Below are 57671 nucleotides of genomic sequence, written 5' to 3'. Positions count from 1 at the left end.
ATCGGCTTGATCTCCAGCTTCAAATACAGCGACACCTCGGTGACCGCATCGAATATTTCCAGCGGATTCCCCGCCCCGGTCGCCTCGATGACGACCAGATCCGGCTTTTCCGCCGAGATCAGCTCGGCCATCTGCACGCTTAAATCTCCGCGGATCGTGCAGCAAATGCAGCCCCCCAGCATTTCCGCCATCGGCACTTCACCCGGGACGAGCAGGCCGTCCAGGTTGACGTCCCCGATTTCGTTCATGATGACGGCCGGCCGTAAGCCCTTATCCTGCCAAAACTTAAGCAATCGCTGCAGCAGCGTCGTTTTCCCGCTCCCCAAAAATCCGGACAATATATAAACTGGCGTAATTTTTTCCATGAATTTCCCTCTTCTCCTCCTGGGCTAACCGGCATGCTGAGGCTGGTCGGTCCCGATCCATCTGTACGAATGCGAGTTTACACCAAGCGGCCGGGACATGCAACCCTATTTCACGCCAAGATGTTTTGCCCGAGAAGTGGTAAAATGATAGTAATTCTATCTTACACTGAAAGGAAACGATATAAAAATGAGATCTGTAGATGAACACCGCAGTGAAGCGCCGGATCAGGTATCTTGCCTGGTGGTCACGGTATCGGATACGCGGACGGAAGAAACGGACAGCAGCGGCCGGCTGATCAAAGAGCTGCTTCAGCAGAACGGTTACCGGGTTGCCAGGTACGTCATCGTCAAAGACGATTATGACGGGATTCGCCAGCTGCTGCGCGAAGCGGCCTCCGACCGCAGCGTCGAAGCGGTGCTGCTCACTGGCGGAACCGGCATCGCGCCCCGGGACACAACGTATGAAGCGGTCCGCAGCTTGCTGAATAAGGAAATGCCCGGATTCGGCGAAATTTTCCGCTATCTCAGCTATACCGAGGATATCGGAGCCGCCGCGATACTTAGCCGGGCGATTGCCGGCACGATCAGCAACAAAGCCGTGTTTTCCATCCCCGGGTCGCAAGGGGCCGTCAAACTCGCCATGGAGCGGATCATCATCCCCGAACTGCGCCACGTGATGCGGGAAATTTACAAAAAGTAAACTCCAAAAAAACAACCAACCTCTAACCGGGTGCGGCCCTGAAAAAGAGGTTGGTTATCGCTTCATGTTATTGGGCGGCACGGTCCTGCATCCGCATCAAAAGACGGTCAAATATCGTTTTCATTTGCTCGCGATATTGACTGTTTTTTTGCGCCGTGGAGGCGTAAACCAACGCGGCGTTGTCCCGCGTTCGTATGAGGGAAGCCTGGCTGGCAGCAGCAGCCGCGTGAAGCCCTTTCTGTCCATCGCCGGAGCCGTAAATTTCCGTCATTTCGCGAATCCGGTCCTGTTCGCTGGGGAATACATGGACGATGATGAAATGCCGCGCGTCTCCGTTAATGAAATAACTGTAGCTGATATTCCCGTCAAGCCCTTCGGCATACGTTTCATGCGTCAGGCGAATCCCCCGCTCGGCGCATTCCGCTTTTAACGAACGCAGCAAGGAGGTGTTGAGCGTCGTTCCGCTCGTCAGCTGCCTTTGGTTGCCCTTCCGATAGCTGTTCATGTTGTATTTTTCCATTTCCTGCTTCGCCACTTTTTGCATCCCATTGCCGCAGCCCGTGCAGAGCGATACCGCCAATACCAAGCCAAGACCGAGTTTACACCAATTCATGTCAATACCCCACCTTTGCACATAGCTTTCGCTTGCCGCTCCGATGGGGTTAGGGTGTCTCATATCCGCCCAGTTTATACCATCCTCTGGGTCTAATCTTTAAAAACGATCACCTGCCGGCCAACGGCCCGGCCGGCAAGGATCGTCTCCAACGTTTGCGGAAGCTGCTCGGGGGAATATACGTTAATCCCTTCGTTCAGCGCGCGCTCCGGCTTCCATTCCCCGGCCAGCCGCTGCCATAACTGAAGGCGCAGCGGCGTCGGGCAAGAGACGGAATCGATGCCAAGCAGATTCACGCCCCGTAAAATAAACGGATAAACGGTGGTTTCCACGTTTCCGCCCGCAGTCAGTCCGGACAAGGCGACGGAGCCGCCGTATTTGACCGCTTTAAGCAAATCGGCCGTCATCGGCCCGCCCACCGGGTCGACGATAGCTGCCCAGCGTTCCTTGCCGAGCGCTCCTTTGGCCCCGGACGACGCCTCTTCCCGCGAGATCACATCGGACGCGCCAAACGAAAGGAGTTTTTCCCGCACACCGGTTTTGCCGGTGACGGCCACGACTTCAAACCCCAGCTTGCCGAGAATGGCCACGGCCATGCTGCCGACGCCGCCGGTCGCCCCCGCGACAAGCACGGGGCCGTCCTCCCGCGTCAGCCCGTTATCGAGCAGGCGTTGTACGGACAATGCCGCCGTAAAGCCGGCGGTGCCAATCGCCATCGCCTCCTGGGCCGTCAGCCCCTGCGGCAGCGGCACAAGCCAGTCCCCGGGTACCCGGGCGACTTCGGCAAAGCCGCCTTCGTGCGTTACACCCAGCCCGTAGCCGGTGCACAGCACCATATCCCCCGGCTGAAACCGCACATCGCGCGATTCGGCGACTTCCCCGGCCAAATCGATTCCGGGGATAAATGGATACTTCCTCACGATTTTGCCGTCCGGAATGCTCGCCAGACCGTCTTTATAATTGACGCCCGAATAATGGACGCGAATCGTGACCTCGGCATCGGGCAGATCCGACAGACTGACCTTTTCGAGGGCGGCGCGAAATCCTTGCTCATCCTGATGCACGCGGAAGGCGCGAAACTGTTGTTCCATTCTCTTCCCTCCTTTCGTCAAAATCAAAGATAAGGATGCTCATGCTTGGCCAGCAGCATCTGCCAGCGGCGTTCAACTTCACGTTCAAATTCGGCCAGCGCTTCGGCATTTTCCGGCTTCGTTAAATGGCGGGTTTTGCCCATCGTTTTCAGCCAGTCCGTCAACGGCACGCGTTTTTCCTTCTCCTCCGGGTTGTACGTAATCGTCGTTTGTCCATGCTCGACTTCGTACAACGGGAAAAAGCAGGAATTCACCGCCGCATCGACGATATTCGTGCCCTGGTCGTCGGGGCTGATCCAGTTGAGCGGGCAGGCTATCAATATTTTACCATAAACGAGCCCTTCGTTCTGCGCATACCACTGCGCTTTGGCCGCCTTTTTCACCAAATCCTGCGGATAAGCCTCGCTGCCCGTAAAGACGTATGGGATATTGGTCGCCGCCATAATTTGCGCCGTGTCTTTATGCTGGAACGCCTTCCCTTTTTGCACCTTGCCGATGTTGGATGTGGAAGTCCGGTGGCCCAGCGGTGTCGAATAGGACAATTGCGCCCCGGTGTTCATGTATCCTTCGTTATCGTACTCGATGATAATCATTTTATGATTGCGCAGCGCGGCCCCGATCGCCGGTCCCATGCCGATGTCCATCCCGCCGTCGCCAGTGACCATTACGAACGTAAAGTCGTCCTTCAGACCAAGATCGTCCAGCTCGCCCCGGCGTTTTCTTTCCCAAAACATCTCAACGACCCCGGACAAGGTGGCCGCCCCGTTCTGGAACAGGTTGTGAATAAAAGTAGCCTTATGGGAGGAATAAGGATACCCGGTCGTTACGACCATCGCGCAGCCCGTATGGAACAACGCCACGATGTCGCCTTCGATCCCTTTAAAAAACAGCTCCAGTCCGGAGAAAATGCCGCAGCCCGGACAAGCGCCGTGGCCCGGAGCGATCCGCTTCGGCTTCTTCGTAAGCGAGCGCAGCGGCGGAATCCGCACGCCCAGTTTGCCGGTTTCTTCGTTCCGGGTAACGGTGATCAGCCCGGTCTTCAAATCTTCGAATTTGAGCGGATTCAGCACCCGCTTCGGCGTTTTGTCCGGATCGCCCGGCGTATGGCCGTAATAATCAAACGGAACCTCGACGCGGTTCTTCTCCACGGCATCGATCGCAAGCTGGAACAAGTGGTGGCCATCTTCGGCGTAAAATTCTTTGCCCCCGAGGCCATAGATCCGGCTGATCACCTGTGTCGTATGATTGCCGTGCGTAAACAGCGCGGCTTTGATTTCATTCACCATGTTTCCGCCGTGCGCCCCATAAGAATCACCGCGGTCGCCGACAGTGATCGCCTTGACATTTTTCAGCGCTTCGGCGATTTGCTTCTGCGGGAACGGCCGGATCATGTTTGGCGCGATCGAACCCGCTTTGATGCCTTGGCGGCGCAGGTCGTCAACCACGTCCTTGATGATTTCGGACGCCGAGTTCATCAAGAAGACAGCGACTTCCGCATCCTCCATGCGGTACAGATCAAGCACCTTGTATTCCCGGCCGGTCAACGCCTCGTATTCGCCGGCAATGCGCTCGAAGACGCGTTCCGCATTGTACATCGCCACGGACTGCTGATAGCAGTTGTTGATATAATCAGGCTCGTTCATATACGGGCCGACCGTGATCGGATTGTTGCGGTCAAGCGTGTGCGCAAATCCGGCCGGCGGACGTTCCCCGATGAATTTCAGCACATCTTCCTGTTTCGCAAAGGTATGCACCCGGCGTTTTTGATGCGATGTAAAATAGCCGTCCGAAGCGATGAGCACCGGCAATCTTACCTCCGGATCCTCGGCCAGCTTGATCGCCATGATGTTCATGTCATAAACGGCCTGCGGATCGCGGCACATCAGAATCGGCCAGCCGGTGTTCAGCGCAAAGTACAGGTCCGAATGGTCGCCGTGGATGTCCAGCGGCCCGGAGATCGCCCGGCAGACCAGGTTCATGACCATCGGGAAGCGGGTTCCCGACTGCACCGGCATTTGCTCCAGCATATACAAATAGCCTTGCGCGCTGGTCGCGTTAAACACCCGCCCGCCGGCAGTGGAAGCGCCGTAGCAAATCCCGGCGGAGCTGTGCTCGCCGTCCGAAGGAATAAGTTTGATGTCATGTTGGCCGTTCGCTTTCATCAAATCGAGAAACTGCGCGACCTCCGTGGACGGAGAAATCGGAAAATACCCCATGATATGATAATTGATCTGGCTCGCGGCATAAGCGGCCATTTCGTTGCCCGACTCATACACGACGCGCTGTTCGACCGTCCCGGCGCGGCGTTCTGTTTCAATATCGATCGCCATATTGTTTGTACCACCTTTCCCCTTAATTAATGAACCGCCAAATCGAACAGATGCGGAACCCGATGCTCCTCCGCGTAACCGTCTTCTTCCCGCTCCCCGGACAAAGCGTCTGTCGGGCAGGCGTGAATGCATTTCAGGCAGCCTTTACAGTACTGGTAATCGATGCCTTTCAGGAACATCTGCGGCCGCCCTTTCTTATCCGGCTGTTCTTCCCATACAAAGCAATTATCCGGACAAACGTTGTCGCAAGCCGCGCAATTGATGCAAGTTTCCGCTTTAAAATGCGGCATCATCCCGGAACGGGAGATGCTGAGATCTTTCAAAAAGCTGTTGCCCGGATTGACGATAATACCGCCGATCGGCTGGGTTTCATACCCGAGCATCGGCGTATCGGCGCGTACAAAAGCGGGCATGCTGACGCCTTCCGGCAGCGCAAACGTTTCAAAAACGACCTCGTTATATCCGCGGTCAAACGTGGCCAAAGCGGGCGCCACCGTCTGCGGATATTTTTTCTCCAGCGATTTGCGGATAACATCTTTCATCGTTTCCGCATCAAGGAACGGGCATAACCGGAACAAAGCCCCGAGCATCGCCATATTGACCCGGTTCTTCTCCTCGAGCGCGATGCCGGTCGCATCGATGACGGCGATCGTCCCTCCGACAAGCTTCATCTTTTCCTTGAGCTCTCGCGGAGTTTTGCGCGAATTGACAAGCACGGTGCTGTCCTCGTAAATTCCGCTGATGACGTTCACCGTTTTGGAGAGCGCCTCCTGAAAAATGCCGACGATATGCGGCCGTTCCACCGGCGACGTATCGCGGATCGGCGTATTCAAGTCGCAAAACCGGATGTGCGCCTTTACCGGAGAGCCTTTTTTCTCCGAGCCGTAAGACGAAAAGCTGACTCCATTGAAGCCAGCTCCTTCCACCCCGGCTTCCGCCAGCATTTTGCCGGCCAGATTGGCTCCCAAACCTCCGATGGACTCCAAACGAATTTCAAAAAAACCAAGTTCATTTACTTTCGGTAACTGTACCACGCGTTTGGCCCCCTCCTTCTCGCTTATGCGAGTTTATTAACGGCGTAAAACAAACTATTGATGAGTGACAAAACAGCATAACTTTGTTAATTTTTAAAATATCACAGAAGACGTGTGACTTATGTAACAAATGTCATAAATACATTCTTGATTCACGCCGCCAAATAAAGAAAAAGCGAGAGCGCCCCAATCCGCCCGGAGCGCTCTCGCTTCATTCTAAATTCATTTTTTTGTATCCTTATTAGTGACCGGCCATGACCCCGGGGTCCGCTTGCGCCCCTTCGCCGGGTTGCCCTTCGGCAGGTTCGGCCTGCTTTTTCGGTTTGGACAGCATCAGGGTAAGCACAAAACCGGCAGCGGCCAGACATGAAGCCACAAAATAAGTGTCGCCGAACCCGGCCGCTGCGGCCTGCAGCGAATGGCTTCCTTCCTTCACCGCCGCCTCCGCCAGATGGCTGTTGATCCGCGAGGTTAAGTACCCGGTTAACCCGGCGACCGCAAAGGAGACGATCACCTGCTGCGCGGCGGTCATCAGCGGCGTGACCCGGGCGACCAGATGGCGCGGCGCGGAGTTCAGGATATGGGTGTTCAGCGGCATCATCGTGAGCCCCATGCCGCTGCCGAGCAGCCCCAGCGGGAGCAAAACCATGGCAAGGCTGGTGTCCGCCGTGATCCGCGACAGCAGGAATAAGGCGGTAGATACGATGCCAAGGCCGATAAAAGCGAGCGGGCGGGCGCCCACCCGGTCAAACAGCCGTCCGCTGATCGGCATGAAGAAGGCCGAGGCCAGCGCTTGAGGAAGCAGGTAAATCCCGGTTTCGAACGCGCTGTAGCCTCTGACCTGCTGCAGGTATAGCGGCGTTAGAATCATCGAGCCGAACAACGCCGCCTGGGCAATCCAGACCAGAACGATCCCTCTTGTAAAATGGGAGGAGCGGAATACGCGCAGCTCCAGCAATGGCTGTTTATGTCTGATTTCAACGATGATGAAGAGAAGCAAAGCCGCAATACCAACGCTAAGCCCCGTAATCGTAGCCGCGGAAGTCCAACCTGTGCCTCCTTCACCGACCCCGAAGGTCAGCATCGCAAAGGCGATAGGGGCCAAAATCATCCCTAACATATCCAACCGCGGCGCTTCCCGCCGTTCGGATTTCGGCAAAAAACGTAGGCCTACCAACAAGGCGATGATGCCGATCGGCAAATTGATCAGAAAAATCCAGTGCCAGCTTAAATTTTCGACCATCCAGCCGGACAAAACCGGACCCAGGGCCGGCGCCAGCAGCATCGGCACGCCGAGCGCGCCCATGACCGCGCCCCGCTTCTCCGGAGGGGCAAGCTTGAACACCATCGCAAAGCCGATCGGCGAGACCATCCCGCCTCCCAAGCCTTGAATGACGCGGAACACGATTAACTGGTTCGGCGTCTCCGCCAAAGCGCATAAGACCGAACCAAAGGTAAACAAGGCGATCGTAATCAGGAAGATCCGCTTCTCGCCAAATTTATCGGTCATCCAGCCGGCCAGCGGGATCACGGCGGATAACGCCAATGTATAACCGGTGATCGTCCACTGCACCGTCTTCAAATCCGTGGCAAAATAATCCACCAGCCTGGGAACGGCAACATTGACCACCGTACTATCCAAAATAACCATAATCATGCCGACAATAACGGCTAACAGCGGCGCAATGATGGATCGGATGGAAAACGCTTGGACGTTTGCCGGGTTTTCCGCAGTATTCGGCATACTTTCACTCAACTTTCTCTCTATGATTTAAACAACGTTTTAAACATTGTTTAATTAAAAATTTAATATCCCTCCCCCGGTTTTGTCAAGCGAACATCTTTTAATCTAAACTTGGATTCGCGGATTTAATCCCGCGTTGACATTTGGTATACTTAGGCTGTGATGATTTATCCCATAAAGGAGCGGAAATATGGGCTACTGTGCCGATCATGGGCTGACCACCAAAAAGAATATTTTGAACGCAACGCTGGAGCTCATTAAAACGGAAGGTGCCGATCAAGTTACGCTGCGCAAAATTACCGCGGCCGCCAACGTCAACCTGGCGCTGGTCAACTATTATTTTGGTTCAAAGGACAAGTTGATTAACGAGGCGCTGAAAATGCTGCTCACCTCGTTTCAAGACAACTTTACCGTGCTTGACGATACCAGCCTGGATCCCAAGGACCGATTGAAAGCGTTTATGCTTCAATATGTCGACTACATTTCCCAGTATCCCGGGCTGCTTCAGGAGGTCCTCGGCAAAGGAAACATTACGTTTGAAACCAGCCAGGAGTTCCGCAGTTTCTTAAAGACGACCGGATTCAGCAAAATCAGATATACGATGGAGGAAATTACCGGGGAGACGAATCCGGAAATTCTTGATATCATGATGCTGCAAATCAACGCCGCCGTGTTGTTTCCGATCATCATGATGCGGCATATCAAACATATCGCCGGCGATCCCGACCGCAATGCGGTCGAGCGGCAGGTTGATATACTTTTCAAGCATTATTTTGCCAGATATTGCGCAGAGGGCGTGTCGAATCAAGACCGGGAGAACGCCGATTTATAGCGGTTTTTGCGCTTTCCCGAGAAATAATTTCCCGCATGGTTCAAGCAAAAAAGATTGCTTTGCCGGCAACTGCCGCAAAGCAATCTTTTTCTCTTATCCCTACTCTTCCTGATGCCCTAAATAATCCTCGATCATTTTCTGCTTCAATTCCCAGGCTTCCTGGCTTAAGCTGATGCGGTAGATTTCCGGGTTCAGCTTGCGCAAATATTCCGGCCAAAACAGGCTTAGCTGCGCTTTATGATATTCCCGGATCTCGTCCAGCGCCGGCAACTCGTAAACCTGATCGCCTTCTTCGAAAATCGGCTGCAGCATCGAAACGGCCTCGAAGTTTTTCACCGTTTTCTTGATATACGGATGCACGGGGTCGAACAACCTCAGGTTGCCGCCGCTTCGAGCCTGCTGCTCATGCGGAAAACAAACGTAATCGGCAATCGCCTTGCCGCTTTCTTTGCTGATGATGCGCAGCACATCTTTTTTGCCGGGGGTGGTCACTTTTTCCGGATTGCCGGAAATTTTGATCGTCGGCTCCATCCGGACTCCGGTTTCCCGCTCCACCAGCTTGTACACACCGCCGAGCGCCGGTTGATCAGCCGCGGTAATCAGCTGCGTGCCAACGCCCCAAATATCGATTTTCGCCCCTTGGGCTTTCAGGTTGAAGATCGTATTTTCGTCCAGATCGTTGGAAGCGACGATTTTCACGTAAGGCAAGCCGGCTTCGTCAAGCATTTTGCGCGCCTGGATCGATAAATACGCCAAATCGCCGCTGTCCAGCCGGATGCTGCTCAGCCGTTTCCCCTGCGCTTCGAGCATTTTGGCGGTTTCGATGGCATGCGGAACCCCGCTTTTTAACGTATCGAACGTATCAACCAGCAGTGACACCTGATCGGGCAGCGCTTTGGCGTACCGTTCAAACGCCTCTTGCTCGGAATCGAAAATTTGCACCCATGAATGCGCATGCGTTCCTTTGGTCGGAATGCCGAAAATTTCCCCGGCCAGCAAATTCGAGGTGGCGTCGAAACCGGAAATGTAAGCGGCCCGCGCGCCCCAAATAGCGGCATCCGCTTCCTGCGCCCGGCGGGTCCCGAACTCCAGCAGCACGTCATTTTCCGCCACCCGCTTCACCCGCGAAGCTTTCGTGGCGATCAGCGTCTGAAAGTTCATGAAGTTAAGCATCGCCGTTTCCACGAGCTGCGTCTCCATAATCGTCCCTTCCACGCGGATCAAAGGTTCGTTCGGAAAGCAAAGCGCGCCCTCCTTCATCGACAGCAGCGTGCCGCGAAATTGGAAATTACGCAAAAGCTCCAGAAATTCAGGCTTATAGTTTTCCTCCTGCTTCGCCAAATAGTTCAGGTCCTGCTCGGTAAAACGCAAATTGCGGATATACTCCACGATCCGTTCGAGGCCCGCAAACACCGCGTACCCGTTGCCGAAAGGCAGCTTGCGGAAATAGGCTTCGAACACCGTTTTTCTCTGATGCGTTCCGTTCATCCAATGGGCGTAAATCATGTTGATCTGGTATTTATCGGTATGCAGCGCTAACCCTGCGGTTGGCATATCTCTCATCCTCTCTAGCTGTGAATTACGTTCGCTCCCAAACTGCTGCGGAAGTGGCCGAGTGCCCAGGTGTGGCCCTCCGGATTAAAGCTGGCTACCGCATCTTCATATACGGTAATGTTAAATCCTTTATTATAAGCGTCCACCGCTGTGTGAAGCACGCAGATATCGGTGCAGACCCCGATCAAGTGAACTTCCCGAATGCCGCGCTCCCGCAGCTTCAGCTCCAGATCGGTCCCGCAAAAAGCGCTGTATCTCGTTTTGTCCATCCAATAAATCCGCTCCGCATTCCGCTGATGCACTTCCGCCAATCGGCCGTACAGCTTGCGTCCTTCCGTATCCCGGAGATTATGGGGCGGGAACAGCTTCGTTTCCGGATGCCACGGGTCTCCTTGTTCATGCAGGTCAACGGCCATCACGACAAAATCCCCCCTGCCCGCAAACTCCTCCGTGAGCCGGCAAACCGCCGGCTCGATCGCCACCGCCGGATCTCCGACCGGCAGACTTCCATCCACAAAATCGTTGGTATAATCGATCACGATCAAAGCTTTCATCGTCGCTTCCCCTCTCCTATTTGATTTCACACCGGGTGAAGGATTTATGTAAAATTAAAGCTTAAGTTACGTGTAAATCGACAGCTGCGGCGTATAATCGGTAAACCGGTACAATTGCGCGGGCCGCTGCGAGTACTGGTTGGACAACATCGGCTTACCGCTTTCATCGCGCACTTCCTCCAGAATCCCCTGCCGGCTGCGCGTCGAAGTGATTTTACGGATGAAATTCAGCTCCGCAAAATCCGGAACGACCGTTTGAATGACTTGATACAATTCGCCCAGCGTAAAATGGGGAGGGAGAAACTGTTTGGCGATCGTCGTCTGCAGCATTTGCTGCTGGATTCTTTTGTAGGCGTCCTGCAAAATTTCACGGTGGTCAAACGCCAGCTGCAGCTCCTCCAGCGCTTCGCGTACGGTGAACAGGCCCACCTCCTGGGCATCGTCGGCGGATTGGCGTTTTTCCAAAACCCATTCCTCCACCAGCGCAAAAAAAGCATGGGAGATGATCCAGCCCCGCGGATCCCGCCCCGGCGTGCTGTATACGCCCAAATACTCCAAATGCGACCCGTCGACCCCTGTCTCTTCCTTCAGCTCTCTTCGCGCCGTTTCATACAAGGATTCGTCCTCCTGCGAAAAGCCCCCGGGCAGCGCCCAGGCTCCGGCAAAAGGCCAACTGCGGCGCTTGATCAGCATCACCTTGAGATCGAAACGGGGCAGCGATTTCGTCGATGCTTTCCGCTCCTGTCTCGTCAGCGTAAACATCACGATATCGGCGGGAATACCGTCCGGAGTGCGATATTTCTTAACCTCATTAATTGGTCTTTCCTGCCCTTCTTTTTCATTCATCCCGTATCACCATCCCCTTATTTGGGCAGCCGGAACGTCGCTGTCGAAATGCAGCCAAGCGTTCCTTCTCCATCCCGAACCTCGGAACGGAGCGTCATCGTCCGATAGGTCTCATGCAGCGGAAACGCCGAAACGACAAGCTCGCCGATCCGCATCGGGCTCAGGAAGTTGACGTTCAGATGGGTCGTGACTCCCAAACGTCCTTTGACGGTGGCCGCCAACATGCCCATCGCCTGGTCCATCATCGAAGATAACACGCCCCCGTGCACAATCCCCATCGCATTCAAATGCGAGGTTCCCGCCGTTAAGCCCAGCTCCACGCGGCTTGTGTCCGCCGAAATAAGCCGCAGCCCCAAAAGCCCCCAGAACGACTGCTCATCCAGATGCATAATTTCCTCACTCCAGCTCATGGATTTCCTATCACTCTCTCTATATATAATATTCCGAAGATACTTCCGTTCAATCAGGCCAAACGCGCTTTCTATTCAAAAAAGTGCGGAGGAACATGCCTCCGCACCGCCATTACTCAGCCTATTCCCCGTATCCCGAAGCCGCGGCAGGTTCGCTGCCCGACTCTACGTTTACCTTGCCCGCCACCGTATCGCGGATCACCGAAACGACCAGCTGGAGCAGGTAGTTTATATCGCTTTGGCTTTGCTGAAACTCCGTCACCAGCGGAATTTCGTCGAGTTCGTCCTGAAGCGCCGCGATCTCTTGTTCGATCTTCTCGACCATCACCTTGTTTTGGAACGTCTCGAAAGCGACGATTTCTTTTTGCTTCTTCTTGATCGCGCTGATCAGCGTCTGCACCCGCTCGTGCGCCTGAATGAGCTTTTCGGCCTTTTTGAACTGCTCTACCTCCTCGCTTGTTCCGATCAACTCGGCCAGTTCTTTCGCTTTGGCCATAATGTCTCCGCGGATCACCAGATCCCGGGAGTCATATTTCGGAATTCCGCAATCGGTATGCTCGGTATGCTGCTCCACCTTTGATTACCTCCTAACCGTTCTCGGGGACTTATGCCATCTTGGCGGTTTGCGATACGAGGACCCCTTTGGTAAACCATGTCATCGGGTCCGTAATTTCCACATCGACGAAATTGCCGATCAGTTCCGGGCCGCCTTCGAAATGGACGAGCTTGTTGCCGCGGGTGCGGCCGGACAGCATGTTCGGGTTGTTTTTGCTTTCGCCTTCCACAAGCACTTCCACGATTTGGCCGCGCAGTCCGTCGTTGCTGCGCCGGCTGTATTCGTTTACGGTGTCGTTCAGCCGCGCCAGCCGCTGTTTCTTCACTTCGAGCGGCACGTTGTCTTCCATGACGGCCGCCGGCGTTCCTTCCCGCGGCGAATATACAAACGTATACGCGGAGTCGTAGCCGACCTCGCGCACAAGCGACAACGTCTCCTGGAATTGCTCCTCCGTTTCGCCCGGGAAGCCGACGATAATATCCGTCGTCAGCACGGCGTTCGGAATCTTCGCCTTAATTTTGCGAACGAGCTCAAGATAATGCTCCCGCGAATATTTCCGGCTCATTTTCTTCAGGACTTCGCTGCTCCCCGATTGAACCGGCAAATGAATATGCTCGGCCAGGTTGCCGCCTTTGGCCAGCACATCGATCAGCGCGTCATCGAAATCGCGCGGATGCGACGTCGTGAAGCGAACGCGCGGAATATCGATTTTGCGGATATCGTCCATTAAATCGGCAAACGTATACTTGATGTCGGTAAAGTCCTTGCCGTAAGCGTTGACGTTCTGACCGAGCAAGGTCACCTCACTATATCCTTGCCGCGCCAGCTCGCGCACCTCGGCGATCACATCCTCCGGACGGCGGCTGCGCTCCTTGCCGCGCGTAAACGGCACGATGCAATAGGTGCAGAACTTGTCGCAGCCGTACATGATGTTGACCCATGCGCGCATGCCCTCGCGTTTTTTCGGCAGATTTTCGATGATGTCGCCTTCTTTGGACCAAACCTCGACGACCATTTCCTTGCTGAACAACGCTTCCTGAATGAGATGCGGCAAACGGTGTATATTATGGGTACCGAAAATCATATCGACGAAACCGTGCTTATGCAGGATGCGGTTGACGACGCCTTCCTCCTGCGACATGCAGCCGCAGACGCCCAGCAGCAGATCGGGCTTCTCCGTCTTTAATCCCTTAAGATGGCCCAGCTCGCCGAACACTTTATCCTCGGCGTTCTCGCGGATCGCGCAGGTATTCAGGAGGATAATGTCAGCTTCCTTGCGCTCCTCGGTAGACGTGTATCCCATTTGCTCCAGCAATCCCTTGATCGTTTCGGTGTCGTGTTCATTCATTTGGCAGCCAAACGTGTAAACAATGTATCGCTTGCCTGTGCCGAGGCCCTTCAGCTCCTCCGGAACGGCATTTTCGTACAGCACTTGAACGTTTTCTTTCCCGCGCTGCTTCTCCATCCGGTGATTCGGTTCGGATAAAATCTGAATATCTCTACCGCGGATTCTGATTTTCTTTCCCCGTTCATCCTCCGAAATGACCCGGGCGTCCGAAAAGTCAAAATACTTCGAGTAATCCTTCGTTTCTTTAGCCATGTTACCCGCTCACTCCTTCAATCTATCTATTTGCGGTCCCAATGGACGATTCTTCATATCTAGAAAAATGCATTACACTAAATTATAGCATGGTTCCTCTCCGATATCCAGAAGAAGACCCGTTCCATAGTAGAACGGGCCTTCCCTTCAGACAATTCAATTTAGAACCCTTTATATTGAGGCTCTTCGCTTTCCAGCTGCGTTACGCGGCTTTCCACTTGAGTCACGATTTGCTGCGTTTGTTTAGCGGCATCCGTGAACAGGTTTTTGGCTTGTTGGTTTTGCGTGTTCAGTGCAAATTGCTCTAGGTTGGCCTGAGCGCTTTTCAAAGAAGCCAGCGTCGTTTTGACTTGTGCTGCCACCGTCATGTTATTCACCACCTTTTGAAATACAATATCATTGAGACACAGCATAATTTTGCCTGCTCAAACCCTCTTCATGCGGCTTTTCCTTTTCCATATTTTGTATTTAGTAAAAGTGGTTTAGCTCGCGCATAATGGGGTTAGTTCAACCCGATTTTTGTCAAAAGCGTTAAGCCGAAAGGAGTATCCGCATGCCGGTATGGCTGGAAGTCATAGTTAGAACACTGGTGGCTGTCGTCGTTTTATATTTGCTTACTCGGTTGCTTGGAAAAAGGCAGGTTTCCCAGCTTTCCTTTTTCGAATATATCACCGGAATCACCATCGGCAGTATCACAGCCTACATCTCCCTGGATATCGACACGAACTGGTATTTGGGGCTTGTTGCCGTAACCGTTTGGTTTCTCGTCTCCCTTGGCATCGAGTTTCTGCAGATCAAGAGCAAAAAGGCCAGGGATTTGATCGACAGCAAAGGCACCGTTTTGATCAAAGACGGCAAGGTGATGGAGGATAATTTAAAAAGAGAAAGGATCAGCAACGAAGAATTGATGGCGCAGCTGCGCAAAAAGAACATTTTCAAAGTCGCGGAGGTCGAATTCGCGGTTATTGAACCCGACGGTGAAATCAACGCGCTGCCTAAAAAGGAATACCTGCCGCTGACCCCATCCGATCTGGGCATCAAAGTTTCCCCCGAACCCGAACCGCAAACGGTCATCATCGACGGGAAAATTATGGATGAGCCGCTCGCCACGATGGGGCTGAACCGGCACTGGCTGAACACCGAACTGGAAAAGCTCGGCGTGTCGCTGGACAATGTCAATCTGGGGCAGGTCGATGGATACGGCCAATTTTACGCCGATTTGTACGACGACCAGCTTATCGTTCCACAGCCGCAGGAAAAGGCGGTTTTGCTGGCGGAACTCAAAAAATGCGAAGCCGATCTGGAGATGTTTGCCCTTTCGTCGGAGGAGGACGAAGCCAAAAAACTGTACGGCGACTGCTCGAACCGCCTGCAAAAGGTTATCGAAGGCGTCAAGCCGCTCTTATCATCGTAAACGAAGGAGGTATGGAACATGGCCAAGAAACAAAACAAAAAGCTGACGCCAACGCAGCAGCAATACCAGCGGCTGGCCAATTCGCATGAACCGAAACGCCCGGTAGCCCTCAACTGCGTGCGGGCGTTTCTGGTCGGCGGGCTGATTTGCCTGCTTGGCGAATGCATCCGCCAGGCTTTTATTCATTTTGCCGGAATGAGCGAAAAAGAGGCGGCGAGCCCCACGACGGCCGTTCTCGTTATTTTGTCCGTCCTGCTGACGAGCCTTGGCGTCTACGACAAGATCGCCCAATGGGCGGGGGCCGGCACGGCCGTACCTGTGACCGGTTTTGCTAACTCAATGGCTTCGAGCGCCATTGAACACCGCCCCGAGGGACTGGTGCTTGGTGTCGGCGCCGGGATGTTCCAGCTGGCCGGTTCGGTCGTCGTGTTCGGCACGGTAGCGGCGTTTATTATCGGGATCATTTACGCCATCTTCGTTCCGGGCTACGCCGGAGGAGGTCATTAACATGCTGAAAGGACATCAAAGCTGGGTATTTGAGAACAAACCGAAAATCATCAGCACCGCCACCGTCGTCGGCCCGTTCGAAGGCCAAGGGCCGCTCGCGGAGGATTTCGACATCATCCACGCCGATTTGTATTTGGGTCAGGACAGCTGGGAAAAAGCCGAAAAAACGCTGATGGAGGAATCGGCCAAGCTGGCGATCGAAAATGCCGGCTTAACGAAAGAGCAGATTTCGTTCCATTTCGGCGGCGATTTGATGAACCAGATCATCAGCACCAGCTTTGCCGCCCGGACGTTAAGCATCCCGTATGTCGGCATGTTTGGGGCATGCTCCACCTCGATGGAAAGCCTGGCGCTCGCTTCCTTTGTCGTAAACGCGGGGGGCGCCAAATATGCGCTGGCCGGTACGTGCAGCCATAACGCCAGCGTCGAGAAGCAATTCCGTTATCCTACGGAGTACGGTTCGCAAAAGCCGCCAACGGCGCAATTTACCGTCACCGGGTCCGGTTCGGCCGTGCTGTCGCTGGAGGGAACAGGACCGTCGGTGACGGCCGCCACCATTGGCAAAGTGATCGACATGGGCATTACCGATCCGTTAAATATGGGGGCGGCGATGGCGCCGGCGGCTGTCGATACGATTCAGGCGCATCTGCGGGATTTGGAGATCACCCCCTCCTACTACGACCTGATTGTCACGGGCGACCTGTCCAAGGTCGGTTATGCGATCGCCAACGATCTGTTTAACCGCCATAACGTACCCATTCAGGACACTACGTATAAAGACTGCGGGATGATGATATACGATTACGAAAAGCAGCAGGTGCAAGCGGGGGCCAGCGGATGCGCATGCTCGGCCGTCGTGACCTATGGGCACCTGCTGAACAAAGTGAAACGCGGAGAACTGAGCCGGATTCTTGTCGTCGCCACCGGCGCGCTGCTCTCCCCGCTCTCCTACCAGCAAGGAGAAAGCGTTCCCTGCATCGCTCACGCCGTTGCGATTGAACGTTCCGAAAGCTAAACCTATAGTAAAACGTCAAGGGCTTGCTTCCGGCGCATCTTCTGCCGGGAGCAAGCCCTTCCCATACGTGTTTATCTATGATCTTATCATAAGTATCGCAAACCGATTAGTCGATGATCTCCGCCGTATCTCCCGTTTTGGCGCCGGCCGCGTTCGCTTCATCGGTATCGATATGCATGTCGAGCGCAAAGTTGTCCGAAACGCGGGCGATCACATTTTCGAACACCAAACCGCGTTCCCCGCCCAAGCGGACTTTCAGCAGTTGCTTATCTTTAATGCCCCATTTCTCCGCATCCGAGGTATGGAAGTGAATATGGCGAGCGGCGACAATGACACCCTTGTCCAATTCGATTTCACCGGCCGGCCCTTTGACTTTGATGCCGGGCGTGCCTTCGATGTTGCCCGATTCGCGAACCGGAGCTTTCACGCCGATCGCGAAGGAATCCGTGCGGGAAATTTCCAGTTGGGATGCCGGACGGGCAGGTCCCAAAATACGGACTTTGTCGAATTGCCCTTTTGGTCCGATCACGGCCACCTGTTCATTGGCGGCAAATTGTCCCGGTTGGGATAACGGTTTGAATTCGGTCAATTGATAACCTTGGCCAAACAGAATTTCGATGTGCTCCTGGGTTAAGTGGATATGACGTGCAGAAACGCCGACTGGTACTGCTTTACTCATCTTTGCAAACACTCCTCGTATATTCTCTATATCGATAACGATTCACATCGTTACCCATTATACACCTATTGCGTACAAAAAGGAAAAGACGTCCATCAAAAAAGGACGCCTTTCGAAATATTATCTAAATTCTGCTACAAGATTGTCAAACTCTGATTCCGATAAAGCAAGCTGTTGATAAGCAAGCGGCTCTTGTTTGAAACCGTGAACCAGATTTTCGTAGCTCTTCTTCTCTTTGTTCTGATAAATCAGGCCGGTAATCATGCTGCCCGTTTCCATCAGCTTCGCCATCGCCATTGCCCGGTTCGCCGGATCGTAATCCGGAATCGTATCGAGGTTGATGATGTTTTCCTTAAACCAGTCGTACGTGTTCACCTTATTAAAGGTGACGCACGGGCTGAACACGTTAATCAGTGAAAAGCCTTCATGTTGGATGCCCTGCTCGATCAGCGATGTCAGCTGCTTCAAATCGCTGGAGAAGGACTGAGCGACAAACGTTGCGCCCGACGCCAGAGCGATTTCCAGCGGGGACAAGGTCGATTCCACCGACCCTTCGGGCGTGCTCTTGGTCTTGAAGCCTTCGCCGCTGCGCGGGGAGGTTTGCCCTTTCGTCAATCCGTAAATCTGGTTATCCATAACGACATACGTGATGTTGATGTTGCGGCGGATCGCATGCACCGTGTGTCCCATCCCGATGGCGAAGCCGTCGCCGTCGCCGCCGGAAGCGATCACGGTGAGGTCGCGGTTGGCCAATTTAACGCCCTGCGCAATCGGAAGGGCGCGGCCATGAATCCCATGCAGGCCGTAGGCGTTGATATAACCGGAGATCCGTCCGGAGCAGCCGATCCCGGAAATGACGGCCAAGTTCTCGGGCTCCAGGCCTACATTCGCAGCGGCGCGCTGGATCGCGGCTTGAATGGAGAAATCCCCGCATCCCGGACACCAGTTTGGTTTAATGTTGTTGCGGAATTCCTTAAAGGTTGCCATTTTTCACCAACTCCTCCTGCGCTTTGTTTCCGGCCGCCTTCTTGCATTCTTCATAAACATCCGAAGGAAGGAACGGATTTCCGTCATATTTCAGCACATTCGCGATTTTGCCGTGATGGCCGGCATGCAGTTTGATCAGATTGGCCAGCTGCCCTGTTGCATTGTTTTCCAAAACGACGACTTTTTTCGCTGTGGCTACTTGCGGCAGCACCAGCTCCGTCGGGAAAGGATGCATCAGGCGAACCGTCATGTGATTCGTTTTGATGCCGTCAGCTTCAAGCTGTTTACGCGCCTGTTCGATCGTACCGCCGGTCGAACCCATGCCGACGATAAGAAGATCCGGTTCGGCGTGCGGGGCCTCTAGGTGAATCGGGTCGTTCACTTCCAACTTCGCCAGCTTGCGCAGCCGCTTCTCCATCATCTTTTTCCGGTTGACCGTACTTTCCGACGGACGTCCCGCCTCGTCGTGCTCTACCCCGGTCACATGGTGGATGCCGTTTTTCTCGCCGGGCAGAACCCGCGGCGAAATACCGTTTTCGGTAAAGGCGTACCGGTTAAACATGCTCGAATCTTCGCGGTCCGGAATATCCTTGACAAGATAGCCGCGGTCGATCGTAATTTTGTCGAAATCCAGCATTTCGCAGGACTGTTTGCCGAGCGACAGCTGCAGGTCCGTAGCCAAAATGACGGGCACTTGATATTTGTCGGCCAGGTTAAATGCCTGAACCGTATCGTAGAAGCACTCCTCTATGGAGCTTGGCGCAAGCACGATTTTCGGAATTTCGCCGTGCGTGCCGTAAATCAGCGCGTTGATATCGCTTTGCTCCTGCTTCGTCGGCAGGCCCGTGCTTGGACCGCCGCGCTGCGTATCAACGATGACGACCGGCGTTTCCGTCATGCCGGCGAGGCCGATCGCTTCCATCATGAGAGACAAGCCCGGTCCGGCCGAAGCCGTCATCGTACGAACGCCTCCATAGCTGGCGCCGATCGCCATCGTAATGGCCGCGATTTCGTCCTCCGTCTGAATGACGGTGCCGCCGAATTTCGGCAATTTTTTGATTAAATATTCCATGATTTCGGAAGCTGGCGTAATCGGGTACGCGCTCATGATCCGGCATCCTGCAGCTACGGCGCCGAGGCCGATCGCATCGTTGCCGATCATGAACAGCTTCTGTTTGCCGTCGGCCGGCTCCAGCTTAAATTCCTCCAAAGGACCGCCGGCCAGCTCCAAACAATAGTCCGCGCCCCGCTTGACCGCTTCGATATTTTTTTCGACAATGGCTGGACCTTTGCGCCCGAACTCTTCCTCTACGGCTTTATTGAACACCTCAAGCGGAAGTCCGAGCAGCGCCCAGGATGCGCCGGAGGCCACCATATTTTTCATCAGCGAAGTTCCCAGTTCTTCGGCAATGCTCGAAATCGGAACCGGAAACAATCTGGCATTCACACCTTCGGGAACGGTAGGATTAAATTTGGCATCGGCTACGATAACCCCGCCGCCGCGCAGTTCTTTGGCATTCAGATCGATACTTTCCTGGTCAAAAGCGACTAAGATGTCCAAGTCGTCGGAAATCGCACGAATCGGCTTGGTACTGATCCGGATTTTGTTGTTTGTATGTCCGCCTTTGATACGGGATGAAAAGTGCCGGTACCCATACAAGTAATAACCCAGCCGGTTTAAGGCCGTCGAAAAAATCCGGTCCGTACTTTCAACCCCTTCGCCTTGCTGTCCACCGATCTTCCAAGACAATTGACTAATCAAGATCGCCCACCCCTTTAATCGTATCGCAATGCAAACTAAGATTATAAATAATTCCTCTAGAATGTAGACGTGTGAGAACTCACTATCAGCCTCACACTTTGTGAACATTCTGTTTCAGAGTCATGTCAATTTTATGTCTCAGGCGGACAAAAAGCAAGCGTTTTCTCACCTTTTTCGTATAGTAGTTTTCGATCAATTCGTTCTCGTAATTGGATGAATTAAAGCGCTTTCTTGTAATGAGGCAGCCAGGCCCGCAGGAATGCGGCCGCATGGCCGTACAACCACCCGCGGACAAGCTCCTCCGGGTAATATTTCAACAAAGTTTCCTGCCACTTGGCGTAATGTCCCGCATGCCGCAAATCGCTCAAATGCGATTCGATGCCGTCGAAATCGGAGCCGAACATGATCGTCCCCGCACCCCCAAGCGAACAAATCCGGTCCAGATGCGGCAAAATATCCCGGCTCGAAACGTTCCGCCCTTCTTTGACGAACCAGGGAACGAAAGTGATTCCGATCCGTCCGCTAAGGCGAACGATCTCCTTGATCTGGTCGTCGCGCAAATTCCGGGCATGCCCGCAGACGCTATAAGCATTTGAATGCGAAGCGATAAACGGTCTTCCCGCCCGCTCGGCCAGCTCCGCCAGCTCCCAAAACCCTTTGACCGATAAATGCGATACATCGAGGATGATGCCAAGCTCATGACAGGCCTTGACCAATTCCAGCCCTTGCGGCGTAAATCCATGGCCTCTTGGCTCCATAATGCCGTCGGCCGCCCAATTGGCATGATTCCACGTAATGCCGAGAAAACGAACCCCTCGCTCATAGCATATTTGCAAATAATGCAGGTTGCCTTCCAGTCCGTCGGCTCCTTCCAGCGACAGCAGGCCGCCGGGGCCCCCCTTCCGCTCCAGTTCCTCAAGGTCTTCTACCGTACGGATCTCGGCCACGCCGAGGCTTTTTACTTGTTGCCGAAACAGGTCCAGCTGTCCCAGAATATACTCCATTTTCGGAGTTCCCAAACGTTCGGAAAGAAAAATCGCAAAACATTGCAGGGCAACGCCCCCTGCTTTCATGCGCTGCAAATTGACGTCCAGCCGTTCATCGCTGGCAAAATCAAGCGCCGGGTCAAGCAACATTTTGCTTAAAGCATCGCAATGAAAATCAATTACAGGATACTTCAAAATAGCCCCTCCTATTCGGTCTTCTGAAGATAACAAAAAAACCTGTCTACGTCGATTACGTCGTAAACAGGCATCATGTCAGAAATAACATTTATCTGGGTTCTACGATAAGTTTAATGGCGGTACGGTCCTCACCATCGATAACGATGTCGGTAAATGCCGGAATACAAATGAGGTCTACACCGCTTGGCGCGACAAATCCCCGGGCGATCGCTACTGCTTTAATGGCTTGGTTAAGTGCACCAGCCCCAATGGCTTGAAGTTCAGCAGCGCCGCGTTCTCTAAGAACTCCAGCTAACGCCCCGGCAACGGAGTTGGGGTTGGATTTTGCTGAAACTTTTAATACTTCCATGGTCAAGTACCTCCCTGGGAATAATCGGTTGAGTCCACTACTTAGAAGATATTCGTGAGCGCTCAAATAATTCCTTCTTTTTCCCTTACTGCACTTTGGGAGGCCTTGACCCGCCGGTTTCAGTCCATATGCCACTCATCTTCGAGCAGACGGATTTTTTCGATTTTGCGCGCCCGGCCGGTCGCTTCATCCAGTTCCACGAACACGGCATGAAAATGCCATTTGCCTTCGCATACTTGGAACCGGACCGGCAGTTGGGTCGTGAATTTGCGGAGCACAGCCGTCCGCTCCATACCGAGAATCCCTTCCCGAGAGCCAACCATGCCGGCGTCCGTCAAATAAGCGGTGCCTTGCGGCAAAATCGTGTCGTCATTGCTTTGCACATGCGTGTGCGTGCCGACCACCAAAGAAGCGCGGCCGTCCAAATACCAGCCCATGGCGATTTTTTCCGAGGTAGCTTCGGCATGGAAATCAACCAGAATGCATTTATGTTTCTTGGACAGCTGGCCGATGATTTCGTCCGCCTTGCGGAACGGATCGTCCAGCGGCGGCAAAAACGTGCGGCCCATCAGGTTTACGACCGCCAGCTCCTTGCCGCCCCCCTTGACGACCATCGAGCCCCGGCCCGGCGTGCCCGGGGGATAATTGGCCGGACGAACCATCCGTGGCTCATCGTCTATAAAATCGAAAATCTCTTTATTGTCCCACGTATGGTTGCCCATCGTTAATCCGTGAATGCCCTGCTCAAAAAATTCCTTGGCGATGTTGGCGTTAATCCCCCGCCCGGCCGCCGCGTTTTCGCCGTTGGCGATGATAATGTGCGGATTGTACTTCGACTTAAGATGAGGCAGCGTGGACTTCAACGCTTTACGCCCGGTGTTCCCTACGATGTCTCCGATAAACAGAACTTTAATGATGCTCCCTCCTTAGGCATAACTGCCGCAACGCAAGCAACGCCGTCAATCAATGAAAAAGCGGCCCCCTGGGGGCCACTTTTCAGCATATCCTTTACTTGGCGTATTCAACCGCCCGCGTTTCGCGGATGACGGTAACTTTGATATGACCCGGATAATCCAGTTCACTTTCAATCTTCTTGGTAATGTCTCTCGCCAGGCGGAATGCTTCCGCATCGTCGATTTTATCCGGCTGCACCATCACGCGCACCTCGCGGCCCGCCTGAATGGCAAACGATTTCTCGACGCCTTCGAACGACTCGGAAATTTCTTCGAGTTTCTCCAAACGGCGAATGTACGTTTCCAGCGTCTCGCGCCGTGCCCCCGGTCTTGCCGCCGACAATGCGTCCGCGGCGCCAACCAGCATGGCGATGACGGAAGTCGCTTCGCAATCGCCGTGGTGAGAGGCAATACTGTTGATGACCACCGGATGTTCCTTATATTTCTTAGCCAGTTCCACGCCGATTTCGACATGAGATCCTTCCACTTCATGATCAAGCGCTTTACCTATATCATGCAACAAGCCTGCACGTTTGGCCAGTGCGATATCTTCGCCGAGTTCTCCGGCCATCAATCCGGCCAGGTACGCAACCTCCATCGAATGCTTCAGCACGTTTTGACCGTAGCTTGTCCGGAACTTAAGACGTCCCAGAATTTTGATCAAATCGGGATGGAGAGCATGCACCCCCACCTCGAAGGTAGCCTGTTCGCCATATTCGCGAATGCGTTCGTCCACTTCCCGGCGCGATTTCTCGACCATCTCTTCGATGCGCGCCGGATGAATACGTCCGTCCGCCACCAGTTTCTCCAGCGCGGTGCGGGCAATCTCGCGGCGTATCGGGTCAAAGCCCGACAGAATAACCGCTTCCGGCGTATCATCGATAATGAGATCAATCCCCGTTAACGTTTCGAGCGCACGAATATTACGGCCTTCGCGCCCAATAATCCGTCCCTTCATCTCTTCGTTCGGCAGGGTCACGACGGACACCGTTGTTTCCGCTACATGATCGGCAGCGCAGCGTTGAATGGCCAGCGTAATGATTTCACGGGATTTCTTGTCCGCTTCCTCTTTCGCCTGCTGCTCGATGTCTTTGATCATCTGCGCCGTTTCATGACGGACTTCCTGCTCAACATTGTTCAAAATAATCGTACGAGCATCTTCCATCGTCAAATTGGAGATGCGTTCCAATTCTTGAACCTGATTTTTGTAAATCAGCTCGATTTGCTGCTGCGTTTCTTCAATCCGTTTCTCCTTGCTGGCCACTTGCTCTTCTTTACGTTCAAGCGATTCTAATTTTTTATCCAGCGACTCTTCTTTTTGCAACAATCGTCTTTCTTGTCGTTGAATTTCATTCCGACGTTCACGAATGTCTTTATCAGCTTCGGTTCTTAGCTTATGGACTTCGTCCTTCGCCTCCAGAACCGTTTCCTTTTTCAGTGCTTCTGCTTCCTTTCTCGCATTTTCCAAGATTTGGCTTGCAGCGTGTTCCGCACTGGAAATTTTAGCTTCTGCAAGAGATTTGCGAATAAAATATCCGATCACGAACCCAAAGAATAAAGCGGCTGCAACGAGAACGATCCAGATTACAGGATTCATCTGTTCACCTCCCCGTTGTTTCCTCCAAGGCATTCCTTGGGATGTTTGCAGTTGTTAGTTACTTTTCACATTCATCATTCGTACTAAGAATACATGACATGCCCATTCAGTTCAGCTGTTCATGCTTATGCATGACGGTTCCGCGGTAAATACGGAAGTATCGGCCTCATGATTGGAGAACAGAATCACATTCGGAGCCCATAATTTTGGAAGGTAAAATAGGACTTCAGCGATATGGATTCATGTTCATTTTATTATTTGATGAAAGAAATTGTCAAGCAAATGACAACAGTTCCCTTCCCGTCCCGGCTTCGTCCCGCTATTCTTCGTACCACTCGTCTTCAGCGTTCACCCCGTCTTCGCGGCTAAGTTCCCGAAGCACTTTTGAAACGACTTTTCCGGAAAAACCTCTGCGCTGCAAAAAAGCTCCCGTCTTGCGTTTTTTATCCAACGGTTCGCCCGAAGTGCCGCGCCATTTCTTGGCTCCCAGCAGCATGGCGCTTTCGAATTCGTCGTCTTCGCTCACTTCGCCCAGCGCCTCCTCGATCAGAGGCTTGGAGACCCCTTTCTGGCGCAGTTCGTGACGCACCCATAACTTCCCCTTCCCCCGGAGTTTCACTCGCTGAGAAGCCCATTCCTGCGCATATACGGCGTCATTGAGATAACCTTCGGTGTGCAGCCGATGGATAACATCGTTTACCGTTTCTTCTCCCCACCCTTTTTCCTTTAGGCGCATGGAGATTTCGTACGCGGTCCGCGGCTTCCGGCTCAAATACGCCAGGGCGTCGGCGTAGCCCCGCTGCCGCTCATCCGCCGAAATGATCTCCTCCAGCTCCGCTTTGTTAAAGACCGCCCCTTTGATCATCCGGTATTTGATCATGACATCCTCATGAACCTCAAACGCATACGCTCCGAAAAAAATGCGGTACCGATGTTTCGGCCGCTTCAGCATCAGCACCGAAGTAATGGCCAGTTCCGCGTCTTCCGGAAAAGCGGATAACCCGGATTTCTCCTCTTGGCCGGCATCCTCCACTTGGTGGGATTTCTCCCGCTCAGGCGCCCGCATTCTATCCTCCCAGAACGCCTCATCGGATATGTCTACGATATCGTGTTCGCCGCTTCGATCTTTTCCGCGGCTTTTCCCCCACTGATTCAACTGCGTCCCTCCTGTCTCACACCCGGCTACCGATGTCAAGTGCAGATTCAGTTTTTCCTGTATAACATAATGTCACTTTTAACTAGCTATCTGGTTGTGCTGCAATAGCAAAACCAGGCTGTCCGAGAAACTCTAGCGAAAACATAAGGGCAAAAAACGGCGTTATTCCAGCGATATTCATCCATTTGAGAGAAATAGAGGTAATTTATGTCGTTATTTTCTCGAATCGCAAAGAGATGTCCGCGTTCTGATCCATTCTTAGGAAAATAAGTACAGAAAATGTCGCTAATGGAGATAAACATACCAGGATTCGGATAATAAGTACATAAAGTGCCGCTATTTCGAAAGCCCAGTCGACGGTTCGTTGTTTCTATAGCCCCGCTTTCAAGCGCTGCAAAAGTTCAGGATAGCGACCTTTATTCTAGCTCTATTCTTACCCTAATCGGCCGACCGCCCCTAAACTGCAAAAGCGCCCTGCCCCGGTTAATTACCGCGGGGTCAGAGCGCTTCATGGCTGCTGCCTTATTCCTCTCCGAAAAGCGCTTGCTCCTCTTGGAGTTCCATCTCCACTTCGCTTGGTGATGCAGGAGCGACTGAAGTGGTCAAATTGCTCGATTCCCGGATTTTTAGTTCAATCGTATTGGCGATTTCCGGATGCTCTTTCAAGAATTGCTTCGCGTTCTCCCGGCCTTGACCGAGGCGTTCGCCGGCAAACGAATACCAGGCGCCGCTCTTATCCACGATATCCAATTCCACGCCGATGTCGATGATGCTGCCCTCTTTGGAAATACCTTCGCCGTACATAATGTCGATTTCGGCTTGTTTGAACGGTGGAGCGACTTTATTCTTCACGACCTTAACCCGTGTCCGGTTCCCGACCATGTCGTTGCCCATCTTGATCGTTTCCACGCGGCGAACGTCCAGACGGATCGTCGAATAGAATTTCAAAGCCCGTCCACCCGGCGTTGTCTCCGGATTCCCGAACATCACGCCGACTTTCTCACGAAGCTGGTTAATGAAGATCGCGATCGTTTTCGATTTGCTGATCGCTCCCGACAGCTTCCGAAGCGCCTGAGACATCAGGCGGGCTTGCAAGCCGACGTGGGAATCCCCCATCTCACCTTCGATTTCCGCCTTAGGCACAAGCGCGGCTACGGAGTCGATGACGATAATGTCAACCGCGCCGCTGCGCACGAGCGCTTCGGCGATTTCCAACGCTTGTTCCCCCGTATCCGGCTGGGACAAAAGCAACTCGTCGATGTTTACGCCAAGCTTGTTCGCATAGGATGGGTCCAGCGCATGCTCCGCGTCGATAAATGCGGCTTGTCCGCCGATTTTCTGAACTTCCGCAATCGCGTGCAGCGCTACCGTCGTCTTACCCGAAGACTCCGGTCCGTAAACCTCAATAATACGGCCGCGAGGCAATCCCCCGGTACCCAAAGCAATATCCAAAGCGATCGATCCGCTCGGGACGATCTCCACTTGCATATGCGTCGATTCGCCCAGCTTCATGATCGAACCTTTACCGAATTGTTTTTCTATTTGCCGAAGCGCCATTTCCAGCGCAGCTTTACGATCTGACAATCAGCTCACATCCTTAAATGAGATAATAACACGATACTTTCAACGTCTATAATTGTACCTTGTTTTGGAATGTTTGCCAAGCACTTTTTCGAACATATATTCGCTATTTTCTCAACCCTCCCAAACCCTCCCTTACTGTAAGGGAGGGCCCCAAGGGCCTGCTGCCCTTTGGATTCCCGCAAATTGGACTAACGTGGGAGGGACTGAGGCGCTCCCTTGGCGCTCTCCCTGCGGGATTCGCTTTACTTTGTGCTTGGAACGCTTTTCCCCCTGCGGGGTACGTCTTACTTTTGGTGCTCCTGGGCTACCTGGAAACACGCTGCAGGCACTGCTGCTTTCGCACGCACCCGGGTAACTATGGGGAAGTAGCCGCTTGTCGCCCTTCGGGCACGCTCTGCTTTTGGCGCTCCTGCAGGGGGGACTGCTACGTAGGTTGTTTATGCTGTAACGTTCGTGCTTAGGCCCGCTCTCCCTTCGGGATTCGCTTTACTTCGGCGCATGGCTTTAGCTTGTTTATCTCTTGTTTGGTGCTGCTTTTGTTTCTTTTCTGCTTCCAGCCGCTCTCCCTTCGGGATTTGCTTTACTTCGGTGCAGGGCTTTAGCTTGTTTATCTCTTGTTTGGCGCTGCTTTTGTTACTTTTCTGCTTACAGCCGCTCTCCCTTTGGGATTCGCTCTACTTCAGCGCATGGCTTTAGCTTGTTTATCCATTACTTGGTGCTGCTTTTGTTACTTTTCTGCTTGCAAGCGCTCTCCCTTCGGGATTCGCTCTACTTCAGCGCATGGCTTTAGCTTGTTTATCCATTACTTGGTGCTGCTTTTGTTACTTTTCTGCTTGCTGCCGCTCTCCCTCCGGGATTCGCTCTACTTCGGCGCATGGCTTTAGCTTGTTTATCCATTACTTGGTGCTGCTTTTGTTACTTTTCTGCTTGCTGCCGCTCTCCCTGCGGGATTCGCTCTACTTCAGCGCATGGCTTTAGCTTGTTTATCCATTACTTGGTACTGCTTTAGTGACTTGTCTGCTTGCAGGCGCTCTTTCTTCGGGATTCGCTTTACTTCAGCGCAAGGCTTTAGCTTGTTCATACCTAACTTGTGCTGCTTTAGTGACTTTTCTGCTTGCAGGCGCTCTCCCTGCGGGATTCGCTTTACATCGGTGCAGGGCTTTAGCTAGTCAACTGATTAGACACATCGATCCATCGTTCGTCAAAATGCACAAATTCACTCCTCCTCCCAAACAAATTTCCAAACAAAAAAAGAACCGCAGCACAACTGTTCGTTTGCTACGGTTCTTCCGTGTCTTGATTATATGCCAAGCGGCCGAAAAGTGCAAGAAGCATGCTCAGTAGACAGTGGCGACGCACGCCGTACGGCAGTGCTCCTACAATCCGGTCGTCCCTTCACCTCTCGTTGGAAAAAATCCAACAGATTGTCGGAATTCGCTCGCCATTTTGAGCTCTCATTGGAAAAAATCCAATAGATCTCGCTCAAATCGCCCGTTTTGCGCCTTACCGAACCCAATCTATTGGAAATATCCAATCACACCGCCGCATTTGCCAATAAATTTCCAATTCTATTGGATAATTCCAATCAGAACGTGGTGTCAATTAAGCTGCGGGAACTCATCGCTCTCACACAAGCACATGTGCATAAGCACTAAGCTTACGACTCCATCAGCGCTCTCCATAACCGGTACAAAATCGTTTTGGCCGAGCGCATGCGGACGGCTTCGCGGTTGCCTTTGAGGTTCAGCTCGTATACGGCCGTGTCCCCGCCGCGGCGGGAGATCGCGATATAGACGAGCCCGGCGGGCTTGCGCTCGGAAGCGCCGGGGCCGGCGACGCCGGTGATCGACAAGCCGAAGTCGGTATCCGCGGTCAGCCGCACCTGCTCGGCCAGCACCCGCGCCGTTTCCGCGCTGACGGCGCCAGGGGCGCCATCGCCTTCGAGCAGTTCATGCGGAACGTGCAGCAGCTTCTCCTTCATCGCGTTGGAATAGCAGACGATTCCGCCCATAAACACGGCCGAGCTTCCCGGAATCGCGGTGATCATTTCCATCAATAGCCCGCCGGTGCAACTCTCGGCCGCGCTGAGCGTCAGCCCGCGCTGAGCCATCAGCTCCAAAATTTTCTGCTCAATCGGCATATCCGCATTCGCATAAAGATGCTCCGGCAACCGGGAGGCGATTTCCCGCTCCATGGCATCCAGTTTCTCCATCGCTTCACGTTCGCTCGCCGCTTTGGTGGAAACACGGATCGTGACCTCGCCTTCCTTGGCGTAAGGGGCCACAGTCGGGTCCGACTGCTCCTGGATCAAATCGAGCAGCTTCGTCTCCAGCGCCGATTCGCCGATTCCGGCAAACTTGAGCATTTTCGAATAAATCGGCATTTCCTCGGACAGCGCGTGATTCAAGATCCACGGCTTCGCCTGGCGCTCGAACATCGGCTTCATTTCCTTCGGCGGGCCGGGCAAAACGATATAAAACTTGCCGCCGTCTTCAATCGCATCCCCAACCGCCAGCCCGGTTTCGTTCGGAAGCGGCGTCCCGCCGTCAATCGCCAGCGCCTGGCGGCGGTTGTTTTCCGTCATCGGCACACCTCTGTCCTTGAAAAAACGGTCGATATTCGCCATCGCTTCCGGATCGATATGCAGCGGCCGGCCAAGCACCTCGGCCAGCGCCTCTTTGGTCAAATCATCCTGCGTTGGCCCGAGACCACCGGTAAAAATGAGCAAATCGGCGCGGGCGCCCGCCGTCTCCACCGCCTGGGCAAACCGCTTCCGATTGTCGCCGACCACGGTCTGAAAATAAACGTCAATCCCAAGCGCGGCCAGCTCCTGGGATAGATATTGCGCATTGGTGTTTACAATTTGCCCGAGCAGCAGCTCTGTCCCCACTGCGATAATTTCCGCTTTCATTTGCTTTCACGTCTCCTTCCGGCAATCCAAAACAAGCCTCTGCCTGAGCCTTAAATTACTTCGCTTCAAACCATCGCACCCAAAAGCATCGCACTCAAGGCACTACATTTTCGAAAAAGAAAGCACATTTTTATTTTTGACGAAATAGTCGATGCCGGAATAAATCGTAATGATCGCCGCCAGCCAGATCGCGATGTCGTCAAACGGAATGTTCAGCCAGGCAAACGGAAAATTGTTCAGCAGCAGCGCGGTAATCGCGATGATCTGCGTGATCGTTTTCGCTTTGCCCCACTTGCTGGCCGCGATCACGGAGCCTTCAAGCAGCGCGACCTCCCGCAGGCCGGTTACCGCAAATTCGCGCGCAATGATGATGACGGCGATCCAGGCGTTGCATAATCCGAGCGACACGAGCCCGATCAACACGGTGCCCACCAGCAGCTTATCGGCAAGCGGGTCGAGCAGTTTGCCCAGATTCGTCACCAGATTGTATTTCCGGGCGATGTATCCGTCGATACCGTCCGTGCTGGCAGCGATAATGAACAACACCGCGGCGATCAACTGATGGACCGGCAGCGTGTACGTGCCCAATACGAACTCATAGGACAACCAGCCCGCATCCAGCAGCAAAAAAAGCAACATCACCGGAATCATAAAAATACGTGTCAGTGTAATGCGGTTGGGCAAATTCACAGGATAGCCTCCCCGGTCAAATCATATTCAAAAGAGTGCGTAATCCGCACTTTAGCGATATCGCCTATACTCGCGGAGCAGTTCGTCACAAACACTTCCCCGTCGATTTCCGGGGCATCGAATTGCGAGCGCCCCACATAAACGTCGCTCCGCCCATCGTAGCGCTCCACGAGTACATCCAGCACCTTGCCGATGTATTTGCCGCTGTTTTCGTTCGCCACGGTGCGCTGGATTTCCATCAGCGTGTTGGCCCGCCATTCCTTGACGTCCTCGGCGATCTGATCCGGCAGCCGTGAAGCCGGCGTATCCTCCTCCTGCGAGTATGTAAACACGCCCAGCCGGTCGAATTTGATCTCCCGGACGAAATCACATAACCGCGCGAAGTCTTCCTCAGTTTCCCCAGGGAATCCCACGATCAACGACGTGCGCAAAGAAACATCCGGGATGCGGGAGCGGATCTTGGCGATCAGCTCGCGGATGTCCCGGATACGTCCGGGGCGCCGCATTCTTTTCAGGATCGCGTCCTCGCTATGCTGCAGCGGCATATCCACGTATTTGCAAATTTTCGGATTGGACGCGATCATGTCGATCAATTCATCCGTAAAAAAGCCCGGATACGCGTAATGCAGCCGCACCCACTCCACGCCGTCCACCCGGCTTACGCGATCGAGCAGCTCCGGCAGTTTGTAGGTTCCGTACAAATCGGTACCGTAATTGGTCGAATCCTGGGCGATCAGGCTGAATTCCTTGACCCCTTGCGCGGCCAAACCTTTTACTTCCTCCACGATCGATTCGATGGAGCGGCTGCGGAATTTCCCCCGCATCAGCGGGATGCTGCAGAAGGTGCAGTTGTTGTCGCAGCCCTCGGCGATTTTCACATACGACGAATAACGGGCCGTGGCCAGCTTCCGCGGCAGCGCCTGCTCGTAGTTGAACACCGGATTGCCGACATATACCGGTTTTTTCCCCTTTACCGCCTCATCGACGATCTGCGTGATATTATGGAAATCGCCCGTTCCGACGATTCCGTCGATTTCCGGCATCTCCTCCATGAGCGCTTGCTTATACCGCTGCGTCAGGCATCCCGACACGATCAGCGCCTTCAATCTTCCGCTTTCTTTAAGCTCGGCCAGCTCCAGAATCGTGTTCACCGACTCTTCTTTGGCGGCATCGATAAATCCGCACGTATTGACGATGATGACCGTGGCATCTTCGCGGTCGTCCACCAAGGAATAGCCGCGCCGGTCGATCAGCCCCGACATGATTTCGGAGTCGACCAAGTTTTTCTCGCAGCCGAGCGTAACGATTTTCACCTTTTCAGTCATGACGATTTCCCCCATCAGTTTCAAGCCGTGATCAAACCATGTTCATCGATTGAACAACCTCTACAAGTATAATATTCGGAAAAGGCGGCTGTCAAAAATATGAAAAGGGCCTCATACAGGCGCGGGAGGCGCTGCAGGAGACCGTTCCGGAGTCATTTCAAGTTCGTAAACTGCAAATCGAGCGACAAATCGGCTTTTCGCAGCAGCTGGATGATTTGCTGCAAATCGTCTTTGCTTTTTCCGGTGACGCGGATTTGATCGCCCTGGATTTGGCTTTTGACCTTCAGCTTGGAGTCGCGGATCAACACGTTGATTTTCTTCGCGTTTTCCTGGTCGATCCCCTGCTTCAAGCTGATGCGCTGCCGCACTGTGCCCATCGAAGCCGGTTCCACTTTGCCGTAATCCAAATTTTTGATCGGCAGTCCGCGCTTGATCATTTTGGATTGCAGAATGTCGATCACGGCGCCGAGCTTGTATTCATCGTCCGCCACGATCACCAGCACGTCCTTTTCCAGCTTAAGTTCGCTTTTGCTTCCTTTAAAATCAAAGCGGCTGGCGATCTCCCGTTCCGTCTGATCGATCGCATTGTTTAATTCCTGCATGTCCATTTTCGAGACGATATCAAATGAACTTTCCGAAGCCATACTTCACGTTCCTTTCTGGTTCCCAATCTTTTCTTCTATCACTCATTATATGTAAAAGTTTTCCCGAAGTCGAGCCACCCCGCCATTTCCAGGCTGTTTCCAAGCCATTACCGACAGGCAAAATATGCAAAAAAGACGCGATTCAAACCTTGCCAGGTCCAAATCCCGCCTTTTACAAAAGGCCCAAGCGAACAGGGCAGATCCCTACTGTCCGCTTGTTCCGTTTCCGCTTTCCGCATTGTTCCCGGATACGTTGCCGTCTAACCCGGTGTCGCTCGTGGAACCGCCATCCGCACCGGTGCCGTCATCCAGGTTAAGCAAAATCCGCGAGGTCGTTTTGCCGTCTTCCACCGTTTGCCCGGCTACCGTAATCGCCGTCTTGTTGGAAGCCCCCGACAAAATAAACAACCCCTCCGGCACGATATCATACTCCAGCACATCGCCATCGGACGTTTTGCCGAAGTAAAGCTTATCGCCGTTTCTGCTGCCTTTGCGAACCTCCACCCAGCTTTCGCCGGAGGCCGTAATCACAACCTTCACCGGCTGACCGCCGGCATTTTGCACCTTGAACTTCGTGGTGCTGCCCTCTTTACCGTCGGGAACGACTACGATGTCTTGCGGACTATCCGTCCCGCCGGTGTTATCGGTATCCGTTCCAGCGTTAGTGCCCGTGTCAGTACCGGTATTGGTCCCCGCTCCGGCATTGGTCCCTGCTCCGGCATTGCCAGTATTGCCCCCGCCGTTCACGGCGTTGCCCGTACCGGTTTGATTGTTTCCGGTGCCGGTTTGTCCGTCCTTGCTTCCTTTACCGGATCCATTTTGCGCCCCGCCACCTTGCTGCGTGGCCGGCGTAACCGGCGTCGGGTCCGGCTTCTCCCCAGCCGACTGGTTCGTATTCCCCCAAACCGTAAAATACAAGTAAATGACGATCAGAATCAGCACGGCAAAAGACCACATTAACGTGGTGGAGAGCCACTTCGAATTGCGCTCGGCATGCTGGCGGCTGCGGCGCTTCTGAATTACGGGCTCCATCGTCTGCTCCGGCGCAGCTTCCGGTACGTTCTGCCGATGCTCGGCGAGCAGTTCATCCGCATCCACGCCAACCGTTTCGGCATACGTCTTGATAAAAGCCCGAACGTAAAAACTTCCTGGAAGCACTTTATAATCCCCCGACTCGATGGCTTCCAGATATCGTTTGCGAATTTTTGTCATTTCCTGTACGTCATCCAGCGACAAACCTTTGGCAAGGCGGGCTTCCTTTAACTTCTGACCCAATTCCGACATGACCATCACCTCCTGTTTTTATTGATTATGCTTAGCGAATTACACATCGTCCGTGTAAATCGTCGTAAACGTATCATATACGATTTGTTCCTCCGGATTGTTACGCAATTCGATAATAATATCAAAATTGTCATAACTGTATTCGGATTCTTTGACGAAAACATCCGGATGCTCGATCACCTTCGTGGAAGGCATGGACATCAGTTCCTGGAGCAGTTGATGATGTTTCTCGTTCGAACGCAGCGTACTAATAATACCGTCGATGATAAAAACATTGTGCGGGTTCATTTCATCCTCCGACAGTTGGCTGCGTACCGTTTGGCGCAGCAGCGTGGAGGACACAAACGTCCACCGCTTCATCGAGCATACGCTGCCGGCGATAATCGATTCCGTCTTACCGACGCGCGGCATCCCCCGAAGTCCGATCACCTGATGGCCTTCCCGCTTGAAAATTTCCCCGAGAAAGTCCACCAAAATCCCGAGTTCGTCGCGCGTAAAGCGAAATGTCTTCTTATCGTCGGAATCGCGGTCGATGTATCTTCCATGCCTTACGGCCAGCAGATCGACCAGCCGCGGACAACGCAGCGCCGTAACGGTGATGCTGTCCACCTTGCTGAGCATTTTGCTGACCTGGTCGATTTTTCCATCATCATCGCTTTCCAGCAGCAACCCCCTGGTTTTGCCTTCAACGCCGTTGATCGTCAAAATGTTGATTTCCAGCATCCCCAGCATCGAGGCGATATCCCCCAAAAGTCCCGGGCGGTTTTTATGTATTTTGTACTCCAAATACCATTGTTTTCGTTCCATCCGAAGACACCTTCTCTATCCTACTCACCCATCATTCGACAAAATCAATCTTGAATCCTGCTTGCGGCTACAAAAAGTTTGGGACCCTTTCCTTAGCCCGACAACAATCATATGTGTTTTATGATATATAAAATGAAAATGAAAGGCAAGCCACTGGCGGAAAATGGCTGAAAAGCTCCCATAACACGGGAGCTTTTCAGCAAAAACTATGAGTTTTTCTTCGCCAGCTTCACCATCAGACGAGCGATCGTTTTACGCTCATCTTCGCTGCCTACATCCCAAATTTCTTTGAGTACCCGGTTGGATTCGTTCTGCGGATCGACCTTGTCATCGAGAAACCCGCCGATTTCATAAGCCAGGTTGGTGATCGCCTCTTCGCTGAACCCCGCTTTTTCCGCATGCTCCACACGGTCACCCAAAAACTTCTTCCATGTATCAAAATTTTTGAGTACTGTTGACATCCTTAAATCCTCCTTCGCTTGGCGATTTAAAATCAACAGTCGTAATATGTGAAGTTTGCCCGGGTTTTATGCGCTCATGGCCGGCAAAACGTAAGCCGCTCGGGGCATGACCGGAAATATTCAGGTAATCCAGCCCCCGTTGGGGCTGATGATTTGACCGGTGATGTAGCCCGATTCCGGCAATGCGAGAAAATAAATGAGCGAAGAAATTTCCTGCGGCGAGGCGAGCCGCCCGGCGGGAATTTCTTCCTCCAGCTGCTTCAGTTCCCCCTCGTCGAAGCGTTCCATCATATCGGTTCGGACGGCTCCCGGGGCCACCGCGTTTACCGTCACCCCGGAAGGGGCAAGCTCCTTGGCCAGCGCCTTCGTAAAAGCGTTGACCCCGCCTTTGGCGGCGGAATAAACCGTCTCGCAGGAGCCCCCGGAAATCCCCCATACGGAGGAGACGTTGATAATCCGCCCGAAGCGCTGCTGGATCATATACGGCATAAACAACTGGCTGCACAAAAAGACGCTTTTCAAATTGACGTCCATGACATCATCCCATTCCGTTTCGCTCACGTCCGAAAGCAGTCCGTAATGGGATATCCCCGCATTGTTCACGAGAATGTCCGGATGAAGCCCGTAATGATCCAGCCGTTCCTTCATGCGCAAAATCTGCTCTTTGCTGCGCAGATCGGCAGCCACCGTATAAGCTTTGCCGCCAACCTCCAGGCATCTGCGGGCCACCTCGTTCGCCGCTTCAAGCGAGTTCATATAGTGAATAACCACGTTCATGCCCACCGCCGCAAACCGCAGCGCCGTATCCGCGCCGATCCCCCGGCTTGCCCCGGTAATGAGTACGGTCATGTCCGCGATGTTTTTTCCAATCCCATGCTCTTCGTTCATGTTACGGGCTCACCACGACCGACACGGCCATCTGATCCCAGTTCAAGTGCTCGCGCAGCCGGGCGTTCACTTCATCAAGCGTCAGCGATTCGTACATCGGCAGCACCGCAAACAGGTCGCTGCCCCGGAAACGGTAGCGCGTAAACTCGTGGGCGATATTTTCCGGGGAGTTAAGCATGCGCAGGTATCCACCGATTTTTTTCTTCCGCGCCCGTTCAAAATCCTCCTCGCGGAAACCCGAGGCCAGCAAGCTTTCTGCTTCCTCCTTGATCACCGCCAGCATGCGGTCCGGATCGCGCGTATCCCCGCCGATCGCCGAAAACGCGTAATTCGGATTGCTATTGTACTCATGCCCGAAACTGTCGGAAATCAAATCCATGTCGTACAGCTTCTGATACAGCTTCGTGCTGGGCCCGAGCAGCAGATCGAGCGCCAGCTTTGTCGTCAAGTCCCGGCGCAGTAGCGCTTCACCGGTCAAGCCAAGCTCCGTCTCCTTGAATCCGAACAGGCATTTCGGCAACGATACCGCCAGCCGCGATTCCCGGCGCTTCTCGTGAACCTCGCGGGGCTCGGGGTCAAACAACCGTTCGATCGAGCCCTGCTTGTCGTACTGCTTCTTCGCCTGATTGCTGCGAACAAGCGTAAACACCTCTTCCGCATCCACACCGCCCACGACGAACAGCAGCATATTGCTGGGGTGGTAAAAGGCGTTGTAACACGTGTACAATGTCTCCTTCGTAATCGTGCCGATCGATTCGACCGTACCGGCGATGTCGATGTGAACGGGGTGCACTTTGTACATCGCTTCGATCAAGCCGAAATAAACCCGCCAATCCGGATTGTCGCGGTACATGCCGATTTCCTGGCCGATGATGCCTTTTTCTTTCTCGACGTTCTGGTCGGTGAAATACGGATGCTGCACGAAATTGATCAATGTTTCCAGATTAAGCGCGATGTTTTCCGTTGCCGAGAACAGGTACACGGTCTGATCAAAGCTGGTAAAAGCGTTGGCCGATGCCCCATGGGTAGCAAACGTGGCAAAGATGTCGCCCTCCGGCTCCTCGAACATTTTATGCTCCAAAAAATGGGCGATTCCGTCTGGAACGGAAATCTCCTCCTGCCCTTCGACCCGGAAATGGTTGTCGATCGAACCGTATTTCGTAGCAAACGTGGCATACGTCTTTTGAAAACCCGGTTTCGGCAGGACATACACCTGTAGTCCGTTATCCATCGTTTCGCGGTATAACGTTTCCTGCAAAGCATCGTAACGAAGCGTTTCCAAGCGGCTAAACCTCCTTTTTACCTGTCAAAAAGTAAATCGTATCGAGCTGCACCGTTTCCGCCGCCTGCACGACGTCCCCAGGGGTTACCCGCTCCACCTGGCTGAGCAGCTCTGCGGCCGGGCGGTCCTTGCCGGACAGCACCCGGTTGAAATCATAGGCGATCATTTCGAAGGCCGAGTCCTGCATCTCCAGCAGGCTGTTGCGGATCATCGCTTTGGTCTGCGACAGCTCCAGCTCACTAATGTCCCCCGACCGCAAGCCGGCCAACTGGGCCTCGATAATCTCCAGCGCCTTGCCGTAATTTTCGATCTCGATTCCCGATTGAATCGCCACGATCCCTTTGTGGCCGTCGAACCGGGAAGCGGCGTAATAAGCCAGACTGGCTTTTTCCCGCACATTCATAAACAGCTTTGAATGCGGGTAACTGCCCAATATGCCGTTATACACTAAAGCGGCCGCATAGCGGTCGTCCCCGTACGTAATCGGTGTTCGCAAGCCGAGATTCAACTTGCCCTGGTTGACGTCAAGCGCCTCTTTGACGTTGCGGACCTCCGCCGACTTCATTTCGACCTGCTCCGGCTTGTATTCCGGGGAAGCCGACCGGTTTAAGCTGAACTGCTTAGCGACCAGTTCCTTAACTTCGGCAAGCGACGTATCACCCACCACGTACAGGTCCAGATTCGCCTGCTGCAGCCAGCTTTGATAAGCGTCGAACAGCGACTGCGGGGTAATGCCGTCGAGTTCGCTGCGTTCCCCCAGCGGGTGCAGCCGGTACGGATCGTCCTTAAACATCTCCTCCATGCAGCGCTCGGCCGCATAACGGATTTTATCGTTGATGATCCCCTCCAGCTTTTTGCGCACGGATTCGCGTTCCGAGGCCACGTAAGACGAACGGAAGACTCCGTTCTCCGTGGCCGGTTTCGTAATGACTTCGCCGAGAAAAGCGAACGTTTGACCGAGCAGCGAGTCGCTGCTTTGCACGAAAGAATCGTTGATCGTATCCATCCGGAACTGGACAATTTGGTAATTGCCCCGTTTATAGACATCAAAACCGAAGCCGGCGCCGTACAGATGCTCAAGCTGTTCCCGGAACAACGTCGTTTCGGGATAAGACGCAGTGCCCCGCCGCAGAACAAAAGGGGTCAACGCCGTTGTCGTGACCGTTTGCTCATTCAGCGGCAAACCCGCGTAAAGAGAAACGGCAAACGTTTTGAATCGGGTTGTAGGCAGCACGTGAATCCGGATTTGACCCACGCTGCCGCGCTCAAATACCGTTTTGTTCAAAACCAAAACTCCTTTGCGAGTAGACTTTTTGAATAGCGCGTTCATTTCCTGCGTTCCATTCTATACCAATCCAAAGGAAAGAAGCAACCTGACACCTGTGGCTGCTCCTTCACTTCAAAAATATTTACATGCAAAAGATATGTTCCCCGATCGTCTTTACTTGCGGGCGGGACCAAATCCATTTGGAGGTTGCCGTATTCGGGTTGAAATAGTAAATGCAACCGCCGGTCGGATCCCAGCCGTTTAACGCTTGCTGCACGGCTTTGCGGGCCGTCTCGTTCGGCTCCAGCCAGATTTGCCCGTCGGCCACGGCGGTAAAAGCGCCCGGCTGAAAAATGACGCCGGAAACGGTATTCGGGAAGCTCGGCGATTTGACCCGGTTCAAAATGACCGCGGCAACCGCCACCTGGCCTTCGAACGGCTCACCCCGTGACTCGCCGTAAACGGCGTTGGCCATAATGCGCAGATCGTTTTCGCTTAAGCCCATGCCATTCGAAGGGGCCAGATTCCCCGACTCGGTTTTCGCTTTTTCGGTATTTTGCTTATTTCCCTTATTTCCCTTATTTCCGGCAGCTCCGGTATTTCCGGTATTCGTCTGCTGATTCCCCTTGCCCGCGTTGACGTATTCCATACCCGGCTTCCAATTTGTGGTGGCATTGTATAACTTAAGCTTGGTTTTTGGCCCGGCCAAACCGTCCACCTTCATCCCAAACTCCGATTGGAACCATTTCAGCGCATCACGGGTTTTAGGACCGAAATTGCTGTCCAGCTTCCCGTGGTAAAAACCGAGAAAAGCAAGCCGGCCCTGCAATTCGTATACGTCTTTGCCGAAAGCCCCGTAATCGATGACCTGTTCGCTGAACACAGCCTTGGCTTTGTTCGGAGCCTCCTTCTGTTCGACGTCAATCGAATGCCAAAGCACGTTTGCACCGTAACCGATTCCGAACAAAAGCAGCACTAAACCGGCGGCAAACCATATCTTAGTTTTATTCATACGTTTAGCTCTACCTTTCTTTATTGGATTAACAAGGATGGGTAACTTTAGTATGACAAGCAAGCTCCCTTCCTATGCACCCCAAAGTTTCAAGGCATGCCCGCCGGGCAATAGCCGAAAAAAAAGGGAAGAACATCCCTGACCGCGAAGGTCATGAAGACATTCTTCCCATTTTGTATTGTTCTATGGACATGAGCACCTCACGCGGCTTGCTCCCTTCGTACGGACCGACGATCCCCCGGGCCTCCATGGAGTCGATCAACCGCGCCGCCCGGGTATATCCGACGCGCATGCGGCGCTGGAGCAGCGATACCGAGGCCTGCTTCGCCTCAAGTACGATCTGCACAGCCTGATCGTAAAGCTCGTCCAATTCTTCCTCCGGTTCTTGGACTTCATCATCCACTTCCGGAACAAGGCTCTCGTCATATTCCGCCTGCCCCTGGGCCCGAGCGTAATTGACGATCGTCTCCACTTCCTGATCGCTCATAAACGCCCCCTGCACCCGGGTCGGCTTCGAGGCCCCCATCGGCATAAAAAGCATGTCCCCGCGGCCGAGCAGCTTCTCCGCGCCGGCCATGTCGAGAATCGTCCGCGAGTCGACCTGGGACGAAACGCCAAAGGCGATGCGCGACGGAATGTTCGCTTTGATTACCCCGGTGATGACGTCGACCGACGGCCGCTGCGTGGCGATGATCAGATGGATGCCGGCGGCCCGGGCCATTTGCGCAAGGCGGGCAATCGCGTCCTCGACATCGCTGGCGGCGACCATCATCAGGTCGGCAAGCTCGTCCACGATGACGACGATATACGGGAGGATCGCCTCCGGGTTGTCCTTCATCATCTGGTTATAACCTTCCACGTTGCGAGCGCCCGATTTGGAGAACAGCTCGTACCGTTTCTCCATTTCGACGACGATCTTTTTCAGCGCCAGGGAGGCTCTTCGCGGATCGGTCACAACGGGCGTGAGCAGATGCGGAATCCCGTTGTATACGTTGAGCTCGACCATTTTCGGGTCGACCATCATAAACTTAACTTCATCCGGTTTCGCTTTGAACAAAATGCTTGTGATGATGCCGTTGATGCATACGGATTTCCCCGAACCCGTCGCCCCCGCCACGAGCAAATGGGGCATTTTCGCCAGGTTGCCAACGATCGTCTGCCCGGAAATGTCGCGGCCAAAAGCGATCGACAGCTTGGATTCGGCTTCCATAAACGTCGGCGTCTCCATCACTTCGCGCATCGTCACAAGCGAAACCTCGTTGTTCGGCACCTCGATGCCGATCGCGGATTTGCCCGGAATCGGCGCCTCCATGCGGATGTCTTTGGCGGCCAAAGCCAGAGCGATATCATCCGTCAAATTGACGATCCGGCTGACTTTGACCCCGATATCCGGCTGAATTTCGTAACGGGTTACCGCCGGGCCGCGAACGACTTCAAGCACCCTTGCCCTTACGCCAAAGCTCTCCAGCGTGGCCTCCAGCTTCCGGGCCGTCTGCATATAGTCGGCCTGATCGCCGGATTTGCCGGAGCCCGCAGGCTTGGCGAGCAGCCGGAATGGCGGAAGCTTGTACGGTTTCGGAGCCGGTTTCGGCGGGGCCGCCGGAACTTCAGCCGCCGTTTCGGAGCCGTTATTCGGCTCTCCCGCCGCGGCGCCGTCGCTGCTTTCCCCGTCCGGCGATCCGCTGCCCGGCAGCATTTCCGCATCTTCGTCCGCCGCGTCATGCGGGTCATCCGCAAACCCGGATTCGCCCTGCGCCCCGTTGTCAGTATTCGTCTCATCCGAGGCCGAATATAATGGATCCGCGGGCTCGTCCTCCTCCTCACGATCATCCAGCCCTTCCCGCTGGATATGATCGAAGAAATCGCGGATGATCGGTCCGGTATCCGCCGCGGGCTCGCCGCTGCCATCGGGGCCGACTCCTGGGCCGCCGTTTGCTCCACGGCCGGTGTAATCCAGTTCGTTCCAGTTAATGCCCGCTACCGTGGATTCGCTGGAACCGTCCGCTTCCTCGTCCGGGCCGGATTGTTCCGGCACCTCTGCGGCCGGCTCCCCGGAGCGTTCCTTAAACCCAAGCAGTTGAAAGAACACCGGCTTTTTTCGCGGCTTTGCAGCAGGCTCGGGCAGTTCCTCCTCGATCTCGCCGTCATCATACGCCGCGTCATATTCCGTAACGGCGGGAGCTTTCGGCTCGGTCCGTTTCCCTTTACCGCGCACCGGTACCGGGCGGAGCAGCCGCATTTTTCTGCCGAAGCGCTCGCTAAAGCCTCCCATTTTCGAGCGGAGCAGGCGAAACAGGTCGACGTACGACAGTCCCGTTACCAGCATGAAGCTGATCGCCAGCAGCACGATCACAATCAGCTTCGCCCCGGCCATGCCGAACAAAGAATACAGTAGGACGAACTCCAGTCCGCCGATATAACCGCCGCTGATGTCCATCCCAAGGAGGCTGAATCCCGCATCGCCCGACGCCGGCTGAAACAGCGCTCCCTGCAAATCGCGGTGGATTTGTCCCAAAATATTGCCCGCGGATAAAGAGACCGCCGGAACAAGCTTGTGCTGCATCGCCGAAATCGTGCTCATCAGCGATAAGGCCAGCACCGCGAGCAAAAGTCCGCTTTTTCGCGCATTCCACCGGGACGGCCATTTCCGGTTGATCATCACGGCCAGTCCGATGTAGATGCCGATCAAAGGGATCACAAAATAAAACTTGCCGAGGATCAGCGCGGCCATTTTCGATAATGTTCTTCCTACCGCGGCTTCCCCGGACAAGGCAATAATCGATAGAGTGATCAGGATGATTCCGTAGATTTCATATTTGAGCATGCTGCCGAAGGCAGCCTTTTTTTTCTTCCGTTTGCGTGCCAAACGAAAACACCCCCTAGATGAATATTATACCATATTCACTAAAGGGGGACCTAGCTTTACGAACCTGCAACTTTTGCAATGGTTATTTCAGCAGTGCGGGATAAAAAGTGATTTGCTTGCCCGGAGCGAAATCCGGATTCAAGTAATCTTCCAGGTTGCAGCGGAGCAGCCTCACGATTGTAGCCCGGTTTCCCGGCTCAAGCCGGACCTGCATCAGCACGCCGCCCAGCTCGATCTCGCCGTAAGTCTCCTCCTGCTCCTCTTGTTCCCAGTAGATCCCATCAGGCAATATGGTGTAATGGGTCATTGCGTGATCCCTCCCGCCGTTTTCTCATTGCGGCGCGATTCGATCAGCGAATTCAGCTTGTTTAACCCTTCGCCGATCCCGCCGATCGCATCGATGAGACCGTATTTCACCGCATCGGTGCCGCCTACCGCCGTACCGATATCCCGGTTGAGCTCCCCGGTCTTAAACATCAGCTCTTTAAACTGCTCCTCCGAAATTCGCGAATGCGCGGTGACAAACCGCACCACTCTTTCCTGCATTTTTTCGATATATTCGAAGGTTTGCGGGACGCCGATGACAAGGCCGGTCATGCGGATCGGATGAATCGTCATCGTGGCGCTTTCGGCAATCAACGAGTAATCGGAAGCCACGGCGATCGGGACCCCGATGCTGTGCCCTCCCCCGATGACTACGGTGACGGTCGGCTTCGACAGCGATGCGATCATCTCGGCGATCGCCAGACCCGCCTCCACGTCGCCGCCCACCGTATTTAAGATGACGAGCAAGCCTTCGATCCGCGGGTTTTGCTCGGCGGCTACCAGCTGCGGGATCAAGTGCTCGTATTTCGTCGTTTTATTTTGCGGCGGCAGTACCAGATGGCCTTCGATTTGCCCTATAATCGTCAGGCAATACACATTCGACTCGCCCGGAGTAGGCACGGCCGTTTGCCCCAATTGCTGAATAACATCGGGCACGGTGGGTTCTTTTTTTTCGGAATCGGGTTGTTGATTTGGAGGTAGTTCCGCGTTTTCGCGGAGAGCGGGTGTTTTGCTGGAATCCTTGTTCATCACTTTCGCCTTCCTTTCGGTTTTGAGCATACAACTAGTATGCCGACAACCTTGACCGGTCTATGCAAAAACAAAAAAAGCCCCTTCTCCCGGCGGAAACCGTCCAATTATTGCCGGCGGGAAAAGAGGCGACTGTGTGCAATTCGTTTTTTATACTTCCATAATAATCGGCAGGATCATCGGTCTGCGGCGGGTTTGCTCGTACAGGAACCGGCCGAGCGCGTCCTTGACGTTCGTTTTGAGCGACGCCCATTCGTTTACGTTTTCGTTCATCAATTTCTCCAACGTGCTGGAGACGATCCGGTTCGCTTCATCCAGCAAACCTTCCGACTCGCGGACATACACGAACCCCCGGGAAATGATGTCCGGACCGGAGACGATCGTTCCGTCCTGCTTGCTCAGCGTGACAACGACAACCAGGATCCCGTCTTGAGAGAGCAGCTTGCGGTCGCGCAGCACGATATTGCCGACGTCGCCGACGCCGAGACCATCGATCAGCACGTTGCCTGCCGGCACTTTGCCGGCTTTGCGGGCAATGCCGTTCTGAATCTCGATCGTTTCCCCGATATCAACCAGGAAAATATTGTCCGGTTCCACGCCCACCGATTCGCCAAGCAGCGCATGCTTGCGCAGCATCCGGTATTCGCCGTGGATCGGAATGAAATATTTCGGCCGCATCAGGTTCAGCATCAGCTTCAGCTCTTCCTGGCTGCCGTGCCCGGATACGTGAACGCCCGAATTGGAGCCGCTGTAAATAACTTCCGCACCGAGGCGGAACAGCTCGTCGATCGTTCGTCCCACGTATTTCTCGTTGCCCGGAACCGGCGTCGCCGCGATAATAACCGTGTCGCCCGGCAAAATATCGACCTTGCGGTGCGTCGAACGGGCCATCCGCGTCAGCGCCGACATCGGTTCGCCCTGGCTGCCGGTGCATAAAATGACCACGCGATCCGCAGCCATTTTGTTCACTTCTTCAGGCTCGATCAAAATGCCGTCCGGCACGTTCAGATAACCTAATTCATCGGCAATCGTCACCACGTTCACCATGCTGCGGCCGATAATCGTCAACTTGCGTCCGGTCTCGTAAGCCGCATCGATCACTTGCTGAATCCGGTGCACATTCGAAGCAAACGTGGCCACCACGACGCGCTGCTGCGCTTTATGGAAAATATCGCTAAGCACAAGTCCTACATTTCTTTCCGATGGCGTAAAGCCTGGTTTTTCCGCATTGGTGCTGTCGGATAAAAGAGCCAACACGCCTTTTTTACCGATTTCGCCCATCCGATGCAAATCCGCATATTGATCATTGACTGGGGTATGATCAAATTTGAAGTCCCCGGTATGAACGACATTTCCTTCCGGCGTTTCAATGCACACGCCCACCGAATCCGGAATACTGTGATTCGTTCTGAAGAACGTCGCTTTCAGCGTCGAGCCCAGCTCGATTTCCGAATCGGCGTTGATCAGCACCCGCTTCGTTTCGCCGAGCAAGCCCGCTTCCTTCAGCTTGTTCTCCACAAGTCCGAGCGTCAGTTTCGTCCCGTAAACCGGAACGTTCAAATTCTTAAGCACATAAGGCAATCCGCCGATGTGATCCTCATGGCCGTGCGTAAGCAGGATACCTCTTACCTTGTCACGGTTCTCCGTCAAGTAAGTGATATCGGGAATGACGATGTCGATGCCGAGCATATCCTCTTCCGGAAACTTAAGCCCGGAATCGATGACAACGATGTCATTGGCATATTGAACGACATACATGTTTTTTCCGATTTCTGCGACGCCGCCCAATGCAAAGATCGTCAATTTTTCATTATTCATTTTTTTGGACAAGTGAATCTAACCCTCCTATAAGTTTGGACGTCGTATTTTTCATATGGAAATGGCTCCGATCACTGCAGATCAACACATTTTTCGCAGGAATAAACGACCGCCTCGCCGGACGGTCCAGCCGTTTCTCAAAATTGCTAATTTTAAAAAAAATCACCGCACCCAGTCACTTGAGATCATTATACATGATTAAATTGGCAAAAAACAAGTCAGGCGTTTTACGTGCTTTTAACGTTACCTTGCACCACAGCAAAAAAACCGATGCCTCATTACGAGACATCGGTTTTTGGAAATCGAGCGCATATTTGGCTGGGCGCTTACTTCAACAGCTCGCGTATCCGGGCCGCTTCCTCCGCATTCGGCGGAACGAGCGGAAGCCGCACCGATCCGACCCGGCAGCCGATTTCGTTCAGCGCATATTTCACCGCAACCGGATTCGGACATTCGAATAAGCCTTTAAACAGCGGCAGCAGCTGGCGATGAATCTTTCCGGCTTCACCAACCTGACCGCTTAGGAACAGATCGATCATTTCCTTCATCGAGCTGCCGGCCAAATGGCTGGCGACGCTGACGACTCCGTAAGCGCCCACGGCCAAAGCCGGAAGCGCTGCCGCGTCTTCTCCCGAATACACGCGAAAGCCATCCGGAGCACCGCTCACGATGGCGGCCACCTGATCCAGGGACGCGCATTCCTTGGTCGCCACGACATTTGGAATTTGCGCCAGCCTGAGCGTCGTTTCCACGCTGATACTGACGATGGTCCGGGACGGTACATTGTATAACATGACAGGCAGGGAGGCCGAGGTCGCGATCGCTTCAAAATGGCGGTACAGCCCTTCCTGGTTCGGCTTGTTATAGTAAGGAGCGACCAGCAAAATCCCGTCCGCGCCGCACCGCTCGGCTTCCTGCGTCAAATGGATGGAATGGGCGGTGTCGTTGCTGCCCGTACCGGCGATGATTTTACAGCGGCCTGCGGCATGCTTCACCGCAAAATCGAACAAATCCCGCTTTTCTGCATCGCTTATAGTAGGGGATTCCCCCGTCGTTCCGCTAACGACCAAGGCATCGGATTTTTGCTCCTCAATCAAATAATCCATTAAGCGAGCAGTCCCATCCAAATCGATCTTCCCTTGTTCATCAAAAGGCGTTACCATGGCTGTAATTAATCTTCCAAACTCTGCCACACTTTATCCTCCTCCCGTTTTCCGCGTCCTATTTATCTGCCGAGTTCAAATTTGTCGTGCAAAGCGCGGAGCGCTTGAACCATGTCATCCTTATGGACCAGAACCCAGATCGTTGTATTCGAATCCGCAGACTGCAGAATCTGAATATTTTGTTCCGTCAAAGCTTCGACGATTTTCGCCATAATGCCCGGCACCCCGTTGATGCCCCCGCCGATGACCGAGACTTTGGCGCAGCCGGATAAAAATTGCGGCGATAACTCCAAGGCGTTTAGAACCGATTCCGCTTTCAGCGCATCTTTGTCGAATACCGTATAAACGACGCCCGTCGGGGTCACATTAATAAAATCAACGCTGATCGCGTTTTCCGCCATCGCTTTAAAGACTTGAAGCTGAAGGTTGTCGGCGCCTTTGCCGGCCGCTTCGACACGAATCTGCGTCACGTTCGCCACATAAGCAATCCCAGTCACGTAGCGATCCACAATGCCCAGCTGAACGTCTTTAAAGCCTTCAGGATTGGCCACCAGCGTCCCTTCTCCTTCCGAGAAGGTGGAGCGTACGCGCACCGGAATTCCCGATTGCATCGCGATTTCCACCGCCCGGGGATGAATCACCTTGGCCCCCTGATGGGCCATGTTGCAGATTTCCGCATAACTGACATATTCCAAAGGTCTCGCATCCTCTACGATTCTGGGATCGGCGGTTAAAATTCCGTTCACGTCGGTATAAATGTCCACGATTTCGGCATGCAGGGCCGCACCCAGCGCTGTTGCCGAAGTATCGCTGCCGCCGCGTCCCAATGTGGTGAAATCACCCGTTAGATTTTGGCCCTGGAAACCGGTGACGATGACGACTTTATCCTGCTCGAGCTCTTCAAGCACCCGCGTCGGCACGATTTCCAGGATTCTGGCATTTCCAAAGTGGCTGTCCGTCCGAAATCCGGCTTGAGCGCCGGTTAACACGGTCGAAGCAACGCCGCATTCCGCAAGCAGGCTGCACAGCTTCGCCGCGGAAATCATTTCGCCGCATGCCATCAATAAATCCTGCTCGCGCGGCGGCAAAAACCCTTGGCCTTCGGCCGCCAGTTCCAACAAAGTATCCGTGGCGTACGGATCGCCCTTCCGGCCCATGGCCGAAACCACCACGACGAGCCGGAAACCATTTTCCAGTTCCCGGCGAATGTGTGAGACGACATGATCTCTCGCTTCCGAAGTCGATAGAGACGTGCCGCCAAATTTTTGCACCAAAATGCGCATGGGTATTCCTCCAGTTAAGTAAATGCGGAGTGTTGCTTAACTCCTATCCAGCGCCCCTAGCACCCGAGCGGATGAAAAGCCGGAAGCTAAACCACTGTAGTCCTCTCCGCGAATTGCAAAGCGTTCCATGACGCGCCTTGAGCAAATGATCCAAAACGATTTCCGACAGCTTCGGGTGTTCCGTTTCCTCTTGCTCATCCAGCAAGTCTCCCATTCTCTTAAATCGAACGATTATATTGTTAATTTCAAGTATGTTTCCACCCGCAGGCAGGCTCATCCATGAAAACGCTCGATAATCAGCGGTTGCAGCTGCTTGCCTTCCAGCGCCGCATAACAGGTTTCCGGCACCAGCTCCATGTTGGCCACCAGCGAATTCGGCTTCCCCGCCGGATTGTCCTGACCGAACGGAACGAAGTATACGTTTTTGGCCACGATCAGCTTGGCGATATTCGCCAGATTGAAGCCTAAACCGTCATTGGTCGACACGGCAATCACGAGCGGGCGCCCGTTCCGCAGCTGGGCTTTGGCGGCCATCAGCACCGGACTGTCCGTGACGGCATTCGCCAGCTTGCTTGTCGTCGTGCCCGTGCAAGGAGCGATGACCAGCACGTCGAGCAATTTGCTGGGGCCCAGCGGCTCCGCTTCGACAATTGAAGAAATAATATCATTCCCGGTTATATCTTTCAACTGTTTTCGCCAATCTTCCGATTTGCCGAAACGGGTATCCGTCGTCAACACCGAGTTGGAAATGATCGGGACGACTTTCGCTCCTCCATCGACAAAACGCCCAATCTGAGGCATCACCTCAGCGAACGTGCAATGTGAACCCGTTATGGCGTAACCTACCGTTTTACCTTGCCAATTCACTCTTCATCCCCCCGTAGTTGAAACTCCTCCAAAATCGACTGACAGATCGTATTGGCCATGATGATACCAGCCGTTTTGGGAGCGACCATACCGGGGAGACTGGGGGCAAGGATCGCCTTGATGCCGCGCTTCTCGGCAAAACGGAAATCCGTCCCGCCGGGCGCGGACGCAAGGTCGATAATCACCGCCCTGCGCGGCAGTTTCGAGATGATTTGCGCTGTGACTATCATAGTCGGTATCGTATTAAAAATCAAGTCAACATCGCCGACATTGGCGGCCAAATCCCTTGTTGCAAAAGGCTTCCAGCCCATTTGCACCGCCCTTGCCATATCGTCTTCCCGGCGTACCCCCACCTTCACGGCCGCTCCCAAACCCTGCAGCGTTTTCGCCATCGTAAATCCCGTACGGCCCATCCCGAGCACGATGCAGGTCGATCCGTGAATCGTGATGTCCGTATTCTGGATCGCCACCATCAGGGCCCCTTCCGCCGTCGGGATCGAGTTGTAGATCGCTACGTCGTCGCGCTCCAGCACTTCAATGATCCTAAGCCCGCCTTTGTCTCCCAGTTGCTTCAAATAACTTTTGGCAATTCCCGTATATACCAAAGTATCTTTCCGCACAGCTTCAAACGCTTCCGGCCTGATGACAAGCTGTTCCGCAGAGAACGGCGCCGGCACGACACCGTGATCATCGCAACCGATTACCGGAAGGATGATAACATCAGCGCTGGACAGCAAGCCTGGGGTTAGCGCTTCTATTGAGACTCCGGGAAACGGCGTATCCAACCGGTCGAAGCCGACGATGCGCACTGTGGCATCCAACTCCAAACATTTGTTGATGACCTCCACCTGGCGGGCGTCTCCACCGAGGAACACAATCGTGATTCCGGTTAGCATACTTAAATGGCACTCCTTCCAAGCAACGCAGTATAGACCATCTTATGCGGCCGCCTAAAAAGTGGTGAAAATAGACGAAACGTCATCTCCTTGAAGTATGTAAAAAGAATTAATTTCCCCTATCAAGCAGGAAAGACCACCCGATCAAATATGTCGGGTGGTCTTTGACTCCAGCGAAAATTATAAGGGCAAAAAAGGTCGTTATTCCGGCATTATCGGTTCATTTGAGAGAATAGAGGAAATTCATGGCGCTATTTTCCCCCGATGCAAGGAAATGCCCGTATTCTGGACCGTTCGCAGGTAAATAAGGACAAAATATTCCACTATTGGGGATAAACATGCAAGGCTTCGGATAATAAGAACATAAAGTTCCGCTATTTTGCAGGCTGACGGTTTCTTGTTCCAAAAGCCCGTTGTCAAGCACCAATTTCTAACCACGAAACTATTCTAAGGGTTGCCACAGCCGCTATTTGTTCCAAAAACGTTGATTTCAAATTCTAACGGTTGCCATGGCGCTTATTTCACTTAAACCCAGCCCATTTTGCTTAGATTAAGGTAAATAACGGCGCTCACAACCGTTAGAATTTTGAAAAGGTCTTTTTTCGTAAAATAACAGCTACTACAACCGTTAGATTCCCGGCGGACGATAGTTTCGATTAGAACACCTGGGCGAAATCTCAAAAGTATCCGGGCTTTGCCGTATTATTTCGTTCCGGTATGGCCGAAACCGCCGGTTCCCCGCTCAGTATCGGACAGCTCGTCCACTTCGGTTAAGGCGACTTCCGGCACGGTTTGAAACACCATTTGCGCGATGCGTTCATTGCGTTTAATCGCAAACGGCTCCTGGCCAAGGTTGATCAGCAGCACCTTGATCTCGCCGCGATAATCGGCATCGATCGTGCCCGGCGTGTTGAGACAGGTGATGCCATGCTTCAAAGCCAGGCCGCTGCGCGGGCGGATCTGGGCCTCCAGGCCGCCCGGCATCGCGATGGCGATCCCGGTCGGGACGAGCGCTCTCGCCCCAGGCTGCAAGACCAGATCCTCCGTAACCGCGGCGTAAAGGTCAAAGCCGGAAGCCAGCTCCGACATTTTGCGCGGCAGCTCGATATCTTCATTTCCGGCAAAACGTTTGATTTGTACTTCAAATGACAAGTTCATCTCTCCTTAATCCCATAATGGCCCGATCGGACCCGCCAACCATCGCCAAGGCGAACGGCCGGCTGAACATGCGCCCCAGCACGTTGTTCACATCGTCCATCGTCACCGCCTCGATCCGGGCGATCATTTCATCCAGCGTATAATGCCGCCCGAGCATCAACTCGTTTTTCCCCAGCCGGTTCATGCGGCTGCCCGTGCTTTCAAGACTTAAAATCAGGCTGCCCTTCAACTGCTCCTTGCCTTTGCTGAGCTCGCTTTCGGTAATCCCGTTCACGGACACATCGTGCAAAAGCTCCTTCGTCAGCTCCAGGACCTCTTTCGTTTGCCGCGGCGCCGTACCGGCATATACCGTAAACAACCCGCTATCGGCATGGGAGCTGTGATAGGAGTAGACGGAATAGGCCAAACCGCGTTTTTCGCGGATCTCCTGAAACAGCCGTGAGCTCATACCGCCGCCAAGCGCATTGTTCAGCAAAGTCATGGCATACTGCTTCTCGTCGCCGATCGGCAGCCCCGGGAAGGACAGGCAGATATGGTTTTGTTCCGTTTTTTTGCGGTGAAATTTGAGGTCGCCGAGAAAATCCGGCGCGGCCAGCGAAACCTGGTCCCCACGCACCGCGAAATCGCCGAAATATTTTTCCAGCAGCTCAATCACCTGATCGTCGATATTTCCGGCTACGCTGATCACCGTATTTTCCAACGTATAATGCTCGCGCATATACGCGCGTAAATGGCCGGATTCCATGGCCCGGAGCTGTTCCTCCGTCCCTAAAATCGGCAGGGCCAGCGGATGTTCCCCATAAGCGGCCTGCGACACCAGATCGTGCACCATGTCATCCGGGGTATCCTCATACATGGAAATTTCCTCGACGATGACATTTTTCTCTTTACGCAGCTCCTCGGCGTCAAACAGTGACCGGAAAAACATATCCGACAGAACATCCACCGCGATCGGCAAGTGCTCGTCGAGCACCTTCGCATAATAACACGTGTATTCTTTGGACGTAAAGGCGTTTACGTTGCCTCCGATGGCGTCGAATTGCTCGGCGATATCCTTGGCGCTAAAGCGCTCCGTCCCCTTAAACAGCATATGTTCGATAAAATGCGAAATCCCCCCGACTTCGGGTTGTTCATTGCGCGAGCCTGTCTTGACCCAAATGCCAAACGAGACCGAGCGGCAGGTCGGAATCTGTTCCATAACCACCCGAAGGCCGTTTTTTAATTGCGTTTTCTTCACGAAAGGCCCTCCTAATATTTCAATAAACGCAGTTCCTATCCTACCAAAAAAAGGCGTTCCGCTCAACTCTCCGGTACTTCGACCCGATCAGGCGACAGCGTCTCCTCCACCGTGCCGAGAACCAGCCCTTTGCTGCGGATGACCCGGATCATATCCCTCAGCGCGTCCCGGCTCGATGCCGTCGGGTGCATCAGAATCAATGAGCCCGGGCCTACCTGGCTCTCTATCCGCTTAACGACGGTTGCAGCCGGGGGCTTCCTCCAATCCACCGTGTCCACCGTCCAAAGCACCGTTTTGAGTCCCTGCTCCGCGGCCAGCTTGACGGTTTGACTGTTATAGTCTCCCGACGGCGGGGCGAACCAGCGATTGTCCACGCCCAGCTTCTCCTTCAGCAACCCCTTTGTTTTGGAGATTTCCAAACGGGCCCGGGACGCCTCGAGCTGGCTCATGTTGGGATGGGAATAGGCGTGATTTTCCAACGGATGCCCCCGTTTTTGAATTTCCCCGGCGAGCTCCGCATTTTCCTTAAGCCAGCTTCCGTCCAGAAAAAAGGTCGCTTTCACCTTCGCTTCGTCAAGCGTGTCCAGCATCGGAAGGATGTACTCGTTTCCCCAGGCCACATTGATCATCAGCGCCACCATCGGCTTGTTCGGATTTCCCCGATAAATGGGCTGCGCCCCCAGATCATCCAGGCTCACCTGCGGCTTGATTTCCCGGTATATGTATTCGATCTCCGCTCCGGCCGGCAGCAGCTTCGCCTGCTCATAAGTTCGCTCAATGTCCACTTCCCGGCCGTTATAACCCGGAATCGCCTTCCAAATGCGATCGACGGTGGCATTGACCGGCTCGATCCGCCTTTTGGCGGCTTCCTCGCGGATTTTAAGCAGCAGATCGTCTTGTTTGCCCTTGTCTTGCCCCAGTTCATTGCTTTCATAAAAATCGCTAAACAGCCGGAAGGCAAAACTTCCGTCTTGCCCGCCGCTCTTCTCCACAAATGACCGAATTCCCGCCAACTGCCCGAGAATCATGACAAATGCGATGCAGGCCGCAATAATCACAAACTTGTTCCGCCCCATACCAGGTTCATCCCTTCAACCGGTTTTTGTCCCCATCATATGTAGACAAGTCCCGAATTATGCACCTTTATACAGGCTGCGGTTCATGCGCATTAAAAAAGAGCCAGAATTGATTCATTCTGTCTCTTTTCCCGCACCTTTTTAGTTCACATGCAGCCGTTCATCGTTTATGAAGGAGCTTTTTCCGTTTGGGCAGTCAAAACCGCTTTGCGGGAAAGATTGATCCGTCCTTGGCTGTCGATTTCCGTCACCTTGACGGTTACCGTATCGCCGATAGCGACGACGTCTTCCACTTTGCCTACGCGTTCCGTCGAAAGCTGGGAGATGTGCACCAGCCCGTCCTTGCCCGGCAAAATTTCCACAAAAGCGCCGAATTTTTCGATCCGTTTTACGGTGCCGACATAAATTTCGCCGACGACGACTTCCTTCACGATGCCTTCGATAATCGAGCGCGCTTTGTTGTTCATCTCTTCGTTGGCCGAAGCGATAAAGACGCGTCCGTCCTGCTCGATATCGATTTTCACGCCGGTTTCCTCGATGATCTTGTTGATGATTTTGCCCCCGGCCCCGATAACGTCGCGGATTTTGTCCGGATTGATGTTCATGATCAGGATCTTAGGCGCATACGGAGACAACTGCTCCTTCGGCTTTTGGATACGCTCCATCATCTTCGCCAAAATGAACATCCGGCCTTCCTTCGCCTGCTTCAATGCGTCCGTCAAAATCTGCCGGTCGATGCCGTCGATCTTGATGTCCATTTGAATGGCGGTCACGCCTTCCGCGGTTCCGGCCACTTTAAAGTCCATATCTCCGAGATGGTCCTCCATCCCTTGAATGTCCGTCAAAATGGACACATGCTCTCCGTCTTTGATCAGGCCCATCGCTACCCCGGCTACCGGAGCTTTGATCGGCACGCCCGCGTCCATCATCGCCAGGGTGCTGGCGCAAATGCTGGCTTGCGATGTCGAACCGTTCGATTCCAATACTTCCGATACAAGACGGATCGTGTAAGGGAATTCCGATTCCGGCGGAATCACTTTCGAAAGCGCCCGTTCGCCAAGTGCGCCGTGACCGATTTCGCGGCGGCCCGGTGCGCGCAGCGGACGCGCTTCACCTACGCTGAACGGAGGGAAGTTGTAATGATGCATAAACCGTTTTGACTCTTCCAGGTCGATGCCGTCGAGAATTTGCACATCGCCCAGCGCGCCAAGCGTACAAACGCTTAGTGCTTGCGTTTGGCCGCGCGTAAACAGACCGGAGCCGTGCGTACGCGGCAACAGGCTGATGTCGCATTCGATCGGACGGATTTCGCTGAGCTTGCGGCCGTCCGGCCGGATTTTATCATGCGTGATTAAGCGGCGGACTTCTTCTTTAACGATGTCGTGCAGCACTTCCTTGACGTCGGCAAGCAGTTCCGGAGACTCTATGTATTTCTCTTCGAAATAGGCGACCGTCTCCTCATTGATGGCGTCAATTGCATCCTGCCGCGCATGCTTCTCGGCGATTTTCACGGCTTCCACGAGACGATCCTTGGCATAGGCTCGAACTTCCTGGTTCACGTTTTCGTCGACCGCGTGCAGTTTCACCTGCATTTTCTCTTTGCCGGCCACTTGGACAAGCTCTTCGATTACGGCAACGATTTTTTTGATTTCCTCATGGCCGAACATGATGGCTTCCAGCATGATTTCTTCCGGAACTTCGTTCGCTTCCGCCTCAACCATCATAATCGCGTCTTTCGTCCCCGCCACCACGACGTAAATATCGCTGGCTTCCTGCTGGGATATATTCGGGTTAAGCACGAATTCGCCGTTCACCCGTCCCACCGCCACACCGCCGATCGGGCCGTTAAACGGAACATCCGATATGCTCAGCGCGGCCGATGTTCCGATCATCGCGGCGATTTCAGGCTCGCAGTCCTGATCCACGCTCATGACCAGATTGACGATTTGCACATCATTGCGGAACCCTTCCGGGAACAGCGGACGAATCGGACGGTCCGTCAAACGGCTGGCCAAAATGGCCTTTTCGCTGGGACGGCCCTCGCGTTTAATGAAGCCGCCGGGAATTTTACCGACCGCATACAGCTTTTCTTCATAATTGACCGTCAGCGGAAAAAAATCCAGGTCCTTTGGTTCCGAGGAGGCCGTTACCGTGCAAAGTACAGCCGTATCTCCATAACGCACCATGACCGCCGCGTTGGCTTGCTTGGCCAATCGGCCCGTTTCGAGGATAAGAGGTCTTCCCCCCAGATCCATTTTCACATGATTCTCCATGTAATCCCTCCTTATCACAATAAAAGTTCGGTACAAAGTTCATTATTTCCTGCTTTATCTTAAATCATTAAGGAGCGATGAACTTGTCCCTTCACAACAAAAGCTCCTGACGGAGCCTTTTCGTAAACGCTATTCAATAACCGCCCGAAATACCCGTTCATTTGTAAAAAGCAACCCGGCGGCTTATCGTTCGCTTGAAAGCGTCCGACGGCAACCAGGCTGCTTTTCGTAAAGATGTCAAATTAACGACGCAATCCGAGTTTTTCGATCAATGCGGAGTAACGTCTCACGTCTTTGTTCTTCAAGTAAGCCAGCAGCTTACGGCGTTGGCCGACCATTTTCAAAAGACCCCGACGGGAATGATGGTCTTTCTTGTGCGTGCGCAAATGTTCCGTCAAGTTCGTAATGTTCTCCGTAAGGATAGCAATTTGCACCTCTGGGGATCCGGTATCGGACTCATGAGTTTTGTGCTCGTCGATCAATTGTTGCTTACGTTCTTGAGTCAATGCCATCCTGTTCACCTCCTTTTCCTCAATCGCCGTTAGCCTCGTCGCCGGCGGTGAAACCGAACAACCAAGCCAAGGTTATAGTTGCGGCCCGGTAAGAAAATCCATGGGCATAACAACGTAGTTCAGTATACCATACAACCCGGATAAAAGTAAATGCTACTGGCTCGTTTACGCTTTTTCCGCTTTCAGCAGGCTTTTGGCGGTTTCGGCATCCTTGGTTATTTGCGCAATCAGCTCATCAATCGATCCGAATTTGCGTTCCTCGCGGAGGAAATGAACGAGTTCGACGGACAAGCTTTCATCATAGATATCTCCGGAAAAGTCAAACAAATGAACCTCAAACCAGGAGACGGCCGCATCGTCGTGGAAGGTCGGCTTGACCCCGACGTTCATAACCCCCTCAAAGGACCGGCCGCCGTGATGCGCCCGCACGGCATAAACGCCGCTGGCAGGAATTACGTAATGTTCGGCAAGCTTCAGGTTGGCTGTCGGAAAACCGAGTTGCCTGCCCCGTTTCTCGCCATGCATGACGGTGCCCGTCAGCGAATAGCTTCGCCCGAGCCAGCGGTTGGCCAGCCGGATGTCTCCTTCCTGAAGCGCTTTGCGGATGCCCGAGCTGCTCACCTTCTCGCCGTCGATAAGGAACGGCGGAACCGTGTTTACATCCAGGGCGTTTTCGCTAAGTTCGCGCAGCATTCCGGCTTGCCCTTCTCCCCGGTAACCGTACCGGAAGTCAAACCCGACGACAGCGGTATGCACCTTGAGGGGCACCAGGATGCCGGTGACGAAATTTTGCGGGCTCACCCGCGAGAACGCGTCATTAAACTCCACGATATACATATAATCCACGCCCATGCTGCGGAGGAGGCGTTCTTTCTCCTGCGGCGGGGTCAAATACCCGTCGTAATCGCCTTTTTTCATGACTTCCTTCGGGTGAGGGTGAAAAGTCATGACGGATGCGGGCAGTCCAAGCTCGTCCGCCAGCTTGACGGCCGTCTCGATCACGCTGGCGTGCCCCAAATGGAGACCGTCAAACTGGCCGATGGCGAGTACCTGCGGCCTCGCACCCGTTGCAATAAATTGTTCGGTTAAAGGGTATGATAAGCTTATCGTTTCCATCAAAAGTCTCACCTGCAATTCCCTCGGATTAGCACAATCGTTCATATGATTCAATCGGGAAGGAACACCTTTACCGCTTTGACGGCAAGCGTTTCTTCATCCGCCTTGAAAATACCTAAAAACCGCTGCTGTGGATCATAAAGCCGGATCAGCTCCCCCCGGTTTGCCTGCGGATTCACCGCGGCGGCGGGCAAACGCTGTCCTTGCAGAGCCGCCTTTACTTTGTCCCCGGCGATCGTATGAGCCGGCAGATGCCGGACTCCCTGGTCGACCGGCAGTAAATAGGAAGCCAGGTCCCCTAGCGCAGCGTGCCGGGCGATTTCTTCCAGCGTTAAACAGCTCTGC

General features: G+C 53.7%; 53 protein-coding genes (2 of these 53 only partly in view). 5 read left to right on the top strand and 48 right to left on the bottom strand.

Annotated features, from left to right (window positions below):
• A protein-coding gene (locus EHV15_RS22895; RefSeq protein WP_128633259.1) for a CobW family GTP-binding protein crosses the window boundary here: on the bottom strand, nucleotides 1-365 show its 5' end (the start). It extends 775 nt beyond the left edge of the window; only the first 365 of its 1140 coding nucleotides appear in the window; it begins with the start codon at nucleotides 363-365; its stop codon lies off the left edge, out of view.
• Nucleotides 366-552: 187 nt separating this feature from the next.
• Between EHV15_RS22895 and EHV15_RS22890 the strand changes: the two genes are divergently transcribed.
• Nucleotides 553-1065 (top strand): MogA/MoaB family molybdenum cofactor biosynthesis protein, encoded by a 513-nt coding sequence (locus EHV15_RS22890; RefSeq protein WP_425464447.1) that lies wholly within the window; start codon nucleotides 553-555, stop codon nucleotides 1063-1065.
• A gap of 67 nt (nucleotides 1066-1132) precedes the next feature.
• On the opposite strand, the gene EHV15_RS22885 is transcribed toward EHV15_RS22890, so the two are convergent.
• From EHV15_RS22885 to EHV15_RS22865, 5 genes are all read right to left on the bottom strand, one after another.
• Entirely contained in the window at nucleotides 1133-1678 is a 546-nt protein-coding gene (locus tag EHV15_RS22885; RefSeq protein ID WP_128633257.1) for a hypothetical protein, read from the bottom strand.
• A 92-nt stretch (nucleotides 1679-1770) separates the two neighbouring features.
• A complete protein-coding gene (locus EHV15_RS22880) occupies nucleotides 1771-2769 on the bottom strand; it encodes an acrylyl-CoA reductase family protein (RefSeq protein ID WP_128633256.1) in 999 nt (332 codons plus the stop codon).
• A gap of 23 nt (nucleotides 2770-2792) precedes the next feature.
• Nucleotides 2793-5099, bottom strand: a complete 2307-nt coding sequence (locus EHV15_RS22875; protein WP_128633255.1) for a thiamine pyrophosphate-dependent enzyme — start codon at nucleotides 5097-5099, stop codon at nucleotides 2793-2795.
• A 26-nt stretch (nucleotides 5100-5125) separates the two neighbouring features.
• The gene (locus EHV15_RS22870) at nucleotides 5126-6133 is read right to left on the bottom strand and encodes a 2-oxoacid:acceptor oxidoreductase family protein (protein WP_128633254.1); all 1008 of its coding nucleotides are present in this window, start codon (nucleotides 6131-6133) and stop codon (nucleotides 5126-5128) included.
• Between the two features lie 241 nt (nucleotides 6134-6374).
• Nucleotides 6375-7877 (bottom strand): DHA2 family efflux MFS transporter permease subunit, encoded by a 1503-nt coding sequence (locus EHV15_RS22865; protein ID WP_128633253.1) that lies wholly within the window; start codon nucleotides 7875-7877, stop codon nucleotides 6375-6377.
• Between the two features lie 190 nt (nucleotides 7878-8067).
• Here EHV15_RS22865 and EHV15_RS22860 point away from each other — a divergent pair, with 190 nt between their 5' ends.
• Nucleotides 8068-8709 carry a TetR/AcrR family transcriptional regulator gene (locus EHV15_RS22860; protein ID WP_128633252.1) on the top strand — a complete coding sequence of 214 codons (642 nt, stop codon included), beginning with the start codon at nucleotides 8068-8070 and terminating at the stop codon, nucleotides 8707-8709.
• Nucleotides 8710-8808: 99 nt separating this feature from the next.
• Here the strand turns inward: EHV15_RS22860 and EHV15_RS22855 are convergent, their stop codons facing one another.
• The 7 genes from EHV15_RS22855 to EHV15_RS22825 form a co-directional block, all read right to left on the bottom strand.
• The gene (locus EHV15_RS22855) at nucleotides 8809-10263 is read right to left on the bottom strand and encodes a nicotinate phosphoribosyltransferase (RefSeq protein ID WP_128633251.1); all 1455 of its coding nucleotides are present in this window, start codon (nucleotides 10261-10263) and stop codon (nucleotides 8809-8811) included.
• 14 nt (nucleotides 10264-10277) lie between these two features.
• Nucleotides 10278-10817 (bottom strand): cysteine hydrolase family protein, encoded by a 540-nt coding sequence (locus EHV15_RS22850; RefSeq protein ID WP_128633250.1) that lies wholly within the window; start codon nucleotides 10815-10817, stop codon nucleotides 10278-10280.
• A 66-nt stretch (nucleotides 10818-10883) separates the two neighbouring features.
• Complete coding sequence (locus EHV15_RS22845; RefSeq protein ID WP_128633249.1) at nucleotides 10884-11663, bottom strand: NUDIX domain-containing protein; 780 nt, start codon at nucleotides 11661-11663, stop codon at nucleotides 10884-10886.
• Between the two features lie 17 nt (nucleotides 11664-11680).
• Entirely contained in the window at nucleotides 11681-12073 is a 393-nt protein-coding gene (locus EHV15_RS22840) for a PaaI family thioesterase (RefSeq protein ID WP_128633248.1), read from the bottom strand.
• A gap of 121 nt (nucleotides 12074-12194) precedes the next feature.
• Nucleotides 12195-12647 carry a YlbF/YmcA family competence regulator gene (locus tag EHV15_RS22835; protein WP_246061742.1) on the bottom strand — a complete coding sequence of 151 codons (453 nt, stop codon included), beginning with the start codon at nucleotides 12645-12647 and terminating at the stop codon, nucleotides 12195-12197.
• A gap of 31 nt (nucleotides 12648-12678) precedes the next feature.
• Nucleotides 12679-14229, bottom strand: coding sequence for a tRNA (N6-isopentenyl adenosine(37)-C2)-methylthiotransferase MiaB (miaB, locus tag EHV15_RS22830; RefSeq protein WP_128633247.1), 1551 nt, complete (start codon nucleotides 14227-14229; stop codon nucleotides 12679-12681).
• 161 nt (nucleotides 14230-14390) lie between these two features.
• Nucleotides 14391-14597, bottom strand: coding sequence for a DUF1657 domain-containing protein (locus EHV15_RS22825; RefSeq protein ID WP_128633246.1), 207 nt, complete (start codon nucleotides 14595-14597; stop codon nucleotides 14391-14393).
• 185 nt (nucleotides 14598-14782) lie between these two features.
• Here EHV15_RS22825 and EHV15_RS22820 point away from each other — a divergent pair, with 185 nt between their 5' ends.
• Genes EHV15_RS22820 through spoVAD form a run of 3 tightly spaced genes read left to right on the top strand, consistent with a single transcriptional unit; the run spans nucleotide 14783 to nucleotide 17165 of the window.
• On the top strand, nucleotides 14783-15643 hold the full coding sequence (locus tag EHV15_RS22820) for a DUF421 domain-containing protein (protein ID WP_128633245.1): 861 nt from the start codon (nucleotides 14783-14785) through the stop codon (nucleotides 15641-15643).
• An 18-nt stretch (nucleotides 15644-15661) separates the two neighbouring features.
• Nucleotides 15662-16150, top strand: a complete 489-nt coding sequence (spoVAC, locus tag EHV15_RS22815; protein ID WP_128633244.1) for a stage V sporulation protein AC — start codon at nucleotides 15662-15664, stop codon at nucleotides 16148-16150.
• A gap of 1 nt (nucleotide 16151) precedes the next feature.
• Nucleotides 16152-17165 carry a stage V sporulation protein AD gene (gene spoVAD, locus EHV15_RS22810; RefSeq protein ID WP_128633243.1) on the top strand — a complete coding sequence of 338 codons (1014 nt, stop codon included), beginning with the start codon at nucleotides 16152-16154 and terminating at the stop codon, nucleotides 17163-17165.
• A gap of 106 nt (nucleotides 17166-17271) precedes the next feature.
• On the opposite strand, the gene pduL is transcribed toward spoVAD, so the two are convergent.
• The 35 genes from pduL to truB form a co-directional block, all read right to left on the bottom strand.
• The gene (gene pduL / locus EHV15_RS22805; RefSeq protein WP_128633242.1) at nucleotides 17272-17844 is read right to left on the bottom strand and encodes a phosphate propanoyltransferase; all 573 of its coding nucleotides are present in this window, start codon (nucleotides 17842-17844) and stop codon (nucleotides 17272-17274) included.
• 120 nt (nucleotides 17845-17964) lie between these two features.
• Nucleotides 17965-18831, bottom strand: a complete 867-nt coding sequence (locus tag EHV15_RS22800) for a 2-oxoacid:ferredoxin oxidoreductase subunit beta (RefSeq protein WP_128633241.1) — start codon at nucleotides 18829-18831, stop codon at nucleotides 17965-17967.
• Nucleotides 18818-20593, bottom strand: coding sequence for a 2-oxoacid:acceptor oxidoreductase subunit alpha (locus EHV15_RS22795; RefSeq protein WP_128633240.1), 1776 nt, complete (start codon nucleotides 20591-20593; stop codon nucleotides 18818-18820). Before EHV15_RS22795 ends, EHV15_RS22800 begins: the two co-directional genes overlap by 14 nt.
• Nucleotides 20594-20811: 218 nt before the next feature.
• Nucleotides 20812-21774: a dipeptidase gene (locus EHV15_RS22790; protein ID WP_128633239.1), complete on the bottom strand. Its 963-nt coding sequence runs from the start codon at nucleotides 21772-21774 to the stop codon at nucleotides 20812-20814.
• 91 nt (nucleotides 21775-21865) lie between these two features.
• Nucleotides 21866-22126, bottom strand: coding sequence for a stage V sporulation protein S (locus EHV15_RS22785; protein ID WP_006286829.1), 261 nt, complete (start codon nucleotides 22124-22126; stop codon nucleotides 21866-21868).
• A gap of 119 nt (nucleotides 22127-22245) precedes the next feature.
• Complete coding sequence (locus EHV15_RS22780) at nucleotides 22246-23040, bottom strand: TIGR00282 family metallophosphoesterase (RefSeq protein WP_128633238.1); 795 nt, start codon at nucleotides 23038-23040, stop codon at nucleotides 22246-22248.
• A gap of 94 nt (nucleotides 23041-23134) precedes the next feature.
• Complete coding sequence (gene rny / locus EHV15_RS22775; protein WP_128633237.1) at nucleotides 23135-24676, bottom strand: ribonuclease Y; 1542 nt, start codon at nucleotides 24674-24676, stop codon at nucleotides 23135-23137.
• A 319-nt stretch (nucleotides 24677-24995) separates the two neighbouring features.
• Entirely contained in the window at nucleotides 24996-25832 is an 837-nt protein-coding gene (locus EHV15_RS22770; protein ID WP_246061741.1) for a regulatory protein RecX, read from the bottom strand.
• A gap of 522 nt (nucleotides 25833-26354) precedes the next feature.
• On the bottom strand, nucleotides 26355-27416 hold the full coding sequence (gene recA / locus EHV15_RS22765; protein WP_128633236.1) for a recombinase RecA: 1062 nt from the start codon (nucleotides 27414-27416) through the stop codon (nucleotides 26355-26357).
• A gap of 1657 nt (nucleotides 27417-29073) precedes the next feature.
• Entirely contained in the window at nucleotides 29074-30327 is a 1254-nt protein-coding gene (locus EHV15_RS22760) for a competence/damage-inducible protein A (protein ID WP_128633235.1), read from the bottom strand.
• Between the two features lie 102 nt (nucleotides 30328-30429).
• Nucleotides 30430-31017: a CDP-diacylglycerol--glycerol-3-phosphate 3-phosphatidyltransferase gene (gene pgsA, locus EHV15_RS22755; protein WP_128633234.1), complete on the bottom strand. Its 588-nt coding sequence runs from the start codon at nucleotides 31015-31017 to the stop codon at nucleotides 30430-30432.
• The gene (gene rimO, locus EHV15_RS22750; RefSeq protein WP_128633233.1) at nucleotides 31014-32342 is read right to left on the bottom strand and encodes a 30S ribosomal protein S12 methylthiotransferase RimO; all 1329 of its coding nucleotides are present in this window, start codon (nucleotides 32340-32342) and stop codon (nucleotides 31014-31016) included. The genes pgsA and rimO overlap by 4 nt, the downstream gene beginning before the upstream one ends.
• A 152-nt stretch (nucleotides 32343-32494) precedes the next feature.
• Complete coding sequence (locus tag EHV15_RS22745; RefSeq protein WP_128633232.1) at nucleotides 32495-32986, bottom strand: YajQ family cyclic di-GMP-binding protein; 492 nt, start codon at nucleotides 32984-32986, stop codon at nucleotides 32495-32497.
• A gap of 204 nt (nucleotides 32987-33190) precedes the next feature.
• Nucleotides 33191-34270 (bottom strand): RodZ domain-containing protein, encoded by a 1080-nt coding sequence (locus tag EHV15_RS22740; protein WP_128633231.1) that lies wholly within the window; start codon nucleotides 34268-34270, stop codon nucleotides 33191-33193.
• A gap of 39 nt (nucleotides 34271-34309) precedes the next feature.
• Nucleotides 34310-35077, bottom strand: coding sequence for a DUF3388 domain-containing protein (locus tag EHV15_RS22735; RefSeq protein WP_128633230.1), 768 nt, complete (start codon nucleotides 35075-35077; stop codon nucleotides 34310-34312).
• 206 nt (nucleotides 35078-35283) lie between these two features.
• On the bottom strand, nucleotides 35284-35538 hold the full coding sequence (locus EHV15_RS22730) for a DUF3243 domain-containing protein (RefSeq protein WP_128633229.1): 255 nt from the start codon (nucleotides 35536-35538) through the stop codon (nucleotides 35284-35286).
• A 120-nt stretch (nucleotides 35539-35658) separates the two neighbouring features.
• Entirely contained in the window at nucleotides 35659-36426 is a 768-nt protein-coding gene (gene ymfI / locus EHV15_RS22725; RefSeq protein ID WP_128633228.1) for an elongation factor P 5-aminopentanone reductase, read from the bottom strand.
• 1 nt (nucleotide 36427) lies between these two features.
• A complete protein-coding gene (yfmH, locus tag EHV15_RS22720) occupies nucleotides 36428-37708 on the bottom strand; it encodes an EF-P 5-aminopentanol modification-associated protein YfmH (RefSeq protein ID WP_128633227.1) in 1281 nt (426 codons plus the stop codon).
• Between the two features lie 4 nt (nucleotides 37709-37712).
• Nucleotides 37713-38993, bottom strand: a complete 1281-nt coding sequence (yfmF, locus tag EHV15_RS22715; RefSeq protein WP_128633226.1) for an EF-P 5-aminopentanol modification-associated protein YfmF — start codon at nucleotides 38991-38993, stop codon at nucleotides 37713-37715.
• A 124-nt stretch (nucleotides 38994-39117) separates the two neighbouring features.
• On the bottom strand, nucleotides 39118-39987 hold the full coding sequence (sleB, locus tag EHV15_RS22710; RefSeq protein ID WP_128633225.1) for a spore cortex-lytic enzyme: 870 nt from the start codon (nucleotides 39985-39987) through the stop codon (nucleotides 39118-39120).
• Nucleotides 39988-40138: 151 nt separating this feature from the next.
• On the bottom strand, nucleotides 40139-42853 hold the full coding sequence (locus EHV15_RS22705) for a DNA translocase FtsK (protein WP_128633224.1): 2715 nt from the start codon (nucleotides 42851-42853) through the stop codon (nucleotides 40139-40141).
• Between the two features lie 82 nt (nucleotides 42854-42935).
• Complete coding sequence (locus EHV15_RS22700) at nucleotides 42936-43160, bottom strand: YlzJ-like family protein (protein WP_128633223.1); 225 nt, start codon at nucleotides 43158-43160, stop codon at nucleotides 42936-42938.
• Nucleotides 43157-43927, bottom strand: coding sequence for a ClpP family protease (locus EHV15_RS22695; RefSeq protein WP_128633222.1), 771 nt, complete (start codon nucleotides 43925-43927; stop codon nucleotides 43157-43159). Before EHV15_RS22695 ends, EHV15_RS22700 begins: the two co-directional genes overlap by 4 nt.
• Before the next feature lie 150 nt (nucleotides 43928-44077).
• Entirely contained in the window at nucleotides 44078-45757 is a 1680-nt protein-coding gene (locus EHV15_RS22690) for a ribonuclease J (RefSeq protein ID WP_128633221.1), read from the bottom strand.
• A gap of 314 nt (nucleotides 45758-46071) precedes the next feature.
• Nucleotides 46072-46938, bottom strand: a complete 867-nt coding sequence (gene dapA / locus EHV15_RS22685) for a 4-hydroxy-tetrahydrodipicolinate synthase (RefSeq protein ID WP_128633220.1) — start codon at nucleotides 46936-46938, stop codon at nucleotides 46072-46074.
• A gap of 32 nt (nucleotides 46939-46970) precedes the next feature.
• Entirely contained in the window at nucleotides 46971-48191 is a 1221-nt protein-coding gene (dapG, locus tag EHV15_RS22680; RefSeq protein WP_128633219.1) for an aspartate kinase, read from the bottom strand.
• Nucleotides 48192-48464: 273 nt separating this feature from the next.
• Nucleotides 48465-49058: a dipicolinate synthase subunit B gene (locus tag EHV15_RS22675; RefSeq protein ID WP_128633218.1), complete on the bottom strand. Its 594-nt coding sequence runs from the start codon at nucleotides 49056-49058 to the stop codon at nucleotides 48465-48467.
• The gene (dpsA, locus tag EHV15_RS22670; protein WP_128633217.1) at nucleotides 49055-49954 is read right to left on the bottom strand and encodes a dipicolinate synthase subunit DpsA; all 900 of its coding nucleotides are present in this window, start codon (nucleotides 49952-49954) and stop codon (nucleotides 49055-49057) included. The genes EHV15_RS22675 and dpsA overlap by 4 nt, the downstream gene beginning before the upstream one ends.
• A gap of 702 nt (nucleotides 49955-50656) precedes the next feature.
• Nucleotides 50657-51112, bottom strand: a complete 456-nt coding sequence (dut, locus tag EHV15_RS22665) for a dUTP diphosphatase (protein ID WP_425464446.1) — start codon at nucleotides 51110-51112, stop codon at nucleotides 50657-50659.
• Nucleotides 51096-52349, bottom strand: a complete 1254-nt coding sequence (locus EHV15_RS22660) for a M16 family metallopeptidase (protein WP_128633215.1) — start codon at nucleotides 52347-52349, stop codon at nucleotides 51096-51098. Before EHV15_RS22660 ends, dut begins: the two co-directional genes overlap by 17 nt.
• Nucleotides 52350-52411: 62 nt before the next feature.
• Nucleotides 52412-53425, bottom strand: a complete 1014-nt coding sequence (locus tag EHV15_RS22655) for a polysaccharide deacetylase family protein (protein ID WP_128633214.1) — start codon at nucleotides 53423-53425, stop codon at nucleotides 52412-52414.
• Between the two features lie 167 nt (nucleotides 53426-53592).
• On the bottom strand, nucleotides 53593-55698 hold the full coding sequence (gene pnp / locus EHV15_RS22650) for a polyribonucleotide nucleotidyltransferase (protein ID WP_128633213.1): 2106 nt from the start codon (nucleotides 55696-55698) through the stop codon (nucleotides 53593-53595).
• 242 nt (nucleotides 55699-55940) lie between these two features.
• The gene (gene rpsO, locus EHV15_RS22645) at nucleotides 55941-56210 is read right to left on the bottom strand and encodes a 30S ribosomal protein S15 (RefSeq protein WP_128633212.1); all 270 of its coding nucleotides are present in this window, start codon (nucleotides 56208-56210) and stop codon (nucleotides 55941-55943) included.
• Nucleotides 56211-56375: 165 nt separating this feature from the next.
• Complete coding sequence (locus tag EHV15_RS22640; protein WP_128633211.1) at nucleotides 56376-57326, bottom strand: bifunctional riboflavin kinase/FAD synthetase; 951 nt, start codon at nucleotides 57324-57326, stop codon at nucleotides 56376-56378.
• A gap of 50 nt (nucleotides 57327-57376) precedes the next feature.
• Nucleotides 57377-57671 carry the final stretch of a tRNA pseudouridine(55) synthase TruB gene (gene truB / locus EHV15_RS22635; protein ID WP_128633210.1) on the bottom strand. It continues 623 nt past the right edge of the window, so only the last 295 of its 918 coding nucleotides appear in the window; the start codon falls outside the window, past its right edge — the gene reads right to left on this strand; it ends in the stop codon at nucleotides 57377-57379.

It is taken from the genome of Paenibacillus oralis, from assembly GCF_003863965.1.
Taxonomy (GTDB): domain Bacteria; phylum Bacillota; class Bacilli; order Paenibacillales; family Paenibacillaceae; genus Fontibacillus; species Fontibacillus oralis.
The sequence above is the reverse complement of the archived record's forward strand: the minus strand, read 5'-3'. Positions and strand labels throughout refer to the sequence as shown.

Excerpts from the sequence above, each read along its gene's own strand:
- EHV15_RS22890 (WP_425464447.1), top strand. The coding sequence starts at position 553 with ATGAGATCTGTAGATGAACACCGCAGTGAAGCGCCGGATCAGGTATCT.
- EHV15_RS22885 (WP_128633257.1), bottom strand. The coding sequence starts at position 1,678 with ATGAATTGGTGTAAACTCGGTCTTGGCTTGGTATTGGCGGTATCGCTC.
- EHV15_RS22880 (WP_128633256.1), bottom strand. The coding sequence starts at position 2,769 with ATGGAACAACAGTTTCGCGCCTTCCGCGTGCATCAGGATGAGCAAGGA.
- EHV15_RS22875 (WP_128633255.1), bottom strand. The coding sequence starts at position 5,099 with ATGGCGATCGATATTGAAACAGAACGCCGCGCCGGGACGGTCGAACAG.
- EHV15_RS22865 (WP_128633253.1), bottom strand. The coding sequence starts at position 7,877 with ATGCCGAATACTGCGGAAAACCCGGCAAACGTCCAAGCGTTTTCCATC.
- EHV15_RS22860 (WP_128633252.1), top strand. The coding sequence starts at position 8,068 with ATGGGCTACTGTGCCGATCATGGGCTGACCACCAAAAAGAATATTTTG.
- EHV15_RS22855 (WP_128633251.1), bottom strand. The coding sequence starts at position 10,263 with ATGCCAACCGCAGGGTTAGCGCTGCATACCGATAAATACCAGATCAAC.
- EHV15_RS22850 (WP_128633250.1), bottom strand. The coding sequence starts at position 10,817 with ATGAAAGCTTTGATCGTGATCGATTATACCAACGATTTTGTGGATGGA.
- EHV15_RS22845 (WP_128633249.1), bottom strand. The coding sequence starts at position 11,663 with ATGAATGAAAAAGAAGGGCAGGAAAGACCAATTAATGAGGTTAAGAAA.
- EHV15_RS22840 (WP_128633248.1), bottom strand. The coding sequence starts at position 12,073 with ATGAGCTGGAGTGAGGAAATTATGCATCTGGATGAGCAGTCGTTCTGG.
- miaB (WP_128633247.1), bottom strand. The coding sequence starts at position 14,229 with ATGGCTAAAGAAACGAAGGATTACTCGAAGTATTTTGACTTTTCGGAC.
- EHV15_RS22825 (WP_128633246.1), bottom strand. The coding sequence starts at position 14,597 with ATGACGGTGGCAGCACAAGTCAAAACGACGCTGGCTTCTTTGAAAAGC.
- EHV15_RS22820 (WP_128633245.1), top strand. The coding sequence starts at position 14,783 with ATGCCGGTATGGCTGGAAGTCATAGTTAGAACACTGGTGGCTGTCGTC.
- spoVAC (WP_128633244.1), top strand. The coding sequence starts at position 15,662 with ATGGCCAAGAAACAAAACAAAAAGCTGACGCCAACGCAGCAGCAATAC.
- spoVAD (WP_128633243.1), top strand. The coding sequence starts at position 16,152 with ATGCTGAAAGGACATCAAAGCTGGGTATTTGAGAACAAACCGAAAATC.
- pduL (WP_128633242.1), bottom strand. The coding sequence starts at position 17,844 with ATGAGTAAAGCAGTACCAGTCGGCGTTTCTGCACGTCATATCCACTTA.
- EHV15_RS22800 (WP_128633241.1), bottom strand. The coding sequence starts at position 18,831 with ATGGCAACCTTTAAGGAATTCCGCAACAACATTAAACCAAACTGGTGT.
- EHV15_RS22785 (WP_006286829.1), bottom strand. The coding sequence starts at position 22,126 with ATGGAAGTATTAAAAGTTTCAGCAAAATCCAACCCCAACTCCGTTGCC.
- rny (WP_128633237.1), bottom strand. The coding sequence starts at position 24,676 with ATGAATCCTGTAATCTGGATCGTTCTCGTTGCAGCCGCTTTATTCTTT.
- EHV15_RS22760 (WP_128633235.1), bottom strand. The coding sequence starts at position 30,327 with ATGAAAGCGGAAATTATCGCAGTGGGGACAGAGCTGCTGCTCGGGCAA.
- rimO (WP_128633233.1), bottom strand. The coding sequence starts at position 32,342 with ATGACTGAAAAGGTGAAAATCGTTACGCTCGGCTGCGAGAAAAACTTG.
- EHV15_RS22745 (WP_128633232.1), bottom strand. The coding sequence starts at position 32,986 with ATGGCTTCGGAAAGTTCATTTGATATCGTCTCGAAAATGGACATGCAG.
- EHV15_RS22740 (WP_128633231.1), bottom strand. The coding sequence starts at position 34,270 with ATGTCGGAATTGGGTCAGAAGTTAAAGGAAGCCCGCCTTGCCAAAGGT.
- EHV15_RS22735 (WP_128633230.1), bottom strand. The coding sequence starts at position 35,077 with ATGGAACGAAAACAATGGTATTTGGAGTACAAAATACATAAAAACCGC.
- EHV15_RS22730 (WP_128633229.1), bottom strand. The coding sequence starts at position 35,538 with ATGTCAACAGTACTCAAAAATTTTGATACATGGAAGAAGTTTTTGGGT.
- ymfI (WP_128633228.1), bottom strand. The coding sequence starts at position 36,426 with ATGAACGAAGAGCATGGGATTGGAAAAAACATCGCGGACATGACCGTA.
- sleB (WP_128633225.1), bottom strand. The coding sequence starts at position 39,987 with ATGAATAAAACTAAGATATGGTTTGCCGCCGGTTTAGTGCTGCTTTTG.
- EHV15_RS22700 (WP_128633223.1), bottom strand. The coding sequence starts at position 43,160 with ATGACCCATTACACCATATTGCCTGATGGGATCTACTGGGAACAAGAG.
- EHV15_RS22695 (WP_128633222.1), bottom strand. The coding sequence starts at position 43,927 with ATGAACAAGGATTCCAGCAAAACACCCGCTCTCCGCGAAAACGCGGAA.
- dapG (WP_128633219.1), bottom strand. The coding sequence starts at position 48,191 with ATGCGCATTTTGGTGCAAAAATTTGGCGGCACGTCTCTATCGACTTCG.
- dpsA (WP_128633217.1), bottom strand. The coding sequence starts at position 49,954 with ATGCTAACCGGAATCACGATTGTGTTCCTCGGTGGAGACGCCCGCCAG.
- dut (WP_425464446.1), bottom strand. The coding sequence starts at position 51,112 with ATGAACTTGTCATTTGAAGTACAAATCAAACGTTTTGCCGGAAATGAA.
- EHV15_RS22655 (WP_128633214.1), bottom strand. The coding sequence starts at position 53,425 with ATGGGGCGGAACAAGTTTGTGATTATTGCGGCCTGCATCGCATTTGTC.
- pnp (WP_128633213.1), bottom strand. The coding sequence starts at position 55,698 with ATGGAGAATCATGTGAAAATGGATCTGGGGGGAAGACCTCTTATCCTC.
- rpsO (WP_128633212.1), bottom strand. The coding sequence starts at position 56,210 with ATGGCATTGACTCAAGAACGTAAGCAACAATTGATCGACGAGCACAAA.
- EHV15_RS22640 (WP_128633211.1), bottom strand. The coding sequence starts at position 57,326 with ATGGAAACGATAAGCTTATCATACCCTTTAACCGAACAATTTATTGCA.